Raw genomic sequence first — 46,892 nt, 5'->3', positions numbered from 1 at the left:
CCACCGGCGGCCGGGGGCTGCTCCGCGAGCGGACCGGAGGGGGCCGCGGGCGGGACGGCGCGGGCCGGGCCGTGCGGGTCCGCGGGGGCGCAGGGGTCGGAGGGGTCGTCCGGCGGGGTCGCGGGCGCGTTGGGGATGCCGTCGGCCGGGTCGTAGGGGGGCACCACCTTGGGCGCCTTGTCCTGGGCGCCGTCGTCACCGGCCTTCCGTTCGATCCAGGTGTTGTCGGCCACGTTGACGATGACCAGCTTCTTGATCGGCTGGATGGTGGGCTCGATGACGATGACCTGGTTGGGCCGGTAGCCGTTCCACTGGTCCCCCTTGAGCACCGGGTTCCCCTTGGCGGAGCGGGGCGCGCCGAGCGGGTTCCCGCAGCCGCAGCGGACCCTCGGCATGCCGTGGTCGTCGACGAGGACGGCCGTTCCGGCCTGGAGGACGGCCTGGTAGGTGTCGGCGCGGCCGTCGCGGAAGCCGTGGCCGGTCATCCGGGTGTCGGCGCGCAGCACCACGGGGGTCAGGCCCCGCAGGAATTCGGGGATCTTCTCCTGCTCGACGCCGGTGGCCTGGGCGAAGGCGCGGGCCTTGGCGTCGTCGGAGGTCAGGTAGGCCGCCTGGCGCTCGACGTCGCAGCTGCCGAGCCGGTTCGTGCCGCCGTACAGGCCGGGGGTGGCGGCGCCGACCGTGCGGATGCCCTGGCCGCTCGGGTTCGGCAGCGGCGGCTGTACGGGTGCCGATTCGGCCGTCGAGGTGGAGGCGGTGAAGGGGTCGGGTCCGGCGGCGCCCACCGGCTGGAGGGTGAGTTCCATGCTCTCGGCCGCCGCGCCCTTGGTCGGCTCGGGCTCCTGGGCCCCGCAGCCCGCGGCGATCAGGCCGAGGAGCGCCAAGACGGCGGCTCCGGCCGGTACATGACGGCGCGGCGCCTGACGGGGTGTCGGTGCGGGCACGTCGTTCACGTCGTTCACGCTGGCTCTCCCTTTTCGCCCCGGTTGCTCCCTCTTGTCTGCCGCATCCTCCCCGGGGCCGCAACCGGAGTTCCGGCAGATGCGCGCCGCGCACGCATTGAACACGTTCAAGAAAACGCCTAGAGTGACGTGGCCGCACTTGAACACGTTCAAAGGAGTGGCACGTGACCGTGCTCGTGAACCTGATCGTCGCCCTGGGGATGCTCTACGCCGTCCCCGCCGGCCTGCGCCTGATCGACCCGGCCGGGCTGGGCACGGCGGCCCGGCTGTGGCCGTGGGCGGCAGCCCCGGGCGCCCTGTCGCCGTGGCTGCCGCGCGGAGGCACCGCCACCGTGCTCGCCGCCCTGTACGCGGCCGCCGCCCTGGCCCTGCTGGGCGCGGCGGGGGCCAGGCTGCTCCGCCACCTCCGCCGGTCCGGGGGCGGCCGCCTCCCCGACCCGTCCGAGGTGGCGGTGCTGACCGCCCTGGCCTCACCCTCGGTCGCCGCGACCGCCCTGGTCGCCGAGCGGGCCGGGTACCGGCTCTTCGGCTTCGACCTCGACGTCCTGGCCCTGACCGTCCCGCACTTCCACTTCGCCGGGTTCACGGCCGCCCTCGTCGCCGGCCTGGTGTGCCGGTCGGCGGCCACCGGCCACCGGGCGCGCTGGGCGGCGTACAGCGTGCCGGCGGGGACCCTGCTCGTGCTGGCCGGGTACTTCGTGGACGACTGGGCCGAACTGCTGGGCGCCGTCGTGCTGACCGGGGGCATGTGGACGGTGGCGCTGGTGACCTACCGCGAGCTGCGGCCCGCCGCCCGCGACCGGCCGACCGGCGCGATGCTGGCGGCGTCGGCGGTCGTCCTGGTGGCCACCATGCTGCTCGCCCTGTGGTGGGCCGCCGGGGAGGCCACCGGGATCCCCCACCCGACCCTGACCTGGATGGCCGCCACCCACGGCCTCGGCAACGCGCTCGGCTTCGCCCTGTGCTCGCTGCTGGCCTGGCGGCGGCTCGGCGCCGGCCCGGCCCCGGCCCCCCGGCCGGCCCCGGCCCTCACCTGACCCGGACCCCGCCCCCGACCCCCGACCCCCGACCGCAGCCACCCGAACGGAGACCCCGTGAGCCGCCTCATCAGCACCGGCCGACGCGTCCTCAGCTACCCCGAACACGGCGCCAGCCTCCGGCGGCCGCTGCCCGACGGGTACCGCCACCTGCACCACCGCACCCGTATCGGACACGGCCGGGAGGTGTTCGAGGCCGCCGGCGCCGCGGTCCGCTGCTTCCGCATGCATCGCGCCGCCGGGGCGAGCGTCCGGGCGGACGGACCGGCCGCCCCCGGGGCGCGGGTGGAGATCGGCCTCGGACCCGGCCCCCTGCGGATCAGCGTCCCGTGCGAGGTGCTCCGCACCTCGGACACCCCCGACCTGGCCGGATTCACCTACGGAACCCTCACCGGGCACCCCGCGAGCGGGGAGGAGTCCTTCCTGGTGGAACTGGCCGCCGACGGCACCGTGTGGTTCGAGGTGACGGCCTTCAGCCGCCCCGCCGCCTGGTACGCGCGCCTCGCGGGACCGCTGCTGCCGGTCCTCCAGCGGGCCTTCGTCCACCGCCTCGGCCGCCGCCTGCGCGCGCTGGCCGCCGCCGTCTGATACTGGAGTCGATGGACTGGTTCACGGCGCCCGGTTACTGGCTGGGCCGGCTGGTCTTCCAGCGGGCCCTCGTCGGCGTCTACCTCTTCGCCTTCCTCGGGGCCGCCCTCCAGTTCCGGGCCCTGATCGGCGCGCACGGCATGCTGCCCGTCCCGCGCCACGTCCGGTACGTGCGCTTCCGGGACGCCCCGAGCCTGTTCCAACTGCGGTACTCCGACGGGCTCTTCGCCGGCTGCGCCTGGACCGGCGCCGCCCTGTCGGCGGCGCTCGTCGCCGGGGTCGGGGACCTGGTGCCGCTGGGCGCGGCGATGGGGATGTGGGCGGTGCTGTGGCTGCTCTACCTGTCCATCGTCAACGTGGGCCAGACCTGGTACTCGTTCGGCTGGGAGTCGCTGCTGCTGGAGGTGGGGTTCCTCGCCGTCTTCCTGGGCAACGCGCGGACCGGGCCGCCGGTGCTGGTGCTGTGGCTGCTGCGGTGGGTGCTGTTCCGGGTGGAGTTCGGCGCCGGACTGATCAAGATGCGCGGGGACGCCTGCTGGCGGCGGCTGACCTGCCTCTACTACCACCACGAGACCCAGCCGATGCCGGGGCCGCTGAGCTGGTTCTTCCACCACCTGCCGAAACCGCTGCACCGGGTGGAGTGCGCGGCGAACCACGTCACGCAACTGGCCGTTCCGGTGCTGCTGTTCACCCCGCAGCCGGTGGCCTCGTACGCGGCCTGGATCATGGTGGCCACCCAGCTGTGGCTGGTGCTCTCGGGGAACTTCGCCTGGCTGAACTGGCTGACGATCACGCTGGCCCTGTCGGCCGTCGACTTCACGGGGCTCGCCGGTCCGCCGCCCGCCGGCGCCTCGCGCGGGGCGCCCGTCTGGTACGTGGTCCTGGTGTGCGCGCTGACCGTGCTGGTGCTGGTGCTGAGCCGGCACCCGGTGCTCAACATGGTCTCGCGGCGCCAGGTGATGAACCGCTCCTTCGACTCCCTGCACCTGGTCAACACCTACGGGGCCTTCGGCACGGTCGGCCGGATCCGCGACGAGGTCGTGGTCGAGGGCACCTCGGACCGCACCCCCAGGGAGGACGGCGACTGGCGGGAGTACGGGTTCAAGGGGAAGCCGGGCGACCTGCGGCGGATCCCCCGCCAGTTCGCCCCCTACCACCTGCGGCTCGACTGGCTCATGTGGTTCGCGGCGCTCTCCCCCGGCTACGCCCGGGACTGGTTCGGACCCTTCGTCGAGCGCCTGCTGGCGGGCGACCGGGACACGCTGCGGCTGCTGCGCCACAACCCGTTCCCGGACGCCCCGCCGCGTTTCGTGCGGGCCAGGCTGTACCGCTACCGGTTCACCACCTGGCGGGAGCTGCGCGAGACCGGCGCCTGGTGGCACCGCAGGCCGGTACGGGAGTTCATGCCGCCGACCCACCTCGCGCGGGCCTCATCGGCCGAGCCCGAGTAGCGCCGCCTCCCGCTCGGGGTCGAGGCCCTTGGAAGAGCGGTCGGGGCGCAGCGGGGCCGTGCCGCCGATCGACCGGAGCCAGGCCCAGGTGTCGGCGACGGTCTCCTCGACCGGACGGCACTCCAGGCCGGCGGCGAAGGCCTTGGAGACGTCGCCGCGGAACATGTGGTCGTGCAGTTCGCCCGGCGGCAGCCAGCACGGCAGCTCGGTCCAGGGCTCCACGCCGGCCCCGGCGATGCGCTCCGGGTCGGTCCAGCGGAGCTCGGCGGTGCCCCCCGTGGCGGCCGCGCAGGCCTCGAGGAAGGCTCCGAAGGTGGTGTGCCCGGGAGCGGAGGCCACGTCGTACGGGCCGCCGAGCCCGGCCTCCGCGGCGTCCAGGGTCCAGTGCGCGAGGTCGCGCACGTCGACGTACTGCATCGGCAGGTCGCGCGGGCCGGGGGCGAGGGTGGGCCCGCCGCGCGCGGTCCGGTCCAGCCACCAGGGCAGCCGGCCGACGTTCTCGTACGGGCCGAGGACCAGGCCGGCGCGCACCAGCAGGGCGCGGTCGCCGAAGGCGGCGAGCGCCGCGAGTTCGCCGCCGCGCTTGTCCTCGGCGTAGGCGGTGGCGTCGGCGTCGGGCGAGCCCCCGACCAGCGGGCCGTCCTCGGCCTGGCCGGCGGGTGCCGGGTAGGCGTACACGGAGCGGCTGGAGACGTACGCGTAGTGGCCGGCGCGGCCGGCGAGCAGGCGGGCGGCGTCGCGCACGGCGGTGGGGGCGCCGCTCCAGGTGTCGGCGACGAGGTCCCAGGTGCCTTCGGCGAGGGCGGCCAGGCCCCCGGGCGCGGTGCGGTCGCCGTGCACCGCGCGGACGCCGGGCGGCGGGGCGTGGCGGCCCCGGTGGAAGACGGTGACCTCCCAGCCCCGCTCCAGGGCGTCCTCGGTGATCGCGCGGCCGACGAATTCGGTCCCGCCCAGCATCAGCAGCTTCTTCATGCCGGTCAGCCTGCCCGGGCGGGCGGGGCGGCGGAAGCCGTGATCGCCGGCAGCGATGACGCTCAGGGCGTAGGGGGATCGGGAACCCGGGGCGGGGTCCGGCCGGTCGTGCCGCGCCCCCGTCACCGTGGGGTGCGGGGGCGTGGGGCGTGGGGCGCGCCGGGGGCCGGTGGCTCTGGCGGATCCGGCCCCGGCGGGTGCGGACCCTAGTCGATGCCGGGCAGGATGTGCGGCTCCGCGAGGTCGTCCTCGTAGCCGGCCAGCCTGATGGGGGCGGACCGGGCCCAGACTTCGAGGCTGCCGAGTTCGTCGGACCGGGTGTTCGCCCGGCCCGTCAGCTCCATGGTCGGGTTGGGCTTGGTCGTCTCAGTCACCGCGCACTCCCTTGTGTCGCGTAACCCGGCAGGCTCGACCGCATGCCGGATAGGGAAATTAAAAGGTCTTCCGGACGCGGTGGCGCCTTGGTGGAGCGGAGCCCGGGTGGGGTTCCTTGCGCTTCAGGGTACACATATGAGCGGGGGCCCGCTCGATGGAACGGTAAAATCCACGCTGGACCGCTTGTTTTTGCCGCGAGTTCAGGAAGTCGCACTCCGGCGTGTCCGCCGGTGGTGATCTGCTCGGCGGTGGCGGCGGCGTGCGTGCGCGGACGACGGAGGGAACGGCGATGGCCTGGTCAGGGGTGCCCGCGATCGGCAGTGTCGACGAGCTGATGGAGCTGCTGCACGCCCGTCACGGCGGCCCCGACACGCCCGACCGGGACCTCGGGCTGCGGACCGCGGCCCTGCTGCGCCGCTCGCACCCCTACGACAAGGAGCTCCAGGTCGCCGGGCTGGTCCAGGGCCTGGGAGGGCCGGCGCACGCCCCGGGGAACGGGGCGGCCGAGGCGGTCCGCGGGCTGCTGGGCCCGCGCGTGGCCAGGCTGCTGGAGGGCAGCGCGGCCGGCTCCGGTACGGACGAGGAGGCCCTGCACCAGGCCGCCCGGGCGGGGCGGGGCACAGGGCTGGACGCCGGGGTCGTGGAGGACTGGCGCCCGGTGCTCGAACTCGTCGCGGCCGGAGCCTTCCGAATCTGACGCCGGGGTTGACCCGAAAGGATGACGGGCCGGCCCCGTCCCCCTCGGACGGGGGGACGGGGCCGGCCCGCGGGCGCCGCTACCAGTTGGCGGGCGAGTAGTCCTTGAGGAAGATCCCGTAGAGGTCCTCGCCGGCCTCGCCGCGGACGACGGGGTCGTAGACCCGGGCCGCGCCGTCGACCAGGTCGAGGGGCGCGTGGAAGCCCTCCTCGGCCAGCCGCAGCTTGTCGAAGTGCGGGCGCTCGTCGGTGATCCATCCGGTGTCGACCGAGGTCATCAGGATGCGGTCGGCCTCGAACATCTCCTGGCCGCTGGTCCGCGTCACCATGTTCATCGCGGCCTTGGCGGCGTTGGTGTTCGGGTGCCCCGCGCCCTTGTAGCCGCGGCTGAACACGCCCTCCATCGCCGAGACGTTCACCACGTACGCACGACCGCTGGACGCCTTGCGGGCGGCCTCGGCCATCGACGGCCGCAGCGCGCTGATCAGGATGAACGGGGAGGTGTAGTTGCACAGCTGGGTCTCGAGCAGCTCCACCGGGGAGATCTGGTCGATGGTCTGCACCCAGGTGTTGCTGTCGACGACGTCCGGCAGCAGGCCGCCCGCGTCGATGGCGGTCCCGGCGAGGTGCCGCTCCAGGCTGGCGTTGCCCGCGACGAGGGCGAGGTCGGCGACCTTCTGCGCCTCCAGGCCGCTCACCCCGACGGGCAGCGCCGCCAGGCCGTCGACCGCGCCGGAGTTGAAGGCGCCGATGACGTGGTGGGCGGGCAGCTCGCCGGCCGGAAGCGGGGCGCTCTCGCCCTCGACCAGCGCGGCGTAGGCGGTGGGCAGGCGGCGCACGGTCTGCGTCGCGTTGTTGATCAGGATGTCCAGCGGACCGGCCGCCGCGACCTGCTCGGCGAGCGCCACGGACTGGGCCGGGTCGCGCAGGTCGATGCCGACGACCTCCAGGCGGTGCATCCAGTCCGCCGAGTCCTCCATCGCCTTGAAGCGGCGGATGGCGTCCTTGGGGAAGCGGGTGGTGATCGTCGTGTGGGCCCCGTCGCGCAGCAGCCGCAGCGCGATGTACATGCCGATCTTGGCCCGGCCGCCGGTGAGCAGGGCGCGCTTGCCGGAGAGGTCGGCGCTCGCCTCGCGCTTGGCGCGGTTCACGGCGGCGCAGTCCGGGCAGAGCTGGTGGTAGAAGTAGTCGACCTCGACGTACCGCGTCTTGCAGACGTAGCAGGAGCGCGGGCGCTGGAGTATCCCGGCGATCCGGCCGGCCTCGGTGACCGAGGAGGGCAGGATGCCCTCGGTCTCGTCGTCGATGCGCTGGGCGGAGCCGGTGGCGGTCGCCTCGGTGACGGCCTTGTCGTTGGCGGTCTTGGCGGCGCGGCGCTCCTGGCGGCGGCGCTGCTTTACCGTCCGGTAGATGCCGGCGGTGGCGCGGCGTACGGTGATGGCGTCCGGGTGGTCGACGTCGATCGTGTCGAGCTCGTCGAGCACGCTGAGGCAGACGGCGAGGCGCTCGGGGTCGATGCCCGGCCCGTATGCCTGGTTGTCTTCGGTATCGGTCACCGTCATGGCCGCTGCCGTTCCTTGCTCGCTCGTCCGCGTCCGCCTGCTGCGGAAGTCCCCAAAACGGAAACTGTACGGAGCCGACACGCCCGGGACCAAACCCGTTCGCGTGACCCTCACCGACCGCGAGCGGCCTGTCACGGTATGGAGGGGATCAAGGGCGTTCGTCCCCGCGGGTGCCGCTTGCGCCTACTCCCTCTGGTGTATGCCAGGAGGATGACTCGGCCCGCGATCAAGGGGTCCGCGGACGGATGTACCGGCGGCCGGGGTGGGGCATGGTGGATCCATGAGTGCCCTGGCCCTGTCGGTTCTGCTCTGCCTGGTGTCGGCCGTCGCCTACGCGGGCGGCGCGATCGTCCAGGAACGCGTCGCGGTGAGCTCCCCGGACCGCCGCGCGCTGGCCCCGCTGCGCCGCCCCGGCTGGTGGGCCGCGGTCGCGCTGAACGGCCTGGGCGCGCTGCTGCACGTGGTGGCGCTGGCCTACGGACCGCTGAGCCTGGTCCAGCCGCTCGGGGCGCTGACCATCGTCTTCGCGCTCCCGATGGCGGCCGTGCTCGTCCGGCGCCGGGCGGGCGCGGCGGCCTGGCGGGGGGCGGTGCTGGCCACGGTCGGCCTGGCCGGCCTGCTGGCCCTGACGGGCGGAGAGGGCCGGGGGCGCCAGGCGCTGGCGGGCGGCGAGCGGGGCCTGCTGCTGACCGCGACGGCGGTGGGGGCGGCGGTGCTCGTGCTGGCGGCGGGGCGGATGCGGCGGCCGGTACTGCGCAGCGTGCTGCTCGCGGCGGCGGCCGGTACGGCCTTCGGGATGGCCTCGGTGTTCACGAAGTCGGTGGCCGAGAGCGTCACCCGGCCCACGCCGGGCGGGCCGGGCGGGCTGTGGCCGGACCTGGCGGCGATCGCCGTACTGGCGGCGGGCGGCCTGCTGCTGTCCCAGGCCGCCTACCGGGGGGCGGGGCTGACGGCGCCGCTGGCCACGGTGACGGTGGTGAACCCGGTGGTGGCGGCCGCCGTGGGCATCTCCCTGTTCGACGAGGGCTTCCGGTACGGGACCGCCGGGGCGGCGGCGGCGCTGGCCAGCGGCGCCGTGGCGGCGGCCGGCCTGGTCCTGCTCACGGCCGTGCCTGCGCACGTGCGGGGGTCAGATGTCGACCCCCTTGCCGCGGAGGTACCTCAGCGGGTCGATGTCGGAGCCGTATCCGGGCCCGGTGCGCATCTCGAAGTGCAGGTGGGGCCCGGAGGTGTTGCCGGTCGAGCCGGAGCGGCCGATGCGCTGCCCTCCGGAGACCTGCTGGCCGGCCTTGACCCCGAGCGCCGAGAGGTGGGCGTACTGGGAGTAGCGGCCGTCGGCGTGCTTGATGACGACCTGGTAGCCGTAGGCCCCGGCCCAGCCGGCCGACTCGACGGTGCCGGGTCCGACGGCCTTGATGCCGGTACCGGTCGCCACCGGGAAGTCGACGCCCGTGTGGTAGCCGCTCGACCAGGAGGAGCCGGCGACGTGGTAGGCGGTGCCGAGGCCGGCGTCGACGGGGGCGGTGAACCCGCCCGAGGCGGGCTTCTGCTCCGCTGAGCCGGGCTTCTCGGCCGGCTTGGGCTTCTCGGCGGGCTTGGCGGCCTGCTCGGGCTTGGGCTTCTCGGCGGGCTTGGACTGTTCGGGCGCGGGCTTGGACTGCTCGGGCTTGGGCTTCGCCTCGGGCTTGGCCTCGTCCTGCTGCTGCTTGTTCGGCTCGACGGGCTTGACCGGCTCGGCGGTGCGCGGCGGCTTCTCCGGGTTCTGCGCGGGTGGCGCGACGGTGACGCGGAGGGTGAGCCGCTGCCCGGGGAAGATCAGGTTCGGGTTGCCGCCGACGGTGTCCCGGTTGGTCTCGTACAGGGCCTGCCAACCGCCTTCGACGTGCTGCCGGCCGGCGATCGAGGACAGCGAGTCCCCGGGTGCGACGACGTACGGGTTCGGCAGGACGGTGGTCCCGGTCGGGGTGGGCATGCTGACGGGGGTGCCGGTGGTGGCCTTGGTCGGCTGGATCCGGTCCATGGGGGCCTGCGTCTGCGGCTTCGCGGAGGGTGTGGAAGGCTGCGCGGAGGGCTTCGCGGACGGCTTGGCGTCGCCGGCCGGTGCGGCGGCGCTCCGGCTGAGACCGGCCTGGGGTCCGCAGGCGGGCCAGGCGTCGGGCCCCTGCCCCCTGAGGACCTTCTCCGCGACGGCGATCTGCTGGTCCTTGGTGGCCAGGTCGGCGCGCGGGGCGTAGGCGGTGCCGCCGAATGCGCGCCAGGTGCTCTGGCTGAACTGGAGCCCGCCGTAATACCCGTTCCCGGTGTTGGTCTGCCAGTTGCCGGTCGACTCGCAGGCGGCGACCTTGCTCCAGGCGTCCACGGAGGCGGCCTGGGCGTCCCCGGCGCCGATGAGGGGGAGCGCGATACCGGCTCCACCTGCGGTGACGACGAGCGAGGCCCGGTTGATGCTGCTCGGCTGATACCGGCGGTGCCGGCCCCGTACACCCATGGGAGCCCCCCTGGAAGACATCAGGAACCGCACAACCTAACGGCGCCCAGATGTCCTGACAAGGGCCACAACAGGCCGTTCGAAAACCGGAGTTGACGTCAGCTCAGCGGACCCGGCTGGGGGATCGGCGCGGGACCCGGCGGCGGGGGGACGGGGTCCGGCTCGGGGAACGGTGGCGGTACGGGCGGCACCGGCCGCGGCACCGGCGCGGGGCCCGGCAGCGGCGGCTCCGGCGAGGGGACGGGGTCCGGCTCGGGGACCGGAGGCTGCGTCTGTTCTGCGTTTCGCACCATAATCCCCACCTTCCCCCGATCTCAGCCCGTACGCCCCCCGAGCAGCGCGGCCGCCAGGCCCGGGGCGGGGCTGGACAGCACGGGCAGGCCGGTCCGTACGAGGTGGGCGGCCCCGGCCATGGAGGCCTGGGCCAAAACGATCACGTCGGCGCCCCCGACCGCGTCCGCGGCCCGGGCCACCGCCTCCAGGTACCCGCGCCGGTCCCCGGCCTCGAACCGCTCCCAGGCCCCTTCGACGACCTCGCTCCGGACGCTGACGTCCCGCCCGCGGGCCTCCTCGGCCAGCAGTTCCAGGGTGGGCCCGACCGTCGACGCGAGCGCGGCCAGCACCACGATGCGGGGCCCTCTCCGTACGGCCTCGGCCGCCATGGGCCGGTCCACCCGCAGCACGGGCACGCCGAGCCGGGGCCCCAGCGACTCCGCGACCGCGCCCACCGTCGAACAGGTGACGAGCACGGGCCCGCGGACTCCCTCCAGCACCTCGCGCATCTGTGCCGCCACGGCTGCGGGGCCGGCCTCCCGCGCCCGGTCGAGCAGCTGCGGCACCACGAGGTGCCGCAGCACGGCCCCCGGATGGCGCTCGTCCCGCAAGCCGTCGAAGACGGGCACGTGCACCGGCGAGGTGTGGAGCAGGGTCAGCCCGGCCGGCGGCACGGGCGCCATGGTCCCCGACTCCCCTCAGACAGCCGCCACCGCGTGGGGGCTGCGCTCCTGGTCCGTACCGGGCACGGGAGCGGACGGGTCCGCCCCCAGCTCGATGATCCTGTTGTCCCCGTCGACGTGCACGACCCGCGGCTTGAGCGCCCGCGCCTCGGCGTCCTCGACCTGCGCGTAGCTGATGAGGATGACCAGGTCCCCGGGGTGCACGAGGTGCGCGGCGGCCCCGTTGATCCCGATGACCCCGGACCCCCGCTCCCCCTCGATGACGTACGTCTCGAGCCGCGCGCCGTTGGTGATGTCCACGATGTGGACGAGCTCCCCCGGCAGCAGGTCGGCGGCGTCGAGCAGGTCGGCGTCGATGGTCACGGAACCGACGTAGTGCAGGTCGGCCTGGGTGACGGTGGCCCGGTGGATCTTGGACTTGAACATGGTACGAAGCATGCGAATACTCCCGATATGTCTGCTCCCTGCCTGCTTCGCGCAGGTCAAGGGCGGTCGCCGCAGCCTACAACCGTTCACAGGATCGGTCAGCTCTCCCCCAACCTTCTGGACTCACGCCGACGCGTTGCCCGGCCGAGGGATGCGGTCGATTCCATGCATTTTCAGCGTGCGTCATGACGGTGATCGATCGACTATGAGCCCAATTTGATCAACGAAGATTTCCGTACCGGTCAAGGCCACCTGGCGTACCCGAACTGACTATGCTCGCCCCGCGTGTTGCGCTGCGATCACCGCGCGCCGAACGTCGCATTGCGCGCAGATGAAGCGATGAAGCCTGGCCACAGAGAGGCGTGACCACCGATGCGATCTCGAACCGACCCGTCGGGCGCACTCATTGGAACATCTTTGCTCGGCCGGGCAAAGATCCGATTGTTCCTGTCGGCACACCGCATCACGCCCAACCGACCAATTCCAGAAGTTTTAGGGACCCTTCGATGGCTCGTGCAGGTTCAACCCCCAGAGCGCTGTCACGTGCAGTGGCTCCGGCATGGCTAATCCCCACTGGCGTCCTGGCCGGGGCCTGCGTCGTGGCACTGATCTGCGTTTCCGCAGAGATACGCACGCCGGTTGCCTGGTGCGGCCTCGGCGCGGTCGTCCTGACGGCCGTCACCTCGGCTGATACGGCACGCCGGGCGCGCTCGGCGGAGGCGGCCCGCTCCGCGCGGGCGAATGCCGAGGTACAGCGGTACTACGCCCAACGCGAGACCGCTCTGCTCGCGCGCCTGTCCGACCAGCGGGCCACCACCGTATGGCTCGCCGAAGAGCTCCTCCCCGCGGCCGTCGCCCGCCTGCACAAGGGCGAGACCGCTTCGGAGATCCTGCAGTCCGTCCCGTTCGGGGACCATCTCGACGGCGAGTTCGCCGAAGCGCTCCGGGCGGCGCTGCGGACGCTCCTGGAAGCCGTGGACGCCGAGGAACGCACCCGGGACTCGTCGCAGCGGGCGCTGGTGGCGATCGCGCGGCGGGTACAGGCGATCGTGCACCAACTCGCCAAGGACCTGCGCGACATGCAGATCCTCCACGGTACGGATGTGGTGGTCTCCCACGGCCTGCAGGACATCGACCACCGCAACGCCCTGATCGGACGCCTCGCGGCCAGCATCGCCGTACTCGGTGACGCCCGGCCCGGGCGCCAGTGGTCGAAGCCGATCCCGCTCTACGACGTCGTGCGCGGAGCCATGTCACGCATCGTCGACTACCCCCGCGTGAAGCTGCAGTCGGTGACGGAGGTGGCGGTGATCGGCCAGGGAGCCGAGCCGCTGATCCACCTGCTCGCCGAGTTGCTCGACAACGCCACGACCTTCTCGCCGCCGCACGCCCCGGTCGAGGTGACCGCGCACGAGGTGCCCTCCGGCATCGCGATCGAGATCGAGGACCGCGGGGTCGGGCTCACCGAGGAGGTCCGCCAGCGCATCGACCGCGTCATGGCCCGGGCATCGTCGGGCATCGGCCTGGCCGACCTGGGCGAGGCGACGCAGCTCGGCCTGCCCGTCGTCAGCAGGCTGGCCCGTGAGAACGGCCTCGACGTCGACCTGCGCACCTCCGCCTACGGAGGAGTGCGGGCCGTCGTCCTCGTTCCCCGGCGGCTGATCACCACGGTCCAGCCTGCCGCCCGGAAGATCCAGCAGTTCACGCCGAGGCCCACGGGCGCACCGACCGCGCCCCGGCCGCCGGTGGCGCGTGTGGCCGCAGCGGATTCCGCCGAGGCCGGACAGGCCGTCGGCGGACTGCCGCAGCGGCGACGCGAGTCGCCCGTCCCGACACCGGTCGTCCGCACGGCCCCCCATCCCCCCGCCGCTCCGGCCGCCACCCCGGGAACGGCCGGCGCACCCCGGCAGCCGGGTCTGATGTGGGAGGCGTTCAACGGCGAGAAGAGACCGGTCATGGGCCCTTCCAACCCAACCAGCGAGTCATTAGACGAGGGTGAGTAACCGTGCCGCCACTGCCCAACATGGACTGGATGCTCAAGGAGCTCGCGTCCGGCGTCCCGTACGTGCGACACGTGGTCGTGCTGTCGTCGGACGGCCTGTGCATCGGTCAAGCGAACACGGAGCCCGACACCGCCGACGCGATCGCCGCCGCCTGCTCGGGTCTCCAAAGCCTGGCGAAGGCCATCGCCCAGAAGTTCCCGCACGGAAACGGCTCGACCCACATGGTCGGGATCGAGGTCGACGGCGGATACTTCTCCCTCATGGCGGCCGGACCCGGGGCCTACCTCTCGGTGCTGGCGGACGCGGAAGTGGACGCGGGGTTGCTGGGCGACCGCATGCGCACGCTCGTGTTCCGGATCGGCCAGCACATGACCAGCCCGCCTCGTGACGACATCGGGCAGGCGATGTGACGTCACGGAACCAGGACGCATGGGACGAAGGAAGTCCCGTGCCGCTCTACGTCATCTCGGGTGGCCCGGGTTCCTCGGCCAAAGCCTTCAACCTGGTCACCCTCATCGCATCGAGGTCCGCACCCGAACCCGGTATGCAGCCCGAACAGGCGGCCATTCTCGCCATGTGCCAGTACCCGCTGTCGGTGGCCGAGATCTCCGCGTACCTCAGCCTGCCGTTCAGCGTCATCACGGTGCTGCTCTCCAAGCTCGTGGACCACGAGCGGGTCGAGGCCACCGCTCCCGTTCCCGTTGCGGCGGTCCCCGAACTCGGCCTTCTGGAGGCGGTGATCCATGGATTACGCAGGCTCTGACGCACCCGCCACCGGCCCCCGCCGCTCGGACGTGCTGCTGCCGCACGGCGCCAGGGGCGTCAAGGTCGTGGTCGTCGGCGGCTTCGGCGTGGGCAAGACGACCATGGTCGGGGCGGTGAGCGAGATCCCGCCCCTGACCACCGAGGAGACCATGACCCAGGCCGGCGTCGGGATCGACCACAATCCCGGCGCGGAAGGCAAAAACACCACGACCGTCGCCCTGGACTTCGGCCGCATCAGCATCAACGAGGAGCTGATCCTCTATCTCTTCGGCACACCGGGACAGGAGCGCTTCTGGTTCCTTTGGAACGGCATCTTCGAAGGCGCGCTCGGTGCCGTGGTCCTCGTCGACACCCGGAGGCTCGAAGTCTGTTTCGAGATCATCACCCGGCTGGAAGACCGCCGCGTCCCCTTCGTCGTGGCCGTCAACGCCTTCCCCGAGGCGCCGCAGCACCCGATGCCAGCCCTGCGCACCGCTCTGGCGCTCAACGAATCGGTGCCCATCATCACCTGTGACGCACGCGACCGGTCGTCCAGCCGCGACGCGCTGCTCTCGCTGATGGGCTACCTGTGCACCCTCGCCGCCGCTCAGGAGTCCGTATGACCCTCCCACCCGCCGACCGCGCCACCACGGAACCGGGGCTCAGCCCGCCCCCGGGCTGCCCGGCCCACAACGCCACGGGACTCGACGCGGCGACCCGGCTCTGGGGTGCCGCCGCCGAGACCGACCCCATGGGCCTGTACGAGGAGTTGCGGGCCGTCCACGGCCCGGTGGCCCCCGTCCTGCTCGACGGGGACGTACGGGCCTGGCTCGTCCTGGGGTACCTCGAAAACCGCGACGTGGCCAGCCGCGCCACCCAGTTCTCCCGCGATCCCCGCATCTGGCACGGCTGGAGGAGCGGCGAGATCGACGCCACCACCTCGCCGCTGGTGCCGATGATCGGCTGGCGGCCCGACTGCGTCTGTGCGGACGGCGAGGAGCACCAGCGCCTGCGCGGCGCGGTCACCGCCGGCCTCGACCAGTTCGACCAACGCGGAATCCGCCGCCGCATCACCCGCTTCGCGCACCAGCTGGTCGACGAGTTCTGCGAACGGGGCAGCGCGGAGCTGGTCGGTCAGTTCACCGAGCACCTGCCCATGCTCGTGCTCACCCACCTGCTCGGCATGCCGGACGAGTACGGCCCCAAGCTCGTGCACGCCGCCCGGGACCTCTTCAAGGGCACCGAGACGTCGCTCGCGAGCAACGCCTACGTGCTGGAGACCCTCGAGCAGCTCGTCGCCGCCAAGCGCGTCCTGCCCGGACACGACATCGCGTCCGTGCTGATGGCCCACCCGGCCGGCCTCACGGACGAGGAGGTGCAGCACCACCTGCGCCTGATCCTGCTCGCGGGCTACGAGACGACCGCCAACCTCATGTCCAACGTGCTGCGCATGGTGGTCACCGACCCGCGGTTCCGCGGATCGCTGGCGGGCGGGCAGATGACCCTGCCGGAAGCGGTGGAGCAAGTGCTGTGGGACGAGCCTCCGCTGATGGTGTGTCCGGGTCGCTGGGCCACCGGTGACACCTCCCTCGGAGGACAGGAGATCAAGGCGGGAGACATGCTCCTGCTGGGCCTGGCCGCCGGGAACGTCGACCAGGGGGTCCGCCGGGACCCCTCGACCCGCGTGCACCACAACCGCGCGCACCTGTCCTTCAGCGCCGGCGCGCACGAGTGCCCCGGCCAGGACATCGGCCGTGTCATCGCCGACGCCGGCATCGACATCCTGCTCACCCGGCTTCCCGACATCGGCCTGGCCGTGCCCGAGGAGGAGCTCACCTGGCGCTCCTCGACCTGGTCGCGGCATCTGACGGCGCTGCCCGTGACGTTCGCGCCCCGCAGTCCACAGGCCCCCGATGTGCTGCCTCCGCTGCCGGCCGCGCCCGCGCCGAGTACCGGCATGCCGGCGGCGCCCCCACGGCCGCCCTACGGACCGGAGCCGTCGCGCCCGGTCGAGCCCCGCACCACGTGGCGGGCACGGCTGGGGCGGCTCCTGCGCAGACGGTAGGCCTCGCGGCTCACTGCAGAGCCGAGCGCCACAGCCGAGGGGGCTGCCGAGCGGCACGGGTCGGCAGCCCCCGCTGCTCCTGGAACGGACCGTCCGCGGGAGCGTAGCGGGGCGCCCCGGTGTACCACGCGTGCAGGCCGGACAGGAAGCCGCGTGCTCCCCGGAGCCACGCCTCCAGCTCGATCCGCTCGCCCGGGCCCAGCCCGGCCCGCTCCACGACCGGGGGCAGTTCGCTCCGGGTGAGGTGCTCGAAGTGGCGCAGTCGGGCGGTCACCAGATCGGCGGCCGCGCGCATCGCCTCCTGGACGGTGATGCGCAGGGATGCCTCGAGGACCGTGACGAGGTTGTTGACGTCGTGTTCGTCATGGACTTCCCGGTGGTAGGAGGCGATGTCGTTCGCCATACCCATGTAGTCCATGAAGGCGTCGAGCACGGCGCGGAAGACGCGGTCGTGCCGGATCCGCTCGGGGATCCGTGCGCCGGTGGAGAGTTCGACGGAGTACGGGGCGGTAGGGGCGGCGAAGCTGTCGCGGCGGAACTGGGCGTACTCGATGAGGTCCGGGACACGGCCGGCGCGGCTGTTGGCCAGTTCCTGGACCCCCGCGTCGACGTACCGCGCCAGGGCGCGGTTGAAGCCCTGCTGCCAGTGCGCCCTCCTCGGGGGGAACAGCTGTCGCTGGAGGTCGGCCAGGCCCCTTTCGACGGCATTGACCGGCTCCGGCAAACGGGGGCCGGGCGCCGCCGGCAGGAAGGTGTGGAGGCGGGCCGTGAAGGCCTTCGCGCCGGTGAGGTCGCCCGTCCGTTTGAAGGCGGCGGCGAAGTGGTCGTCCCAGGCCAGCGCCCAGAGGTTGAACCGGTGGTTGAGCCGCAGGTCGGCGAGTGAGGCGTCGGGAAGGGCCCAGGCGGTCAGCTGGTCGACGGCCATGGCGTGGAACTGGGACGGGGTCCATATCGCCCGGTGGGCCGACGGCGCTCCGTCCCCGCCCAGCATGCCCGTCTCGCGCGCCCACGTCTCGCTCTCCTCGCGCAGGGCGGCGAGGTGCGGATTCACCCGCAGCGGGTACGGCATCCGCGGCATGGGCACCTTGACGGCCTGCACTGTCATGAGATCCCTGCTTCCCTTTCGGCGCCCTTCGGTGTCCCGTGTCGCCCCGGCACGACAGCAGGAACTTCCCACCCTCTGGTGCTCCAGAACGTGCGCCCGCCCCAGCCGATCCGCAACCCCCCGCACCTGCCCCGGCCCCGGGGTTGAGGACGGTTTGCGAGGAATGAAGCGATCCATCTGGGTCAACTTGGCTCGAATCCGATCCCAAAGCCAGCCATGATCACCCCACGACCGTCAGTCCGCCCGCGCGAGCCCGCGGTCACGGTATGCGGCTCCACTCAGCACGGGGCCCGCCGCCCGTCCCCTCCCGGCGGGGGATTCCGGCTTGAATGGAGGGCGTGACGCATACTCTGGGATTCACCGAGAACGACCTGCGCCGGCTGGCGGGTTCACGCTCCTTCAACGGGGGACTCGGGTATCGCTCCGCGGTGTCCCGGCTGGACGTGGGGGACGGAGCGATCACGGCGACCGTGGACGGGACCGACGCCTACGAGGTCGAGCTGACCGAGGACGAGGACGGCGGGCTCACCGGCTGGTGCGACTGCCCGTACGGGCGGGAAGGCAACTTCTGCAAGCACTGCGTGGCGGTGGGCCTGACCGTCCTGGGGCAGGCCGGATCGGTGCCGCGGCAGCGGTCGGCCGCCGCCTCGCGCACCCGGCTGCTGGACGCCTGGCTTGAGTCCCGCACCCGTGGGGGGAACTGCTCGTCCTGGTACGGGAGCAGCTCGCCGGTGACCGTGTCCTGCGCCGCCGCCTGGAGCTGCGCGCGGCAGCCGCCGCGGAGGACACCGGCATCGTCCGCGAGCGCATCCTGAGACTCCTCGACGCCCGCCCCTTCGCCCGCCACGGCCACGTCGAGTACGCCGACGCCCACGCCTACGGCCGGCAGGCGGGGGAGGCGGTCACCGCCCTGCGGGGGCTGGCGGCCGGCGGCCGGGCCGCGGTCGCGGTGGAGGTGGCCCGCGAGGCGCTCCGGGCGCTCGGCCGCACGTACGGGGAGGTCGACGACTCGGACGGCGTGATCGGGGAGGTCGCCCGGGAGCTGGCCGAGGCCCACCTGGAGGCCTGCCGGTCCGCCCGGCCCGACCCGGCGGAGACCGCGCAGTGGTTGGTGCGCCACCTGCTGGACGAGCTGAACCACGCCACGGACGTCGACCTCCGCGACTACCTGGAGGTGCTGGGCGAGCCGGGTACGGCCCGGGCGCGTGAACTGGTGATCGCCGCCTGGCGGGCCAACCCCGAGGGGTGGGCGGAGAAGTCCCTCATGGAGCGCCTCCTGAAGGCGGACGGCGGCAGCGTGGACGCGGTGGTCGCGGTCCACGCGGCGGACCTCGCCCCGAACGGCCGCACCCATCTGCTGATCGCCAAGGAGCTCGAGGCGGCGAGCCGCACGGCGGAGGCCCTGGAATGGGCCGAACGGGGCCTGCGGGAAGCCGAGTCGGACTGGGGGCCGGACGGCGAACTGGTCACGTTCGTCTGCGAACGGTACGCGCGGGCCGGCCGCCTGGCGGACGTGGTCGCAGTCCGCCGGAACCTGCTGTCGGCACGCCCCTCGCCGGCCGCCTACCGGCATCTGCGGACGGCGGCCCGAGCCCGGGCGACGCGCTGACCGTCTACCTCCGCTGGATCGAACCACTGCGCAAGGAGACCGGAGACCGTGCGTACGAACGCATGGCGGAACTGCTGCTCAGCGCCCGCGCCTGCCACCGCGCACTCGGCACCGAGGCGGCGTTCACCGCCTACCTGACCGCCCTGCGCGCCGACCGGAAACGCAAACGGAAGCTGATGGCGACACTGGACCGGCACGGACGGTGAGCGGCGGCGCGCCATACGTCCTGTGGCGGAGGTCAGCGGTGCACGGAAAGCGGTCGTCGAAGTGGCCGACCGCCGGGCTTACGCGCCGCGCGCCGGCGGCGGCCACGCGCTGTGGGCGGCCTGGAGCAGTGCGTGTGCGCAGCCGGTGGGAGCGGATGCGCAGCGGCCTGCGGACCGCCGCCGCCGGACGATCGGCGCCCCCGCTGCCGATGGCCCGCGGAGGTTAGAGAATGGACTATGAGCAACCTCCTGGGACCCTTCCGGCGTTGGCTGCTCCGCTCTACCGCGGGCCCGTCCCCTCCCCCTCGAAGTCCCCGCTCAGGACGTCGTCAGGAGCATCGGGAGGGGGGCCGGCCCCCGACGGCGAAGGCGCGGCCCCAGAGGCTGTCCTCCCTGCTGAGCGTGCGCAGCGTGGCGGGGGAGGTGTTCCTCCTGCAGCTGACCGTGGTGGTGCTCCTCGTGGCCGCCGCGGTGGTGGCCCTCGTGGTGCAGGCCCGGAGCGACGCCATGCTGGACGCCCGGCACCGTACGCTCGCCGCCGCCGGGACCTTCGCGGAGTCTCCGGGGATCGTCGCGGCCCTGCGCAGCGCCCATCCGAGCGCGGTGCTGCAGCCGAGCGCCGAGGCGGCCCGGAAGATCGCGGGGGTCGACGGCATCAACGTGTACACGCTCGACGGGGTCACCGTCGCCCACAGCGACCCCGGACAGATCGGGAAACGCGTCGTCGGCCCCTTCGCCAAGGCAGCGGCCGGCACGTCCTTCACGGAGACGTTCGAAGGGTCCCTGGGGCAGTCGGTGGTCTCGGTGGTCCCGGTCAAGGACCCCGCCGGCCACGTCATCGCCGTCGTCTCCTCCCCGGTCACGGTCCAGAACGTCCAGGGCATGGTGAACCGGCAGCTGCCGGTCGTCCTCGGGACCGCGGCCGCGGTGCTCGCCCTGTCCGCGGGCGGGACGGCGCTGGTGAGCCGCCGGCTGCTGCGCCGGACCCACGGCCTGGGACCGGCCGAGATGACGAGGATGTACGAGCACCACGACGCGGTGCTGCACGCGGTGCGGGAGGGCGTCCTGATCGTCGGCGACGGCGGACGGCTGCTGCTCGCCAATGACGAGGCGCGGCGGCTGCTGGACCTGCCCGCGGACGCGGAGGGACGTCCCGTCACGGACCTGGGTCTGGAGGAGGCGATCGCCGAGCCGATCGCATCGGGCCGTTCCGCGACCGACGAGGTGCACATGGCGGCCGACCGGCTGCTGGCGGTGAACATCCGGCCCACCGCCCCGTACGGGCAGGCGGGCACCGTCGTCACGCTGCGGGACACCACCGAGCTGCGGGCCCTCACCGGCAGGGCCGAGGTGGCCCGCGAGCGGCTGAAGCTGCTCTACGACGCGGGGGTGCAGGTCGGAACGACGCTGGACGTGGAGCGCACCGCGGAGGAACTGGCGCAGGTGGCGGTCCCGCGGTTCGCCGACGTGGTCACGGTCGACCTGCTGGACCCGGTGCTGCGCGGCGAGGAGCCGCCCGAAGCGAACACCGAGATGCGCCGCACCGCCGTCGTCGGGCTCCAGGGCGACCACCCGCTCTCCCCCGTCGGCGAGCTGATCCGGTTCGCCCCCGCCGGCCCCATGGCCGCCGGGCTGGCCGGCGGCCACGCGGTCCTGGAGGCGGACCTGCGGGCCGGCCACCGCTGGCGGTCGCAGAACCAGGCCAACGCCCTGCAGATCCTGGACCGCGGCATCCACTCCCTGATCGTCGTACCCCTGCGGGCCCGGGGCGTGGTGCTGGGCATGGCCGGCTACTGGCGGGCGCAGGACTCCCCGCCGTTCGACGAGGAGGACGTGTCCTTCGCCGAGGAGCTGACCGCCCGGGCGGCGCTGTCCGTCGACAACGCGCGCCGCTACACCCGCGAGCACGCCATGGCCGTCACCCTGCAGCGCAGCCTGCTGCCGCGGGGCGTACCGGAGCAGTCGGCCGTCGAGGTCGCGCACCGCTACCTGGCCGCCCAGGCCGGGGTGGGCGGTGACTGGTTCGACGTCATCCCGCTGCCCGGCACCCGGGTGGCCCTGGTCGTCGGCGACGTCGTCGGCCACGGTCTGCACGCCGCCGCCACCATGGGCCGCCTGCGCACGGCCGTGTACAACTTCTCCACCCTCGACCTGCCCCCGGACGAGCTCCTGAGCCACCTGGACGAGCTGGTCGCCCACATCGACACCGACGAGCAGGAGTGGCAGGGGATCACCGGAGCCACCTGTCTGTGCGCCATCTACGATCCCGTGTCGGGGCGGGTGACCGCCGCCACCGCGGGGCATCCGGGCCCCGCTCTGGTCGGCCCCGACGGGACCGTGTCCTTCCCCGAGGTGCCGGCCTCGCCGCCGCTGGGCCTGGGCGCCGGCCTGCCCATCGAGACCGTCACGGTCACGCTGCCCGAAGGCTCACTGCTGGCGCTCTTCACCGACGGGCTGATCGAGAGCCGCGACCGCGATCCGGACGCGGGCCTCGCAGCGCTGCGGGCCGCCCTGGCGGGGCCCGCGCGCACCCCCGAGGAGACCTGCACCGCCGTGATCGACGCGATGCTGCCCGCCAGGCCCAGCGACGACGTCGCGCTGCTGGTGGCCCGCACCCGCCGGCTGGATCCCGGGCGGATCGCCGAGTGGGACGTTCCCCCCGACCCGGCGGCGGTGTCCCGGGTACGCGTCGCCTGCGCCCGCCGGCTGGCGGACTGGGGCCTGGAGGACATCTCCTTCACCACGGAACTCATCCTCAGCGAGCTGATCACCAACGCCATCCGCTACGGCACCGAGCCCATCCGGGTGAGGCTGCTGTACGACCGCAGCCTGGTCTGCGAGGTCTCCGACGGGTCCAGCACGTCCCCGCACCTGCGCCGGGCCGCGGCCACCGACGAGGGCGGCCGCGGCCTGTTCCTCGTCGCGCAGTTCGCCGAGCGCTGGGGCACCCGCTACACCGTCCGCGGCAAGATCATCTGGAGTGAGCAGGCCCTCCACGACGGGGCCCCGCCGTCCTCGGCGGATCTCGGAGAGGCGCTCTTGGCCGCGTGGGGCGACGAGGGGCTGTGAGAACGCGGCGGTACGGCAGCCGCAGGGAAGACGGCGGACACCACCGTCCGGGACCACGCCGCCGGGGCCGCCGACCGTACGCTGGGCCTCGATCGGTACACGACCGCCCGTTATGGAGCCTTTGTGCCCGCACCCCGTCTCCGGACAGCCTCCGTCGCCGTCTGCCTGGCCCTCGCGGTGGTGCCCCTCGGTGCCTGCGGAGCCGAGCCCACCGCCGCGCCCCGAGCACCCGCGGCGGCCACCTCCGCGGCGGACGCCGGCGGCATGGCGGCACTGACCGCGGCGGCGCGGAAGGAGGGGGCGCTCAACGCCATCGCGCTCCCGAGGGACTGGGCCAACTACGGCGCGCTGATCGACGGCTTCGAGAAGAAGTACGGGATCAAGGTCAGGGTGGAGAACCCGGAGGGTTCCAGCCAGGACGAGATCACCGCGCTGAAGGAGCACCGGGGTGGGGGCCGCGCCCCCGACGTGGTCGACGTGGGGGGCTCGTTCGCGCAGTCCGGGGCCCGGCAGGGCCTGTTCGCGCCCTACAAGGTCGCCGCGTACGACCAGATCCCCGAGGAGCAGAAGGACCCGCGGGCCCGCTGGTACAACAACTACGGGGGCTACGTCTCGATCGGCTGCGACGCCAAGCGCGTCACGACCTGCCCCGCGACCTTCGCCGACCTGCGCAAACCCGAGTACAAGGGCCAGGTCGCGCTCAACGGCGACCCCACCAAGTCCGGGTCCGCGTTCGCCGGGGTGTATGCGGCGGCCCTGGCGAACGGGGGCTCCTTCGACGACATCCAGCCCGGTATCGACTTCTTCGCCGAGCTCGCCGAGAGCGGAAACCTCATCCCGGTCCAGTCCACTCCGGACACGATCGCGCAGGGCCGGACCCCGATCAGCATCGACTGGGACTTCCTCAACCTCGGATACGCCGACGAATTCCGCAAGAAGGGCGCGGACGTCGACTGGCGGACCGCCATCCCCTTCGACGGCAGCTTCGCCGAGTACTACGCGAACGCGGTGAACAAGGACGCCCCGCACCCGGCGGCGGCACGTCTGTGGCAGGAGTACGTCTTCAGCCCGGAGGGCCAGAACCTCCGGCTCGGCGCCTACGCGCGCCCCGTCCTCATGGAGGCGATGAAGAAGGACGGCACGCTCGACAAGGCCGCAGCGGAGAAACTGCCGACGGTCGAGGGCACCCCGGCGTTTCCGACGGAGGCTCAGACGGAGAAGGCGAGGGAGACCGTCAACCGCAACTGGGCCAAGGCCGTCTCGCACTGAGCACGGCGCGGGTGTCGGCGGGCGGGGGAACGGGGAAGCCAGGTCGTGTCCCCCACCGGGTTCCTCCCCTCCCTCCTGCGAGGTCGAATGATCGCCAACCTGATGCGGCGCGCCCGAAGCGCGCTCGCCGCCGTCGTCGCCACCGGCGCCCTGCTCACGGCCGCGGTACCCGCCCAGGCCGCCGCCGCGCCCGCCCTCACCGCCGCCGGGGCGATCCTCGTCGACGCCGGCACGGGCGCCACGCTCACCTCCAAGGCCCCCGACACCAGGCGGCAGATGGCCAGCACGACCAAGATCATGACGGCGGTCGTGGTCGCGTCGCAGCCCGGTCTGAACCTGGATCGGAAGGTCACCGTCAAGCAGGCGTACCTCGACTACGTCTACCGGCAGGGGGCGAGCTCCGCGCAGTTGAGGGCAGGGGCCACCCCGACGGTGCGTCAGCTGCTGTACGCGATGCTGCTGCCGTCGGGCTGCGACGCCGCGTACGCGCTCGCGGACGCCTTCGGCACGGGCACGACCACCGCCGGCCGCACCGCGGACTTCGTCGCGAGGATGAACGCCGAGGCGAGGGCTCTGGGCATGGCCAACACCGTCTACGACAGCTTCGACGGCATCTCGCCGACCGGCAGGAACCTCACCACCCCCCGCGACCTGGCCCGGCTCACCCGGCACGCCCTGTCCGTCCCGCTGCTGCAGACCGTCGTGAAGACCGCCGCCTACGCCACCGGCGGCACCTCGGCCCTCACCACCTGGTCGAACAGCAACCTGCTGGTCCAGCCCCGGCCCACCGGCTACGGATACCCCGGCGCCGTCGGCGTCAAGACGGGCACCACCACGGCCGCCGGCAAGTGCCTGGTCTTCTCCGTGACCCGCAACGGCAAGACCGTCATCGGCGTGCTGCTGAAGGACGAGGAGCGGTACAGGGACTCGATGGCCCTCTCGGACTGGGCCCTCGGCCCGGCCGCGGGTTCCGGGACGGCCCTGCAGCGCAGCAGCACCGAGCCCGTCCCGGACGTCCTGGACTGACCGCGCAGGGGGCCGCGCCGGTCCCGGTGCCGCCGTCCCGAGGTTCCGACGTGCAGGGGCATGCCCGGCTCCCCCGGGTCCTAGCTCCCGACCCGTACCAGGGCCAGGGTGATGTTGTCGGGGCCGCCGGCCTCGATGGCGGCCTTCCAGAGCTCGAAGGCGGCGCGGCCGTCGTCGTGGACCCTGAGCACGGCGTCGATCTCCTCATCGGGCAGCGGGTCGCTGAGCCCGTCGCTGCACACCAGGTAGCGGTCGCCTCCGGAGAGCTCGAAGGAGGTCACGTGGGGCAGGGGGGTGCCGGAGGCGCGGCTGCCGCCAAGGGTCTGGGTGACGGCGGAGGTCGTGCGCCGCCCGGGCTCCGGGGGCGGGCTGTCGTCCACGCTGACCCGGCGCAGGCCGTCGGGGCCGGCGGCGTAGACCCGGCTGTCGCCCACGTTGAACACGAGCACCGACTCCCCGAGGACGAGGACGCCGGCGACGGTGGTGGCCATGGTGAACAGCTCCGGGCGGCCCTCGGCGGCCGCGTTCACCTCGTAGTCGCACACGTCCAGGGCGTCACGGAGCGTGTCCGGGCCCCGCAGGGTGGGGCCGAGGGTGGAGAGGCGGCGGGCGACGAGGGCGCTGGCGACCTCTCCGGCCGGCTGTCCGCCGAGCCCGTCGGCCACGGCGACGACCAGCGGGCGGCCGAGGGGGAACACGAGGGTCTGGGGGCTGTCGGTCACGGTGGCGCACAGGGTCCACGGTCCGACGACGAGGCTGTCCTCGTTGTGCTCGCGGACCAGGCCGGCGTGGCTGAGCGCGGTCACCGCTATGTACGGCACCCCACCATTGTCGCGCGGCGCGCGGTGTGCGGCACCATCGGGGCGGGGGGCCGCTGCGGCCGGAGCGGAACGGCGCGATCCATCGACTTTCGGCCAAGCCAACTGCCGTCGTGCGTCCGTATCATGACCTCCTGTCAATACCCGTGCACGGAGCGGCTAGGATCCCGGGCTGTTGTCCAAGATCTTCCGCAACCGATCGTTTGAGGGTTCTGATGGTTCGAGAGGGATCGCCCGGCAGTCCAGGGCCCGCCTCACCCGTCGCATGGGCGCTGCCCGCCCTGGTGACCGCCGCGATATCCGCGGCGGCGACCGCACTGGTACCCGGGTCCGCGCGCGCCTCCGTCGTCTGGATCGGCGCGGCGGCCTGCGTGGCCGTCGCGCTGTCCTGTGCCGAGGCCGCCCGGCGCGGGCGGGCGGTGGCCGCGATGCGGGCCGCCGTGGCGGCCCGCGAGGAGGCCCTGGCGGTCCAGCAGGCGGAGACCGTGTGGCTCGCCGAGGTGCTGCTGCCCGACATCGTGGGACGGCTGCGCAAGGGCGAGTTCCCCGAGGACGTGCTCACCTCCCTCGAGGACGACGACGTCCACCGGCCCGGGCTGACCCCCGAGTTCAGGGCGGCCCACCAGGCGGTGCTGCGCTCGGTGCTCGACGCCGTCGTCGCCGAGGAGGACCTGCGCGACTCCGCGCAGCGGGCCTTCGTGAACATCGCCCGCCGCGTGCAGGCCATCGTGCACCAACAGGCCCAGGAGATGCGGGAGATGGAGGACCGGCACGGACAGGACCCGGCCGTCTTCGGCGACCTGCTGCGGCTCGACCACGGCACCGCGCTCATCGGCCGGCTCGCGGACTCCATCGCCGTCCTCGGCGGGGCGCGGCCCGGCCGCCAGTGGAGCAAGTCGGTGCCGCTGTACAGCGTGCTGCGCGGCGCCATGTCCCGGATCATCGACTACCAGCGCGTGGAGCTGCACTCGGTGACGCAGGTGGCCGTCGTCGGCCCCGCCGTCGAGCCGCTCATCCACGCGCTGGCTGAGCTGCTGGACAACGCCACCCGCTACTCGCCGCCGCAGACCAGGGTGCACCTGACCGCGGTCGAGGTGAACTCGGGCATCGCCATCGAGATCGAGGACGGCGGCCTGAGCATGAGCGAGGAGGCCCGCAACCGGGCCGAGCGGATGCTGCGCCAGGCGCAGGAGGGCATCGACCTCACCGACCTGGGCGAGACCCCGCGACTGGGCCTCGCCGTGGTGGGCCGGCTGGCGCAGGCGTACGGCTTCCAGGTCTCGCTGCGCTCCTCGGCGTACGGGGGCGTGCGCGCCGTCCTCGTGGTCCCGCAGGGCCTGATCACCACGGTCTCCGCGGCGACCGGTCTCGCGCACGGCATCGGCACCTCCTCGGGCCCGCGGGCCGCGGCCCTCCCGGCGAGGACCGACGGGGCGTCCGGATCGCCGCGCCCGCGGCGGGCGGCCACGGGGCCGCAGGCGCCCCCGGCGGACGACTACGACGAGGGGCCGGTCGTGACCGAGCGGACGCCGAACGGCCTGCCGCAGCGCCGGCGCAGGACCCGGGTCGCCGCGCCGGCGGGACCGGCCGGCGCGGAGCCGGCGAGGACCACCAGCACCACCGCCGCACCGGAGCAGGCCGAGGCCCAGCCCGGAATGTGGCTCGCCGCCTTCCAGAGCGGCCTGTCCGGGGACACCCGGCCCGCCGAGGACCACACGGCGGACTACCAGCACCACACGCACAGCTCGCCGGCCTCGGCGACCAAGGGGGAACAGCCGTGAGTCAGCAGCAGAGCAACATGGACTGGATGCTCAAGGACCTGGCCGAGAGCGTCCCGCAGACCCGGCACGTCATCGTGCTGTCCGCCGACGGCCTGCGGATGGCCCAGTACGGCGCGGAGACCGACACGGCCGACCGGCTCGCCGCCGCCTGCGCCGGCCTCCAGAGCCTGGCCGGCGCGGTCGCCTCCGAACTCCCGCACAGCAGCGGGCGGATGAGGCTGGTCGTGATCGAGATGGACGGCGGCTTCTTCTACCTGATGGCGGCCGGCGCCGGGGCCTACCTCGCGGTGCTGGCCGACGAGGGCGTCGACGCCGGGCTGATGGGCCAGCGCATGCGGGACCTCGTCGCGCGGATCGGAGAGCACCTCAGCAGCCCGCCGCGCAGCGACAGGCTGACCGCGTGAGCGACCCCGGCAGCACAAGCTGGGAAGACGGCAGCCCGGAACGGCTCTACGTCATCACGGGCGGCCGCAGCGAACCGCTGGGCCCCACCGGCCTCGACCTGGTGACGCTGATCGTCGCCACGTCGGGGCCCCGGCCCGGCATGCAGCCGGAACACTCGGCCATCGTGCGGTTGTGCCAGTCGCCGCTGTCGGTGGCCGAGATCTCGGCCTACCTGGGTCTGCCGGTGAGCGTGGTCACCGTGCTCCTCGACGACCTCCTCACCGCGAAACGGGTGCTCTCGCGCGCACCCGTCGCCCCCGCCCAACTCCCCGACCTGGCATTGATTGAGGCAGTCATCGATGGACTTCGAAAGCTCTGAGCATCCCGCGGGGCCGCGGCGCGAGGACATACTGCCGGCGACGGCGACGGCCGCGGTCAAGGTGGTGATCGTGGGCGGGTTCGGGGTCGGCAAGACGACCCTGGTCGGCTCGGTGAGCGAGATCCGGCCATTGACCACCGAGGAGACCATGACCCAGGCCGGGGTCGGGGTCGACGACACGGCGGGCGTGGAGCGCAAGAAGTCGACCACCGTGGCCATGGACTTCGGCCGCATCAGCATCAACGAGGAGCTGGTGCTGTACCTCTTCGGGACGCCGGGCCAGCAGCGCTTCTGGTTCCTGTGGAACGGCCTGTTCGAGGGTGCGCTGGGTGCCGTGGTCCTCGTCGACACCCGCCGGCTGGAGGTCAGCTTCGACGTGATCGGCCGGCTGGAGGAGCGGGGCGTGCCGTTCGTCGTCGCCGTGAACACCTTCCCCGACGCTCCCGTGTACCCCCTCGACGAGCTGCGCGGCGCACTCGACCTGCCGCAGTCCGTCCCCCTCGTCGCGTGCGACGCCCGGCAGCGCGACTCCAGCCGCGACGTCCTGATGGCGCTGATGCACTACCTGCACGCCCTCGCCGCGACCCCGGAGGCCTCGTAGGCCCGCCTCCGGGCCGGCCCGCGGCCGGCCCCCGTGCCCCGTCGGTCGCGGGGCCGGGGGCCGGGGCGGTCAGATCCCGGACGCCCAGCCCGCGACGGTGAACCGGCCGCCCTCCTCGCGGACTTCGAAGGCCCCGCTGCCGCCGAAGTGCGCGGGGACGACCAGCTCCCCGCGCTCCGCGGCGCGTGCCAGGGTGCGGCGGCGGGTGTCCGCCGCCTGCGCCGCGTCCATGCAGAAGCAGCTGTTGCAGGAGGGCCGCAGGACCTGCACCGGGCTGTGCAGCATGTCCCCGACGAAGACGGCCCGGTCGGTCCCGGACTCCAGCCTGAGCACCGAGGAGCCGGGGGTGTGGCCGGGGGCCGCCTCCAGGGTGAGCCGGTCGTCGATGCGGTGGGAGTCCTCCCAGAGGACCGCCTGCCCGGACCGGTGGACGGGGGCGACGCTGTCCTCGTAGACGAGCCGGTCGACCTCCCGCGCGCCCGCGCCGTATCCGCCGCGCGGCCCGAAGTGGGCGTCGTCGGCGGCCGGGATGAGGTACCGGGCGTTGGGGAAGGCCGGGGCCCACTCCCCGTCGGCGTCCAGGGTGTTCCAGCCGACGTGGTCGGCGTGGAGGTGGGTGTTGACGACGACGTCCACCTCCTCGGGGCGGACCCCGGCGGCGGCGAGGTCCGCCATGAAGTCGCCCTGCCGCTGGTGGAACAGCGGCGAGCCGGGCCGCTCGCGCCCGTTGCCCACCCCGGTGTCCACGAGGACGGTACGGCCGCCGCTGCGCAGCACCCAGGTCTGCAGGGCGAGCACGGCCTGGTCGGCGTCGGGCTGCCAGTGGTCCGGCGCCAGCCACTCCTCGTTCTCCTTCCACAGCTCGGCGCCGGCCCGCGGGACCAGGTCCCGTGCGGGCGCGAAGGGGCCCCGCGCCTCGATGACGCGGGTGATCTCGACGTCCCCGAGGACGATGCTCTGCGTGTTCTCGTTGGTCATGTGCACCACCCTAGGCAGACGGGGCGAGCCGCCCAATGCTCCTTCCGCTCAAGGGAATGCGCATCCCGCTCACCGGCCTGCGGCGCCGGCGGTACCCTGCGCGCATGGACGTGGTGAGCGACGCGATCTCCGCCGTGCGCCTGGGGCGCCCCTCCTCCGACCGGGTACGGGTGGCCGGCAGCTGGTGCGTCCGGCTGGACCCGTACGAGGGGGCGGGGTTCCACGTCGTCCTCGCGGGCGACTGCTGGCTGCTGGCGGACGGCGGCGAGCCCGTCGCCCTGGCGACCGGTGACGCGGTGCTGCTGCCGCACGGCGCCGGCCACGTGCTCGCGGACGCGCCGGTCGACGCGGCGGCCGCGGCGCGGGCCCTCCCGCTGGAGCGGTACCGCGACGGACGGGCGCCCCGCGCCCCGCTGCCGGGCCGCGGGGTGGTGGAGATGCTGTGCGGCAAGTACCGGCTCGACCGCAGCCGGGTGCACCCGCTGCTGGCCGAACTTCCCGGCGTGGTGCGCCTGCCGGGCGGGGCGCACGGCGAACTCCACGCGGCGATACAGCTGTTGAGCGGCGAACTGGACGCGCGGCGGCCGGGGTCCTCGATCGCCCTGCCGAGCCTGCTCGACCTGCTGCTCGTCTACATGGTCCGCGCCTCGGTGGCCGGAGCGGCGGCGGGGTCCTGGTCGGCCGCCCTGGGCGACCCGGTGACGGCCGCCGCCCTCCAGGCGATGCACGCGGACCCGGCGGCCCCCTGGAGCGTGGACCGCCTGGCCGCCGAGGCGGGCGTCTCCCGCCCGACCCTGGCGCGCCGGTTCACCCCGCTGGTCGGCCGTCCGCCGATGGCGTACCTGACGTGGTGGCGCCTGACCCTGGCCGCCACCCGGCTGCGCGACACGCCGGACTCCCTGGCCGCCATCGCGGCCCGGGTCGGATACGGCAGCCCGTACGCCCTCTCCCACGCCTTCGTCCGGGAGTTCGGCACCACTCCGGGCCGCTACCGCGCCCTCGTCTCCGCCACCCCGGGCTGAACCTGTTCAAACGAGCGGATACCGTGGCTCCCATGGATGTGCCCGGAGCGCGCAGACCTCCCGGGCACCCGTCTGTCCGAGGAGTTCACATGGCAAGCCAGACCCGTACCGCACTGGTCGAGGGCCTGATGGAGCGCTTCCCCCACGTGCCGCGGGAGGCCGTGATCAAGGAGGACCTGCTGCGGGGCGGCATGGCCTTCGACGAGTCCGCGCTCAGCGGCGGCGGTGCCGACGGGCCGGGCGGCGGCGACGTCAAGCCGAAGTCGTACTTCATCTTCTCCTTCGACCACCGCACCCTGCCGGAGCTGGGCGCCGCCGCGCTCAACCGGCCGCCCGAGGAGATCGTGCTCACCGGCGGCCCGTACGGGCTGCGCCGCACCGTGGTGTCCGTACGGGTGAACCCGGACTCCCCGTACGCGGTGCGCGGCGGCGAGGACGGCACGCTGGGCCTGTACCTGGACGGCGTGCGGATCTCCGACGTCGGGCTCCCGCCGATGCCGGAGTACTACCGGCACAAGCTGTCGAACGGCAAGTCGGTGATGGAGGTCGCGCCGACCATCCAGTGGGGCTACCTGATCTACCTGACCGTCTTCCGTGTGTGCCAGTACTTCGGCGCCAAGGAGGAGTGCCAGTTCTGCGACATCAACCACAACTGGCGCCAGCACAAGGCGGCGGGCCGCCCCTACACCGGGGTGAAGCCGGTCGAGGAGGTGCTGGAGGCCCTGGAGATCATCGACCGGTACGACACGGCCGGGACCTCGCGCGCCTACACGCTCACCGGCGGGTCCATCACCTCGCAGGTCGGGGGCCGCGACGAGGCCGACTTCTACGGCCACTACGCGCAGGCCATCGAGGAGCGCTTCCCCGGCCGCTGGATCGGCAAGGTCGTCGCCCAGGCCCTCCCGCGCGACGCGGTGCAGCGCTTCCACGACCACGGCGTCCGGATCTACCACCCCAACTTCGAGGTGTGGGACCGCCGGCTGTTCCAGCTCCACTGCCCGGGCAAGGAACGGTACGTGGGGCGTGACGAGTGGCACCGCAGGATCCTGGACTCCACCGAGGTGTTCGGGCCCCGCCACGTGATCCCCAACTTCGTGGCGGGCATCGAGATGGCCGAGCCCTTCGGGTTCACCAAGGTGGGCGAGGCCATCGACTCGACCACCGAGGGCCTGCGGTTCTTCATGTCGCACGGCGTCGTGCCGCGCTTCACGACCTGGTGCCCGGAGCCGACGACCCCGCTGGGCAAGGCCAACCCGCTGGGCGCCCCGCTGGAGTACCACATCCGGCTGCTGGAGGCCTACCGGGCGACGCTGGAGGAGTTCGGCCTGAGCTCCCCGCCCGGCTACGGGCCGGCCGGCCCCGGGCGCGCGGTGTTCTCCGTCAGCTCGTTCATGGACAGCCTGGAGGGGCTGGAGGAGCCCGGGGAGGACGCGCCCGCCGTCTCCTGACCCCGCTTTCCCTCCCCTCCTCCCCCGCACCGCCCAGGGGCCCGGTCCGCACGGACCGGGCCCCTTCGCCATGCGTCGGTGGCCCCGGTCGCGCTCCCGGAACGCGGCAAGGTAGCAGCCTTTCGAGGGGCCGCGCGGATGTTTGTCCGATGGTGATGGTCCTTCCGCGACGGCGCCCCGGCGGGCACTAGCGTCCCGTGCCACCCCCAGCCCACCGATCGAGGAGGCAGCGTGCTGTCATTGCGGCGGCGATCCACCGGCGGCCTGTCCGTGGCCACGAGATACACGATCGGGAGCGGCCTGGTCATCAGCGCGCTGGTGGTCACGCTGGTCGCGCTGCTGGTCCCGGTGTCGAAGTTCGGCGACCGGGCGGCCGCCGCGCCGGCCGGGACGGCGGCCCTGCCCGCCGGGGTCGAGGACGACGGCGGCGGGACCATGAGCACGGCGTACGGGCCGCTGAGCGTCGTGGACCGGGACTTCGTCCGCAAGGTGCGGCTCGCCGGCCTGTGGGAGCTCCCCGCCGGACGGCAGGCCCAGCAGCGCGGCACCCGTCCCGCGGTGCGCACCGCCGGGCAGCACCTGGTGGAGGGCCACACCGAGCTGGACCGGCAGGTGCTCCAGGTCGGCCAGGCCCTCGGGGTGGACCTGCCCGACCGGCCCTCCGCACAGCAGCAGGCGTGGCTGGACCAGCTGTCCGCCGCCCAGGGGCCGGAGTACGAGCGGCTGTTCGTGCAGCTGCTGCGCCGGGCGCACGGCAAGGTCTTCGCCCTGCTGGCGCAGGTGCGGGCGCAGACCCGCAACTCCATGGTGCGCGCCCTCGCGACCTCGGCCAACACCACCGTCCTGGACCACATCACGGTCCTGGAGGAGACCGGCCTCGTCGACTTCGACTCCCTCTCCGACGCGGGCCCGTCGCCCTCCGCCCCCGTTCCCGCCCGTCCCCAGGGCGCCTCGACCCCTCCTAATGTCCGACCGACGAACTGAAGTGAAGTGATCGCATGAGTCAGCAGGGCCACAGGCGCCCCCGGTTGTCGAAGAAGCTCCTGGCCGTGGTCAGCGCCCTGGTGCTGGGCGGCGGCGGGGTGGCGATCGTCGCCGGGAACGCCAACGCCGGCCAGGACGCCTCCCGTACCGGACAGGTGACGGCCACCATCGACTGCCCCGACGTGGGCGACAAGCTCACGGACGTCCCCGACCAGGCCAGGGCGGAGGTGGACGAGAACCTCGCGCAGCTGGACGTCCAGGTGGCCGACGCCTACCGCCAGCTCGCCGCAGGACAGGTGAAGGGCAAGACGCAGCAGAACGCCCTGCTGGGCCGGCTGCGCGACCAGCGCGGTACCACCATCTCCAAGGTGTCCGACGCGATAGGCCGCTCGGGCGGGCGCCCCGAGGGGCTGGGGTCGCTCAGCGGGTGCTCGATGAAGGAGGCGCCGGCGCAGGACGACGCGGCCTCCGCGGAGCCCGCCGCCCTCTCCGGGGCCGCCCAGGACGGGGCCCGGAGCGTCGGCCAGAAGGGCGGGCCGGCGAAGAGCGACTTCGTCGACATCACCAGGGTGCGGCCCAACGTGAAGGCTCCCGCCCAGTCGGCGGCCGCCTCGAAGGGCTCGTTCACCTCGGAGTGCGGGCGCAACGAGAACGGCCACTTCAACCCGGACAACGTGATCGTCGCGCCGGGCGTCTCCAACGGCGCGCACCACATGCACGACTACGTGGGCAACAAGACGACCAGCGCCTTCTCCACGAACAACAGCCTGGCCGCCTCGGGGACCACCTGCTCCAACGGCGACCAGTCCACCTACTACTGGCCGGTGCTGCGGCTGCGCGACGGGAAGGCGGAGCGCGACGCGAAGGCCCCGGGCGGCGGTCAGGACGCCAACGTGGGCACGATCCTGCGGCCCAAGCAGGTCAACATCAGCTTCAAGGGCAGCCCGGCCGGCCCGGTCAAGGCGATGCCCCGTTTCCTGAGGATCATCACGGGCGACGCGAAGGCCTTCAGCAACGGAACGGCCAACGCCAACGCCTCCTGGAGCTGCACCGGTTTCGAGGACCGGCAGCTGAAGGACAAGTACCCGGTCTGCCCCAAGGGCAGCGACGTGGTGCGCACGTTCACCTTCCAGAGCTGCTGGGACGGCCGCAACACCGACAGCGCCAACCACCGTACGCACGTGGCCTTCCCGGACGCCTCCGGGCGCTGCAAGAAGGGCTTCACGGCCATTCCGCAGCTGGTGGAGCGGGTGACGTACGGGGTCGCGCCCGGGGCGCGGTTCGCGGTGGACAGCTTCCCGGAGCAGCTGCACAAGCCGGTGACCGACCACGGGGACTTCATCAACGTGATGTCGGACGGTCTGATGGCGCGGGCGGTGGGCTGCGTCAACAGCGGGCGGACCTGCCGCTGACCGGCACGCGCACGCGGACGGCCGGCCCGGAGCCCCTCGGCTCCGGGCCGGCCGCTTTCGCACGGGGCCGGCGGCCCCGGTCAGAGGCCGTTGACTCGGGCCATCCGGCCGACGACCAGGGGGGTGAAGTCGGCGGTGACCACGCGGGCGGCCCGGCGGGCCACCCGGGAGTGCTGGCGGCGCACCTGGGCCATCAGACGGCGGCTGCGCAGGGCCATCTCCAGTTCGAAGCGGGTCCGGGGGTCGCGCAGCCCGGGCCCGAAGAGCTTCTCCAGCTGGCGCATCCGGTAACGGACGGTCTGCGGGTGCACGTTGAGGGCCTTGGCGGCCTCGGGTGCTCCGCCGCCCTCCAGCCAGGCGAGCAGGGTCACCTCCAGCCGTTCGCTCTGGCGCGGGGTCAGGTCGGCGAGCGGCCGCAGCCAGCGGGCGGCCAGGGCGTGCGCCAGGGGTTCGTCCTGGAGGAGCAGGAGGGTGGAGAGGTGGTCGTCCACGAAGACCGCGCGGGCGTCGACGCCGGCGCGGGCGGGGGTGAGGGTGAGCAGGCGCAGGGCCCAGCGCAGGGAGGAGGCGGTGTCCCGCAGGGCGACGGCGTGGCCGACGGCGGCCAGGCGGCCGCGCAGGGTGGGTTCCAGGGCCGCCCGGGCGTCCGGTTCCGCGCTGGGGAGCAGCAGGCAGGGGCGGCCGGCGAACATGCCGGCGAGGGCGTCGTCGAGGACGGCCGCCAGTTGCTGGGCCTCGCCGGGGGTGGCGAGGGCGACGGCCCGGACGGCGGCGGGGAGGGGCCAGCCGGCGGCCCGGGCGAGGTCGTCGAGGGAGTCCTGGGAGGCGGCCCGGTCGTCGGTGAGGGCCTTGAAGAGCTCCTGGCGCACCCGGTCGGGCGCGGCGGGGGTCTCCTGCCGGGGACCGGGGACGTGCGCGTGGCCGTGGGTGTGGCCATGGGTGTGGCCGTGGGTGTGGCCGTGGGTGTGGCCGTCGCCGCGGGCCGCTCCGCGGGCGTCCTCGCGGGGGTCGTCGCGGCGGCCGTCGTGCCTGACGTCGTGTCCGGCGTCCGGTCCGGCCGCCTCCCCGACGCCGTCCGCGCAGCCGAGGCCGGCCGCGAGGACGTCCTTGTCCTCGCCCTCTTCGCGGTGGGGTTCGTCGCGGTAGCCGAGGGCGGTGAGGAGGGCCTCTTCCACCCGCTGTCTGATCAGATCGTCGTCGATGGCGTCATTACCGTCGACAAGTGTGGAAAATCCGGGAATTCCATGCAGGAGCTCCTCCACTATCTCCGCGGCCAGTGCGGGGAGTTCCCTGCGCACGGCACGCGTCCACTCTCCTCGCGGGCGGGACCAGATGCGGTTCAGAAGTTCGCACATCATTTCCTCGTTCTTGCCGGGGTGAGGCCTGTCCGGTGGAGGAGCGACAAGCCCGCCAGGATGGTCTGCCTCGCCAACCACCCTGCCTGTCAAGAGAGTTGCAGCCCCCGCGCGCCCTTCTGGAGGGATCCGGCCACTTTTGCACCCCGCGGGTTTGCCTTGATTTTGCCCCCGGGGGCGCATGGATGGCGCGCGACGCGGTGGCCTGTCACGACCTCCACTGGAGGGGAATCTTCCGGCGTTGTTCGATGCGCCGGAGACGCGGTGCGAGAAATTATCACGTTTCGATAAATCCTGTGGAGATGCTGCGCAGCTCCACGATGCTGCTGCACTCCGGCCCCGAGCCCCTTCGGCCGGCGCGGGAATTCCACAGCGCTGCCGGCCGTCACCACCACGACCCCGGGTGCCGAGCGCCAGGTGGACTGTGCTCGGAGCCCCGGTGCACAGGAGAACTGGATGCCCCTGCCCCAGCCGCACATACCCCGCTCCCACCGGTCGCGACGCAGGAGCCGCCACGCGGCGGCGGCCGCCCAGGCCGCGGGACGGCGGGCCGTCCGGCGGCCCCCGCTCCTGCCCGCCTCCGGCGGGCTGCGCCCCAGCGTGCTCTTCGGCGCCGGCGCCGCCGCCGTCTCGCTCCTCGTGACGGTCCGCGCGGGAGCCCTGTCCCACCTGTGGGAGTTCCTCGACTTCGGTGTGGGCGTGCTCTCGCTCGTCAGCCTCACCGCCACCGTCCTGTGGGGCCTGGCGGCCACCGACCGGGCGGTCCTCGGCTCCGGCCACCGACTGCTGGCCCAGGGCGTGCACCGCGGTCTGGCCGTGGCCGGGCTGGGTTTCCTGGCCCTGCACGTCTGGGTCAAGGTCGCCCAGGGCCACACGACCGCGGCGGGTGCGTTCCTGCCGTTCGCCGACGCGGACCGGCCCGTCCTGATCGGCCTCGGCACCCTGGCCGGATATCTCTTCGTCTCCGTCGCGGTCTCCGGCGCCGTGCGTAGTGTGTTCGCGGTCAAGAACCGCTCCGTGTGGTGGCGGGCGCTGCACATCGGCGCCTACCCGGCATGGGGGGCCTCGCTGGTGCACGGGCTGAAGGCCGGCCGCGCCGCGGACCCCTGGGTGACGGCCTCGTACGCCCTGTGCCTGGCCGGGGTCGCCGGCGTCATCGTGCTGCGCCTGCGCGCCCGCCGGCTCGGCGCTCCCCCGCGTCCGGCCGCTCCCCCTCGTCCGGCCGCTCCCCCCCGTCCGGCCACCGCCCCGCAGTCCGGCTCCGCGCCGTCGGCGGGTCAACCCTCCCGCCAACCCGCGTACTTCGTGCAGGACACGCCCCTCACCGAGGTGCTCGCCGTCCCCGGGCAGCGCCCCGCCCCCACCCCTCCCGCCGCCGGGCCGGTGCCGCCGCCCCGGCCCGCGGCCCAGCCGTACGCGGCCCAGCCGTACGCGGCCGCCGCCACGGCCCCGGTGGACCCGGGCGGCGGGGGCGGCGGGCCGCTCGGCGGACGCCTCGCCGACTTCGAGGGGCGGCTGTGAGCGGCCCGGCGGGGCGGCCGGGCCTCGGCTGCGTGGGCGCGCCCCGGCTGCTGACCGGGCTCGACCGGACCGGGTGGCTCGACCGCGACGCCCACCTCGCGGCCCACGGCCCGCTGCCCCGCTTCCACCCCGACGAACTGGTCGACCTGGCAGCGGACATCGACCTGCGGGGGCGCGGCGGCGCGGGCTTCCCCTTCGCGCGCAAGCTGCAGGCCGTGACGCGGTCGGCCCGGGAGAAGGAGTCCGCCACCGCCGTCGTGGTCAACGGCAGCGAAGGCGAGCCGAGTTGCCTCAAGGACACGGCGCTGCTGCTGCACGCCCCGCACCTGGTGCTGGACGGCGCCCTGCTGGCCGCGGCCGCCGTGTCCGCCGAGGAGGTGGTGGTGGCCGTCACCCGGGCGGACGTGGAGCAGTCGGTGCGGGACGCCGTCGACGAACGGGGCCCGGGCGGACGGCGCGTGCGCGTGGCCCGGCTCCCCGAGCGGTTCGTGACCGGCGAGGGCACCGCCCTCGTCAGCGGTCTGAACGGCGGCCCGGCGCTTCCGTCCGGGCAGCGGGTGCGCACCAGCGAGCGGGGCCTGGGCGGGATGCCGACCCTGCTGTCGAACACCGAGACCTACGCCCAGCTCGCCGTCGCCGCCCGGCTGGGCGCCGCGGGCTACCGCTCGGTGGGCCTGCCCTCGGAACCGGGGACGGTGCTGCTCACGGTCGCCGGCTCGACGGTCGTCGAGACCCCGTCCGGCACCTCCCTGGCCTACGTCCTGGACCTGTGCGGGAGCGGCGTGGGCCAGGGGGTGCTGGTGGGCGGCTACCACGGCCGCTGGCTGGACCCGGGAGCGGCCCGCTCCGCGGGCCTGTCCCGGCAGTCCCTGGCCGCCTTCGGCGCGGTGCTGGGGGCCGGGGCGGTGCTGCCGCTGCCCGAGCAGACCTGTCCCGCCGGAGAGGTGGCGGCGGTGACGCGCTGGATGGCCAACGAGTCGGCCGGGCAGTGCGGGCCGTGCGTACGGGGGCTGCCGGGACTGGCCGACGTACTGGAGGACGCCGTCCGGGGCGGCGGCCGGGCCGCGCTGGAGGCCGTGGAGGCCCGGCTGAGAGGGGTGCGGCGCCGCGGCGCGTGCAGCCACCCGGACGGCACCTCGCACTTCGTGGCCTCGGCGCTCGCCTCCTTCCCCGAGGAGTTCCGCGACCACGCCCTCGGCAGCGGCTGCGGCCGGCCGGTGACCGGGGCGCTGCCCCTGCCCCGGGACGAGGCCGCCGGGGGCGAGGAGCGGCTGGTCGTGGACTGGACGCTGTGCAAGGGGCACGGGCTGTGCGTGGACGTCCTCCCCGACGTCGTACGGCTCGACGCGGACGGCTACCCGGCCCAGGCCTCCATGCCGGTCCCCGCGCGGCTGCGGCCCAAGGCGCTGCGCGCGGTGCGGCGCTGTCCGGCGCTCGCGCTGCGCTTCCGGGAATGAGGCGCGCACGGGCGCGGCGGGGGCCCGAGTTCATTCCTGTCGCGATCTGACAAATTCCCGGGGAATTCGACTCCGACCGGCCGGGGCCCCGTATCAATGGGCGAAGGCAGTGAGCCCACGGGATCGAACCAGAACCTCAAGGAGAGATCGTGAAGACAATGCGCCGTGAAGTAATCGCCGGGTCGGCGGCGGTCGCGGTACTGCTGTTGACGGCCGGGTGCGGTGCCGACGGGAATTCCACTGCGAAGGGGAATGCGGTGAAGCCTGTGAGCGACAGCAAGCAGCTCGACCTGTACGGATCGGGATACGGATCCGGGTCGGGTTCGGGTTCGGGTGACGCCGCCGGGGCCTCCGACGCCCCGGCGGGCGGGGGCGCGAAGAGCGGCCCGGCCGGGCAGCTCAAGGTGCAGGAGATGGCCGGCCTCGGCTCCGGGGTCACGGACGGCGAGGGCTTCACCCTCTACCGGTTCGACAAGGACACGGCCAAGCCCCCGAAGTCCAACTGCGAGGGCGACTGCGCCAAGGCCTGGCCGGTCGTCCTCGCGGACGACGCGCAGGCCGGGGCGGGTGTCGACGCCTCGATGCTGGGCTCGGTCACCCGGGCCGACGGCCTCCGCCAGCTGACGCTCGGGGGCTGGCCGGTGTACCGCTACGCGAAGGACGCCAAGGCCGGGGACGCGCTCGGCGAGGGCGTCGGCGGCACCTGGCACGTCCTGGGTCCCGACGGCAAGCCGGCCGCGGCGGGCAAGGGCGCGGGCTCCGGGTCGGGTTCGGGCTCCGGGATGAACACGGGCTCGGGAATGGGATCCGGAATGGGAATGAACATGGGGGCGGGGGCGAATCCCTCGACGGACGGCAAGAAGGTCTCGCTCTCGGTCCGGCAGAACGCCCAGCTGGGCGGAATTCTGCAGAACGCGGAGGGCTGGACGCTCTACCGTTTCGACAAGGACAGCGCCTGGCCGATGAAATTCGGCTGCCTCGACGCCTGCCTGGACACCTGGAAGCCCGCCAAACCCGTGGACAAGTCGGAGGTCTCCGGAATTCCCGCCGAACTGGTCGGAACGGTGAAACGGCCGGACGGTTCGGAACAGCTGACGATCGACTGCTGGCCCGTCTACACGTTCACCGGTGACAAGCAGCCGGGCGACGCCAACGGGCAGGGCAAGCAGGGCCTCTGGTTCGCCGTCACCGACAAGGGCAAGAAGGCGAAGGCCGCCGGCTAGGCCGCCGGCGCACGCCGCCCCCGATCCCGTGGTGCCCGGCCCCCCTCCCCCGCCGGGCACCACGGCCCCCTCCCCCTCGACCCTCCCGTGAGGTTGCCGATGTTCCCCTCCGACCGCCGGATCCGCCGGGCGCTCGCGCTGGGCGCCGTCCTGTGCGCCGCCTCGGCGGCCGGTGCCTGTTCCGCCGCGCCCGCCCGCCCGGCGGCCGCGCACGCGGAGCACGCCGCCCACGCCTCGCCCGCCTCGCCCGCCGCCCCGGCGACGGTCGAGCAGATCGCCACCGCCCTCGGCTGCACCGCCGAACTGGGCACCCAGGCCGAGGAACTGCGCCAGGGCGCCTGCGAGACCGCCCAGGGCACCTACCGCATGACCACCTTCCACGCCGAGGAGGGCCTGCGCTCGTGGCTGGCCGAGGCCGAGCCGTACGGCGGCGTCTACCTGGTCGGGGACCGCTGGGTGGTCACCGCGCAGTCGGCGGACGCCCTGGCCCCTCTGCGCGAGCGCCTCGGCGGCAGCGTCGAGAACGGCGCCGAGCACACCGGCCACTGAGCGCCCTCCGGCGGCACCGCTCCGAACCCGCGCGGCACGTCGGCCAGTTGTCCGGAAATGGCCTCGTTCGCGAGGAGGACGAGAGCTGCCGCGAGGGATGATTCGCTCCGCCCCGCCGTGCTCCAAGGTGTCAGGGAACCGTCGTCCGCCGAAAGGAACGGCCCTCCCGTGCCGCGCATGAAACGCCTCGCACCCCTGCTCGCCACCGCCGGGCTCCTCGCCGGCTCCCTGCCCTTCCTGACCGCCGCCCCGGCAGCCGCCGACCCCGCCGTCCAGGAGTACGGGCCGGCGAGACCCGCCTGGCACCGGTGCAGTGCCGAGCAGCCGGCCTCGTACGAGTGCGCGACCCTCACGGTGCCGCTCGACTACCGGCAGCCCCGGGGGCGCACGCTCGACCTCGCGATATCCCGGGTGAAGAGCCCGGACCCGGCCAAGCGGCACGGCGTCCTGCTGATGAACCCCGGCGGCCCGGGCGGCCCGGGCCTCGACCTGCCCCTGACGGCGGGGGCGGCCCTGCCCCCGGAGGTCCGGGAGCGGTACGACCTGATCGGCTTCGACCCGCGCGGGGTCGGCGCCAGCAGCCCGGTCGGCTGCGGACTGACCGACGCGGAGCAGCAGTTCCAGCGCGCCTACCGGCCCGAGACCTTCCCCTCCGACGTGGCCTGGGCGCGCACGGTCGCGGACAAGTGCCGGGAGAAGGCCGGCGCGGTGCTCCCGTACATCACCACCCGCAACACCGCCCGCGACATGGACGCGATCCGCTCGGCCCTGGGCGAGCGGAGGATCTCGTACCTGGGCTACTCCTACGGGACCTATCTCGGCGCCGTGTACACCCAGATGTTCCCGTCCCGGACCGACCGGTTCGTGCTGGACAGCGCGGTGGACCCGCAGCGGATCTGGCGGGGGATGATCCAGGTGTGGGCCTCGGAGGCCGAGCCGGCGTTCGCCCGCTGGACGCGGTGGACGGCGGAGCGCGACGCCGAGTACCGCCTCGGAGCCACCCCGGAGGCGGTGTCGGCCACCTTCTGGGGCCTGGTGGCACGGGCGGACCGCGACCCGATCGAGTTCCAGGGCCAGAAGATCACGGGGGACGACATCCGCCGGGGCCGGCCGATGTTCTTCTCCCCGGCCCAGGCGGCCCCGGCCGTCAGCGCGCTCAAGGCCGCGGCCGACGGCACCCCGCCGCCGAAGGGCCTCGCCGTGCCGGACGTGCGCACCGCCCTGCGCGGCGCCGCCGAACCCGCTTCGGACAACGCCACCGCCGTCTTCTGGTCGGTGGTGTGCGGGGACACCGACGCCTGGCCGCGCGATCCCGAGCAGTACCGGCGCGACGCGGAGCGGGACAAGGCCCGGTACCCGCTGTACGGGGACATGGCCTCCAACATCAAGCCGTGCGCCTTCTGGCAGCGGCCGGCCGAGGCGGCCACGCCGATGCGGACCCGGGCGGACGCGCTGACCGTGCAGAACGAGTGGGACTCGCAGACCCCGCTGGTCAGCGGGCTGGGGATGCACTCCGTCCTGCGGGGTTCGCGGATGGTCCTCGCCCGGGGCGGGGAGGGGCACACGGTGTACCTGAGCGAGCCCGGCTCCTGCGTGAACGCCCCCGTCACCTCCTACCTGGCCACCGGCCGGCTGCCCGCGCGGGACGTCGCCTGCACGACCGTGCCGGCCCCGGCCCAGCGGCACGACGCCCGGCCGGGCGGGGAGCCCCTGCCGTTCCCGGCCGGACCGCAGCGGTTCTGACCCCGGCCCCGGCTCCCGCCCCGCGCACGGAGTTCCGCTCAGCGGAACGCGCGTGGAGCGGGGGCCGTCCGGCGCGGCATCGTGGTGAACGCGCCGGGGGGACCGGCGCTCCGGGCCGCCGCGGCGGCCCGCAGGACGGAACCGACATCCGGGGGACTCCACCATGAACCGCATCACCGCCCGCTTCGCCGCCGCCTCCCTCATCGCCCTGGGCAGCCTCGCGGGCTTCGCGGGGACCGCGCAGGCCGAGCCGATCGACTACGTGAAGATCGAGCTGCTCGAACTGACCTGCCACCAGCAGAGCGAGGGCGACCACGACGAGGCGTACCTGAACATCACCGACGCCAACGGCAACCAGGTCAAGGTCTGGCCCGGCAACAACGTCAAGTACCAGACGATGGGCGCCGGCTACGTGCGCTCGCTGGCGGACGGCAACGGCAGCAGCGCCCTGGTCCTCGGCAAGCAGCAGGCCCGCACCCTCACCCTGTGGGACTACGACACGACCAGCGCGGACGACAAGCTGGGCGCGACGCTGGTCACCGGCAGCGAGTTCAACGGCGAGGTGCAGTACCGGTCGCTGGAGGGCTCCGGCGGGGTGTACACGATCGCCTACCGCGTGATCGACATCTGATCCCGGCGGCCGGGCGGACGCCGCGCAGCGGGGTGGCCAGCCCCGCTGCGAGGACGAGCAGGCACAGCGCGCCGCCGGCGACGCTCGCCGCCGGCACGCCGTAGTGCTTGCCCGTCACGGTCAGGACGGCGGCGCCGACGGGGCCGCCGGCGTTGTGCACCGTCCAGAAGGCGGAGGTGACCCGGCCGAGCAGGGCGTCCGGGGTCACCTCCTGGCGCAGGGTCATAGAGCAGACCCCGCCGAGGGTCGTGCCGAACATGAACACGGCGGCCAGGACGGCGATCACGGGCACGCTGCGGCTGAGGCCGATGCCCGCGACGCCCACCGCGATCAGCCCGACGGCGCCCAGCCAGCACGGGCCGAAGCCGAGGGCCCGCCGCAGCCGGCCGGCCGCGAGGGCCGCGCCGATGACGCCGGCCCCGCTCACGGCGAGCACGTAGCCGAGGGTGGCGGGGCCGTGCCCCAGGTCCTCCTCGACCCGGTAGATCAGCAGGTCGGTGGCGCCCATGGTGACGAAGGTCAGCAGGGTGAGCAGGACGGTCAGGGGGCGCAGCAGGGCGTGGCCCCACAGGAAGCGGAAGCCCACGACGAAGGTCTCGCGCAGGCGGGCGCCCGCGGACGCGGGGGCGGGGGCCTCGTCCGCGGGCCCCGCGTGGCGTCCGAAGGACACCCAGCGCAGACTCAGCGCCGAGACCAGGAAGGTGGCCCCGTCCACCCCGAGCGCCCATTCGGCGGAGGCCTCGGCGGTGAGCAGCCCCGCGGCCACCGGACCCACCAGGGTCCCGACGGCGAAGGTGCCCATCAGCCGTCCGTTGGCGGCGGTGAGGTCCTCGCCGCGCACCAGGTGCGGGACGGCGGTCACGTACGCCACGTCGAACACCGTCTTGAGGGCGGTGACCAGTGCGGTCAGGACGTAGAGCACCCACAGGCGGGGGCCGGCCGTCAGCCAGACCAGGGGGACCGCGCCGAGCAGCACGGCCCGCAGCAGATCGCAGGCGATCATCAGGCGGCGGCGGTCCGAACGGTCCACCACATGGCCGGCGAACAGCCCGGTGAGGATCCCGGTGACCCCGGAGACGACGGTGATCAGGCCCATCTGGACGAGCGAGCCGGTGGCGACCAGCACGAGCACGGGCAGCGCCATCAGGGTGAGGGAGCCGCCGATGACGGACAGGGCCTGGCCGAGCCAGAAGACGGTGAAGTCGCGGTTGCGCCAGAGGGAGGCGGGGGCCCGCACCCCGTCAGCCCAGCAGGGCGTACACGGTGGAGGCGGTGGCGGCGGGGTCCTCGGCGCCTTCCGGGGTCATGGCGGCGTCGGCGAAGGCCATCCGCCTGCCGAGCTTGGTGACCCGGACGGTGATGAGCACGTCCGCGCCGACGACCGGCCGCTGGAAGCTCGTGGACTGCTGGACGGTGGTCATCGGGCCGTACGCCCCGCGCGCGGCGGAGACGGCGATGACGGTGGCGGTGTCGGCGGCGGCCATCAGGGCCTGGCCGGACAGGCCGCCGCCGTCGCGGGCCAGGGAGTCGGACCAGGGCAGCCGCAGGACGGCGTGCCGCTCTCCGGTCTCCTCGACGGTGAGGCCGAGGGCGAGCACCCAGGGGGCGAAGTGGTCGGCGAGGATCCTGTCGGCTTCTGCGGGTGTCAGCGTCACCCGGCGATTGTGGCGGCCCGGCCGGACCGCCACAACTGCCTTTTCGCCGGGGGGTTCAGGGGCTCAGAGCCCCGCGGCCAGCTCGGTACCCTGGCGGATGGCCCGCTTGGCGTCGAGTTCGGCCGCCACGTCGGCGCCGCCGATCAGGTGCGCCTCGATGCCCTCGGCGCGCAGCGCCTCGTACAGGTCGCGGCGCGGCTCCTGGCCGGTGCACAGCACGACGGTGTCGGCGGGGACCAGGTGCGGCTCGCCGTCGACGGTGATGTGCAGGCCCTCGTCGTCGATCCGCTCGTACGTGGCACCGGCGACGGAGACGACGCCGCGGTGCTTGAGCTCGGCGCGGTGGATCCAGCCGGTGGTGGTGCCGAGGCCGGCCCCGACCTTGGTGGTCTTGCGCTGGAGGAGGGTCACCTTGCGCGGGGCCGCGGGCCGCTCGGGGGCGGTGAGGCCGCCGGGGCCGGCGTAGGCGGTGTCGACGCCCCAGTGGCGGAAGTAGACGGCGGGGTCCTGGGCGGCGCCCTCGCCGCTGTCGGTGAGGAACTCGGCGACGTCGAAGCCGATGCCGCCGGCGCCGACGACGGCCACGCGCTCGCCGACGGGCGCGCCGTCGCGGAGCACGTCGAGGTAGCTGACGACGTCGTCCCGGTCCACGCCCTCGATGGCGGGGGTGCGGGGGGTGACTCCGGTGGCGACGACGACCTCGTCGTAGCCGCGCAGGGTCTCCACGTCGGCGCGGGTGTCCAGGCGCAGGTCGATGCCGAGGGCCTCGACGCGGTTGCCGAAGTAGCGGATGGTCTCCGCGAACTCCTCCTTGCCGGGGATCCGGCGGGCGACGTCGAGCTGGCCGCCGATGTGGCCGGAGGCCTCGAAGAGGGTGACGGCGTGGCCGCGTTCGGCGGCGGAGACGGCGCAGGCGAGTCCGGCCGGGCCGGCGCCGACGACGGCGACGGTCTTCTTCGTCCGGGTCGGGGACAGGACGAGTTCGGTCTCGTGGCAGGCGCGCGGGTTGACCAGGCAGCTGGTGATCTTCCCGCTGAAGGTGTGGTCGAGGCAGGCCTGGTTGCAGCCGATGCAGGTGTTGACGGTCTCGGGGCGGCCGGCCGCGGCCTTGGCGACGAACTCGGCGTCCGCGAGGAAGGGGCGGGCGAGCGAGACCAGGTCGGCGCGGCCCTCGGCGAGGATCTCCTCGGCCTTCTCGGGGGTGTTGATGCGGTTGCTGGTGACCAGCGGGACGGAGACCGCGCCCATGAGCTTCTGCGTGACCCAGGTGTAGGCGCCGCGCGGGACGGAGGTGGCGATGGTGGGGATGCGGGCCTCGTGCCAGCCGATGCCGGTGTTGATGATGGTCGCGCCGGCCGCCTCGATCTCCTTGGCGAGGTGGACGACCTCGTCGAGGGTGGAGCCGCCGGGGACCAGGTCCAGCATGGACAGGCGGTAGATCAGGATGAAGTCCTCGCCGACGGCGGCGCGGGTGCGGCGGACGATCTCCAGCGGGAAGCGCACGCGGTTCTCGTACGCGCCGCCCCAGCGGTCGGTGCGCTTGTTGGTGGCGGCGGCGATGAACTCGTTGACCAGGTAGCCCTCGGAGCCCATGATCTCGACGCCGTCGTAGCCGGCGAGCTTGGCGAGGCGGGCGGCGCGGACGAAGTCCTCGACGGTGCGCTCGACCTCGGCGTCGGAGAGCGCGTTCGGGACGAAGGGGCTGATGGGGGCCTGGATCGCGCTGGGGGCGACGAGGTCCTTGTGGTAGGCGTAGCGGCCGAAGTGGAGGATCTGCATCGCGATCTTCCCGCCCTCGGCGTGCACCGCGTCGGTGATCACCCGGTGCTCGGCGGCCTCCTCCTCGGTGGTGAGGCGGGAGCCGCCCTCGAAGGGGCGTCCGGCGTCGTTGGGGGCGATGCCGCCGGTGACGATCAGGCCGGCGCCGCCCTTGGCGCGCTCGGCATAGAAGGCGGCGAGGCGCTCGAAGCCGCCCTGGTGCTCCTCCAGGCCGGTGTGCATCGAGCCCATGATCACGCGGTTCGGCAGGGTGGTGAAGCCGAGGTCCAGGGGGCTCAGCAGGTGCGGGTACGGGCTCATGGGTGCGTGTCTCCTCGCGCGGTGTCCTGACCCCTGTTGTAAGGGAGCGGGAGACGGTTTTGCAACTAGGTGCAAAAGAGCTGTGGCGACTCTCACGGCCCCGCCGCCCCCGCGGCCGGGGCCACGGGGGCGACGGGGCGGGTCCGGCCCGGGCCCGATCCCGTCAGGAGCGGTGGAGGCGGACCGTGACGATCTGGAACGGGCGCAGGTTCAGCGGGACCTCCCCCGACGGGGTCACGGCGCCGACGGCCGTGGGCGGCAGG

44 protein-coding genes and 1 pseudogene (1 of these 45 only partly in view) are annotated in these 46,892 nt (G+C 73.7%); 30 read left to right on the top strand and 15 right to left on the bottom strand.

The features are described 5' to 3' along the window. Positions 1–962 (bottom strand): DUF6777 domain-containing protein (locus ACIRBY_RS00440; protein ID WP_403893872.1); only part of this gene is annotated, 962 nt, incomplete at its 3' end. A gap of 164 nt (positions 963–1,126) precedes the next feature. Here ACIRBY_RS00440 and ACIRBY_RS00435 point away from each other — a divergent pair. Genes ACIRBY_RS00435 through ACIRBY_RS00425 form a run of 3 tightly spaced genes read left to right on the top strand, consistent with a single transcriptional unit; the run spans position 1,127 to position 4,038 of the window. Beyond that, a complete protein-coding gene (locus tag ACIRBY_RS00435; protein ID WP_403893870.1) occupies positions 1,127–1,999 on the top strand; it encodes a YndJ family protein in 873 nt (290 codons plus the stop codon). Positions 2,000–2,056: 57 nt separating this feature from the next. After that, positions 2,057–2,587 (top strand): DUF1990 family protein, encoded by a 531-nt coding sequence (locus ACIRBY_RS00430; RefSeq protein ID WP_403893868.1) that lies wholly within the window; start codon positions 2,057–2,059, stop codon positions 2,585–2,587. Positions 2,588–2,598: 11 nt separating this feature from the next. Beyond that, positions 2,599–4,038, top strand: coding sequence for a lipase maturation factor family protein (locus ACIRBY_RS00425; RefSeq protein ID WP_403893866.1), 1,440 nt, complete (start codon positions 2,599–2,601; stop codon positions 4,036–4,038). On the opposite strand, the gene ACIRBY_RS00420 is transcribed toward ACIRBY_RS00425, so the two are convergent. Together ACIRBY_RS00420 and ACIRBY_RS00415 are read right to left on the bottom strand one after the other, a co-directional pair. Continuing rightward, complete coding sequence (locus ACIRBY_RS00420) at positions 4,018–5,010, bottom strand: NAD-dependent epimerase/dehydratase family protein (RefSeq protein WP_403893864.1); 993 nt, start codon at positions 5,008–5,010, stop codon at positions 4,018–4,020. The two genes, ACIRBY_RS00425 and ACIRBY_RS00420, sit on opposite strands and share 21 nt — an antisense overlap. Before the next feature lie 206 nt (positions 5,011–5,216). Beyond that, positions 5,217–5,384 carry a hypothetical protein gene (locus tag ACIRBY_RS00415; RefSeq protein WP_366449298.1) on the bottom strand — a complete coding sequence of 56 codons (168 nt, stop codon included), beginning with the start codon at positions 5,382–5,384 and terminating at the stop codon, positions 5,217–5,219. Between the two features lie 290 nt (positions 5,385–5,674). Here ACIRBY_RS00415 and ACIRBY_RS00410 point away from each other — a divergent pair, with 290 nt between their 5' ends. After that, complete coding sequence (locus ACIRBY_RS00410; protein ID WP_403893862.1) at positions 5,675–6,082, top strand: hypothetical protein; 408 nt, start codon at positions 5,675–5,677, stop codon at positions 6,080–6,082. A 79-nt stretch (positions 6,083–6,161) separates the two neighbouring features. Here ACIRBY_RS00410 and ACIRBY_RS00405 read toward each other — a convergent pair whose 3' ends face one another. Then, a complete protein-coding gene (locus ACIRBY_RS00405; protein ID WP_403893860.1) occupies positions 6,162–7,643 on the bottom strand; it encodes an SDR family NAD(P)-dependent oxidoreductase in 1,482 nt (493 codons plus the stop codon). Positions 7,644–7,923: 280 nt separating this feature from the next. Here ACIRBY_RS00405 and ACIRBY_RS00400 point away from each other — a divergent pair. Then, positions 7,924–8,670 (top strand): annotated as a pseudogene (locus ACIRBY_RS00400) (DMT family transporter); the annotation flags it as partial. A 102-nt stretch (positions 8,671–8,772) separates the two neighbouring features. On the opposite strand, the gene ACIRBY_RS00395 reads toward ACIRBY_RS00400, so the two are convergent. The 3 genes from ACIRBY_RS00395 to panD all read right to left on the bottom strand — a co-directional run bounded on the left by ACIRBY_RS00395 (position 8,773) and on the right by panD (position 11,525). Further along, on the bottom strand, positions 8,773–10,131 hold the full coding sequence (locus ACIRBY_RS00395; RefSeq protein WP_403893858.1) for a transglycosylase family protein: 1,359 nt from the start codon (positions 10,129–10,131) through the stop codon (positions 8,773–8,775). A gap of 314 nt (positions 10,132–10,445) precedes the next feature. After that, entirely contained in the window at positions 10,446–11,087 is a 642-nt protein-coding gene (locus ACIRBY_RS00390) for an aspartate/glutamate racemase family protein (RefSeq protein WP_403893856.1), read from the bottom strand. A gap of 15 nt (positions 11,088–11,102) precedes the next feature. After that, positions 11,103–11,525 carry an aspartate 1-decarboxylase gene (gene panD / locus ACIRBY_RS00385; RefSeq protein ID WP_403893854.1) on the bottom strand — a complete coding sequence of 141 codons (423 nt, stop codon included), beginning with the start codon at positions 11,523–11,525 and terminating at the stop codon, positions 11,103–11,105. Positions 11,526–12,112: 587 nt separating this feature from the next. Here panD and ACIRBY_RS00380 point away from each other — a divergent pair. Genes ACIRBY_RS00380 through ACIRBY_RS00360 form a run of 5 tightly spaced genes read left to right on the top strand, consistent with a single transcriptional unit; the run spans position 12,113 to position 16,325 of the window. Further along, positions 12,113–13,516 carry a sensor histidine kinase gene (locus tag ACIRBY_RS00380; protein ID WP_403893852.1) on the top strand — a complete coding sequence of 468 codons (1,404 nt, stop codon included), beginning with the start codon at positions 12,113–12,115 and terminating at the stop codon, positions 13,514–13,516. A 20-nt stretch (positions 13,517–13,536) separates the two neighbouring features. Beyond that, positions 13,537–13,926: a roadblock/LC7 domain-containing protein gene (locus ACIRBY_RS00375; RefSeq protein ID WP_403895199.1), complete on the top strand. Its 390-nt coding sequence runs from the start codon at positions 13,537–13,539 to the stop codon at positions 13,924–13,926. A gap of 38 nt (positions 13,927–13,964) precedes the next feature. Further along, positions 13,965–14,279 (top strand): DUF742 domain-containing protein, encoded by a 315-nt coding sequence (locus tag ACIRBY_RS00370; protein ID WP_403893850.1) that lies wholly within the window; start codon positions 13,965–13,967, stop codon positions 14,277–14,279. After that, on the top strand, positions 14,260–14,883 hold the full coding sequence (locus ACIRBY_RS00365) for a GTP-binding protein (RefSeq protein ID WP_403893848.1): 624 nt from the start codon (positions 14,260–14,262) through the stop codon (positions 14,881–14,883). Before ACIRBY_RS00370 ends, ACIRBY_RS00365 begins: the two co-directional genes overlap by 20 nt. Beyond that, positions 14,880–16,325, top strand: a complete 1,446-nt coding sequence (locus ACIRBY_RS00360; RefSeq protein ID WP_403893846.1) for a cytochrome P450 — start codon at positions 14,880–14,882, stop codon at positions 16,323–16,325. Before ACIRBY_RS00365 ends, ACIRBY_RS00360 begins: the two co-directional genes overlap by 4 nt. A gap of 10 nt (positions 16,326–16,335) precedes the next feature. Here the strand turns inward: ACIRBY_RS00360 and ACIRBY_RS00355 are convergent, their stop codons facing one another. Then, the gene (locus ACIRBY_RS00355; protein ID WP_403893844.1) at positions 16,336–17,430 is read right to left on the bottom strand and encodes a hypothetical protein; all 1,095 of its coding nucleotides are present in this window, start codon (positions 17,428–17,430) and stop codon (positions 16,336–16,338) included. 338 nt (positions 17,431–17,768) lie between these two features. Here ACIRBY_RS00355 and ACIRBY_RS00350 point away from each other — a divergent pair, with 338 nt between their 5' ends. The 6 genes from ACIRBY_RS00350 (at position 17,769) to ACIRBY_RS00325 (ending at position 24,609) form a co-directional block, all read left to right on the top strand. After that, entirely contained in the window at positions 17,769–18,245 is a 477-nt protein-coding gene (locus ACIRBY_RS00350) for an SWIM zinc finger domain-containing protein (RefSeq protein WP_403893842.1), read from the top strand. A gap of 140 nt (positions 18,246–18,385) precedes the next feature. Further along, the gene (locus tag ACIRBY_RS00345; RefSeq protein ID WP_403893840.1) at positions 18,386–19,039 is read left to right on the top strand and encodes a hypothetical protein; all 654 of its coding nucleotides are present in this window, start codon (positions 18,386–18,388) and stop codon (positions 19,037–19,039) included. A gap of 62 nt (positions 19,040–19,101) precedes the next feature. Then, entirely contained in the window at positions 19,102–19,245 is a 144-nt protein-coding gene (locus ACIRBY_RS00340) for a hypothetical protein (protein ID WP_403893838.1), read from the top strand. A 402-nt stretch (positions 19,246–19,647) separates the two neighbouring features. Beyond that, positions 19,648–22,314 carry a SpoIIE family protein phosphatase gene (locus tag ACIRBY_RS00335; RefSeq protein WP_403893836.1) on the top strand — a complete coding sequence of 889 codons (2,667 nt, stop codon included), beginning with the start codon at positions 19,648–19,650 and terminating at the stop codon, positions 22,312–22,314. Positions 22,315–22,437: 123 nt separating this feature from the next. Then, positions 22,438–23,583, top strand: a complete 1,146-nt coding sequence (locus ACIRBY_RS00330; protein ID WP_403893834.1) for an ABC transporter substrate-binding protein — start codon at positions 22,438–22,440, stop codon at positions 23,581–23,583. 87 nt (positions 23,584–23,670) lie between these two features. After that, on the top strand, positions 23,671–24,609 hold the full coding sequence (locus ACIRBY_RS00325) for a D-alanyl-D-alanine carboxypeptidase family protein (protein WP_403893832.1): 939 nt from the start codon (positions 23,671–23,673) through the stop codon (positions 24,607–24,609). A gap of 80 nt (positions 24,610–24,689) precedes the next feature. Here ACIRBY_RS00325 and ACIRBY_RS00320 read toward each other — a convergent pair whose 3' ends face one another. Further along, complete coding sequence (locus tag ACIRBY_RS00320) at positions 24,690–25,430, bottom strand: PP2C family protein-serine/threonine phosphatase (protein ID WP_403893830.1); 741 nt, start codon at positions 25,428–25,430, stop codon at positions 24,690–24,692. Positions 25,431–25,642: 212 nt separating this feature from the next. Between ACIRBY_RS00320 and ACIRBY_RS00315 the strand changes: the two genes are divergently transcribed. Genes ACIRBY_RS00315 through ACIRBY_RS00300 form a run of 4 tightly spaced genes read left to right on the top strand, consistent with a single transcriptional unit; the run spans position 25,643 to position 28,572 of the window. Then, a complete protein-coding gene (locus ACIRBY_RS00315) occupies positions 25,643–27,208 on the top strand; it encodes a sensor histidine kinase (protein WP_403893828.1) in 1,566 nt (521 codons plus the stop codon). A 17-nt stretch (positions 27,209–27,225) separates the two neighbouring features. Beyond that, on the top strand, positions 27,226–27,612 hold the full coding sequence (locus tag ACIRBY_RS00310) for a roadblock/LC7 domain-containing protein (protein ID WP_390687058.1): 387 nt from the start codon (positions 27,226–27,228) through the stop codon (positions 27,610–27,612). Further along, entirely contained in the window at positions 27,609–27,971 is a 363-nt protein-coding gene (locus ACIRBY_RS00305; RefSeq protein ID WP_403893826.1) for a DUF742 domain-containing protein, read from the top strand. The genes ACIRBY_RS00310 and ACIRBY_RS00305 overlap by 4 nt, the downstream gene beginning before the upstream one ends. Continuing rightward, positions 27,952–28,572 carry a GTP-binding protein gene (locus ACIRBY_RS00300; protein ID WP_403893824.1) on the top strand — a complete coding sequence of 207 codons (621 nt, stop codon included), beginning with the start codon at positions 27,952–27,954 and terminating at the stop codon, positions 28,570–28,572. The genes ACIRBY_RS00305 and ACIRBY_RS00300 overlap by 20 nt, the downstream gene beginning before the upstream one ends. Positions 28,573–28,641: 69 nt before the next feature. Here the strand turns inward: ACIRBY_RS00300 and ACIRBY_RS00295 are convergent, their stop codons facing one another. After that, entirely contained in the window at positions 28,642–29,550 is a 909-nt protein-coding gene (locus ACIRBY_RS00295) for an MBL fold metallo-hydrolase (RefSeq protein WP_403893822.1), read from the bottom strand. Between the two features lie 104 nt (positions 29,551–29,654). Between ACIRBY_RS00295 and ACIRBY_RS00290 the strand changes: the two genes are divergently transcribed. The 4 genes from ACIRBY_RS00290 (at position 29,655) to ACIRBY_RS00275 (ending at position 34,416) form a co-directional block, all read left to right on the top strand. Next, the gene (locus tag ACIRBY_RS00290) at positions 29,655–30,572 is read left to right on the top strand and encodes a cupin domain-containing protein (protein WP_403893820.1); all 918 of its coding nucleotides are present in this window, start codon (positions 29,655–29,657) and stop codon (positions 30,570–30,572) included. Between the two features lie 89 nt (positions 30,573–30,661). After that, positions 30,662–32,020 (top strand): radical SAM protein, encoded by a 1,359-nt coding sequence (locus ACIRBY_RS00285; RefSeq protein WP_403893818.1) that lies wholly within the window; start codon positions 30,662–30,664, stop codon positions 32,018–32,020. A 231-nt stretch (positions 32,021–32,251) separates the two neighbouring features. Further along, a complete protein-coding gene (locus ACIRBY_RS00280) occupies positions 32,252–33,004 on the top strand; it encodes a DUF4142 domain-containing protein (protein WP_403893816.1) in 753 nt (250 codons plus the stop codon). A gap of 14 nt (positions 33,005–33,018) precedes the next feature. Then, entirely contained in the window at positions 33,019–34,416 is a 1,398-nt protein-coding gene (locus tag ACIRBY_RS00275; protein ID WP_403893814.1) for a DUF1996 domain-containing protein, read from the top strand. 80 nt (positions 34,417–34,496) lie between these two features. Here ACIRBY_RS00275 and ACIRBY_RS00270 read toward each other — a convergent pair whose 3' ends face one another. Next, positions 34,497–35,714, bottom strand: a complete 1,218-nt coding sequence (locus tag ACIRBY_RS00270; RefSeq protein ID WP_403893812.1) for a PucR family transcriptional regulator — start codon at positions 35,712–35,714, stop codon at positions 34,497–34,499. 513 nt (positions 35,715–36,227) lie between these two features. On the opposite strand from ACIRBY_RS00270, the gene ACIRBY_RS00265 reads away from it, so the two are divergent. The 6 genes from ACIRBY_RS00265 to ACIRBY_RS00240 all read left to right on the top strand — a co-directional run bounded on the left by ACIRBY_RS00265 (position 36,228) and on the right by ACIRBY_RS00240 (position 42,895). Further along, positions 36,228–37,292, top strand: coding sequence for a hypothetical protein (locus tag ACIRBY_RS00265; protein ID WP_403893810.1), 1,065 nt, complete (start codon positions 36,228–36,230; stop codon positions 37,290–37,292). Further along, positions 37,289–38,749: an NADH-ubiquinone oxidoreductase-F iron-sulfur binding region domain-containing protein gene (locus ACIRBY_RS00260; protein WP_403893809.1), complete on the top strand. Its 1,461-nt coding sequence runs from the start codon at positions 37,289–37,291 to the stop codon at positions 38,747–38,749. Before ACIRBY_RS00265 ends, ACIRBY_RS00260 begins: the two co-directional genes overlap by 4 nt. A gap of 158 nt (positions 38,750–38,907) precedes the next feature. Further along, positions 38,908–39,972 (top strand): SCO0930 family lipoprotein, encoded by a 1,065-nt coding sequence (locus tag ACIRBY_RS00255; RefSeq protein WP_403893808.1) that lies wholly within the window; start codon positions 38,908–38,910, stop codon positions 39,970–39,972. Positions 39,973–40,071: 99 nt separating this feature from the next. Beyond that, the gene (locus ACIRBY_RS00250) at positions 40,072–40,521 is read left to right on the top strand and encodes a hypothetical protein (RefSeq protein WP_403893806.1); all 450 of its coding nucleotides are present in this window, start codon (positions 40,072–40,074) and stop codon (positions 40,519–40,521) included. A 177-nt stretch (positions 40,522–40,698) separates the two neighbouring features. Continuing rightward, positions 40,699–42,264, top strand: a complete 1,566-nt coding sequence (locus ACIRBY_RS00245) for an alpha/beta hydrolase (protein ID WP_403895196.1) — start codon at positions 40,699–40,701, stop codon at positions 42,262–42,264. 163 nt (positions 42,265–42,427) lie between these two features. After that, positions 42,428–42,895 carry a hypothetical protein gene (locus ACIRBY_RS00240; protein ID WP_403893804.1) on the top strand — a complete coding sequence of 156 codons (468 nt, stop codon included), beginning with the start codon at positions 42,428–42,430 and terminating at the stop codon, positions 42,893–42,895. On the opposite strand, the gene ACIRBY_RS00235 is transcribed toward ACIRBY_RS00240, so the two are convergent. The 4 genes from ACIRBY_RS00235 to ACIRBY_RS00220 all read right to left on the bottom strand — a co-directional run. After that, complete coding sequence (locus tag ACIRBY_RS00235; protein WP_403893802.1) at positions 42,816–44,132, bottom strand: MFS transporter; 1,317 nt, start codon at positions 44,130–44,132, stop codon at positions 42,816–42,818. The genes ACIRBY_RS00240 and ACIRBY_RS00235 overlap by 80 nt on opposite strands. Positions 44,133–44,136: 4 nt before the next feature. Continuing rightward, entirely contained in the window at positions 44,137–44,550 is a 414-nt protein-coding gene (locus ACIRBY_RS00230; RefSeq protein WP_403893800.1) for a PaaI family thioesterase, read from the bottom strand. A gap of 63 nt (positions 44,551–44,613) precedes the next feature. Next, positions 44,614–46,629: an FAD-dependent oxidoreductase gene (locus tag ACIRBY_RS00225; RefSeq protein WP_403893798.1), complete on the bottom strand. Its 2,016-nt coding sequence runs from the start codon at positions 46,627–46,629 to the stop codon at positions 44,614–44,616. A gap of 163 nt (positions 46,630–46,792) precedes the next feature. Then, positions 46,793–46,892, bottom strand: partial view of an alpha-mannosidase gene (locus tag ACIRBY_RS00220; RefSeq protein ID WP_403893796.1) — the end only. The gene runs 2,924 nt beyond the window's last position; the window shows 100 of its 3,024 coding nt (coding positions 2,925–3,024); the start codon falls outside the window, past its right edge — the gene reads right to left on this strand; it ends in the stop codon at positions 46,793–46,795.

The organism is Streptomyces sp. NPDC096136, assembly GCF_044763325.1.
GTDB lineage: Bacteria > Actinomycetota > Actinomycetes > Streptomycetales > Streptomycetaceae > Streptomyces.
Note: the sequence above shows the minus strand (reverse complement) of the source record. Positions and strands in the feature narration are given on the sequence as shown.

Bases quoted from the DNA above. Each gene is read 5' to 3' on its own strand.
- ACIRBY_RS00315 (WP_403893828.1), top strand. From the start codon at position 25,643: ATGGTTCGAGAGGGATCGCCCGGCAGTCCAGGGCCCGCCTCACCCGTC.
- ACIRBY_RS00420 (WP_403893864.1), bottom strand. From the start codon at position 5,010: ATGAAGAAGCTGCTGATGCTGGGCGGGACCGAATTCGTCGGCCGCGCG.
- ACIRBY_RS00300 (WP_403893824.1), top strand. From the start codon at position 27,952: ATGGACTTCGAAAGCTCTGAGCATCCCGCGGGGCCGCGGCGCGAGGAC.
- ACIRBY_RS00240 (WP_403893804.1), top strand. From the start codon at position 42,428: ATGAACCGCATCACCGCCCGCTTCGCCGCCGCCTCCCTCATCGCCCTG.
- panD (WP_403893854.1), bottom strand. From the start codon at position 11,525: ATGCTTCGTACCATGTTCAAGTCCAAGATCCACCGGGCCACCGTCACC.
- ACIRBY_RS00245 (WP_403895196.1), top strand. From the start codon at position 40,699: ATGAAACGCCTCGCACCCCTGCTCGCCACCGCCGGGCTCCTCGCCGGC.
- ACIRBY_RS00410 (WP_403893862.1), top strand. From the start codon at position 5,675: ATGGCCTGGTCAGGGGTGCCCGCGATCGGCAGTGTCGACGAGCTGATG.
- ACIRBY_RS00375 (WP_403895199.1), top strand. From the start codon at position 13,537: ATGGACTGGATGCTCAAGGAGCTCGCGTCCGGCGTCCCGTACGTGCGA.
- ACIRBY_RS00290 (WP_403893820.1), top strand. From the start codon at position 29,655: ATGGACGTGGTGAGCGACGCGATCTCCGCCGTGCGCCTGGGGCGCCCC.
- ACIRBY_RS00275 (WP_403893814.1), top strand. From the start codon at position 33,019: ATGAGTCAGCAGGGCCACAGGCGCCCCCGGTTGTCGAAGAAGCTCCTG.
- ACIRBY_RS00405 (WP_403893860.1), bottom strand. From the start codon at position 7,643: ATGACGGTGACCGATACCGAAGACAACCAGGCATACGGGCCGGGCATC.
- ACIRBY_RS00355 (WP_403893844.1), bottom strand. From the start codon at position 17,430: ATGACAGTGCAGGCCGTCAAGGTGCCCATGCCGCGGATGCCGTACCCG.
- ACIRBY_RS00325 (WP_403893832.1), top strand. From the start codon at position 23,671: ATGATCGCCAACCTGATGCGGCGCGCCCGAAGCGCGCTCGCCGCCGTC.
- ACIRBY_RS00285 (WP_403893818.1), top strand. From the start codon at position 30,662: ATGGCAAGCCAGACCCGTACCGCACTGGTCGAGGGCCTGATGGAGCGC.
- ACIRBY_RS00340 (WP_403893838.1), top strand. From the start codon at position 19,102: ATGGCGGAACTGCTGCTCAGCGCCCGCGCCTGCCACCGCGCACTCGGC.
- ACIRBY_RS00360 (WP_403893846.1), top strand. From the start codon at position 14,880: ATGACCCTCCCACCCGCCGACCGCGCCACCACGGAACCGGGGCTCAGC.
- ACIRBY_RS00395 (WP_403893858.1), bottom strand. From the start codon at position 10,131: ATGGGTGTACGGGGCCGGCACCGCCGGTATCAGCCGAGCAGCATCAAC.
- ACIRBY_RS00365 (WP_403893848.1), top strand. From the start codon at position 14,260: ATGGATTACGCAGGCTCTGACGCACCCGCCACCGGCCCCCGCCGCTCG.
- ACIRBY_RS00390 (WP_403893856.1), bottom strand. From the start codon at position 11,087: ATGGCGCCCGTGCCGCCGGCCGGGCTGACCCTGCTCCACACCTCGCCG.
- ACIRBY_RS00310 (WP_390687058.1), top strand. From the start codon at position 27,226: ATGGACTGGATGCTCAAGGACCTGGCCGAGAGCGTCCCGCAGACCCGG.
- ACIRBY_RS00225 (WP_403893798.1), bottom strand. From the start codon at position 46,629: ATGAGCCCGTACCCGCACCTGCTGAGCCCCCTGGACCTCGGCTTCACC.
- ACIRBY_RS00250 (WP_403893806.1), top strand. From the start codon at position 40,072: ATGTTCCCCTCCGACCGCCGGATCCGCCGGGCGCTCGCGCTGGGCGCC.
- ACIRBY_RS00265 (WP_403893810.1), top strand. From the start codon at position 36,228: ATGCCCCTGCCCCAGCCGCACATACCCCGCTCCCACCGGTCGCGACGC.
- ACIRBY_RS00425 (WP_403893866.1), top strand. From the start codon at position 2,599: ATGGACTGGTTCACGGCGCCCGGTTACTGGCTGGGCCGGCTGGTCTTC.
- ACIRBY_RS00255 (WP_403893808.1), top strand. From the start codon at position 38,908: ATGCGCCGTGAAGTAATCGCCGGGTCGGCGGCGGTCGCGGTACTGCTG.
- ACIRBY_RS00295 (WP_403893822.1), bottom strand. From the start codon at position 29,550: ATGACCAACGAGAACACGCAGAGCATCGTCCTCGGGGACGTCGAGATC.